This window comes from Morganella morganii (assembly GCF_041099235.1).
Lineage (GTDB): Bacteria > Pseudomonadota > Gammaproteobacteria > Enterobacterales > Enterobacteriaceae > Morganella > Morganella morganii_E.
This window is the reverse complement of the sequence record NZ_JBFZSO010000004.1, coordinates 172,213-229,883: the sequence shown is the minus strand read 5'-3', so window position 1 is coordinate 229,883 and position 57,671 is coordinate 172,213. Positions and strand designations below refer to the sequence as shown.

52 protein-coding genes and 1 other annotated feature (2 of these 53 only partly in view) are annotated in these 57,671 nt (G+C 52.8%); of the genes, 18 read left to right on the top strand and 34 right to left on the bottom strand.

Annotated features, from left to right (window positions below):
* Positions 1-749: the 5' portion of a rhomboid family intramembrane serine protease gene (locus AB7038_RS09465; protein WP_369453198.1), read on the bottom strand. 130 nt of this gene lie to the left of the window's left edge; only the first 749 of its 879 coding nucleotides appear in the window; it begins with the start codon at positions 747-749; the stop codon falls past the left edge of the window.
* 116 nt (positions 750-865) lie between these two features.
* On the bottom strand, positions 866-2,278 hold the full coding sequence (gndA, locus tag AB7038_RS09460) for an NADP-dependent phosphogluconate dehydrogenase (RefSeq protein WP_024474093.1): 1,413 nt from the start codon (positions 2,276-2,278) through the stop codon (positions 866-868).
* Positions 2,279-2,515: 237 nt separating this feature from the next.
* Between gndA and AB7038_RS09455 the strand changes: the two genes are divergently transcribed.
* Complete coding sequence (locus tag AB7038_RS09455) at positions 2,516-4,087, top strand: TerC family protein (RefSeq protein WP_369453197.1); 1,572 nt, start codon at positions 2,516-2,518, stop codon at positions 4,085-4,087.
* A gap of 54 nt (positions 4,088-4,141) precedes the next feature.
* Here the strand turns inward: AB7038_RS09455 and AB7038_RS09450 are convergent, their stop codons facing one another.
* Positions 4,142-4,573 (bottom strand): hypothetical protein, encoded by a 432-nt coding sequence (locus AB7038_RS09450; protein ID WP_369453196.1) that lies wholly within the window; start codon positions 4,571-4,573, stop codon positions 4,142-4,144.
* 251 nt (positions 4,574-4,824) lie between these two features.
* On the opposite strand from AB7038_RS09450, the gene AB7038_RS09445 reads away from it, so the two are divergent.
* Positions 4,825-6,462: a Na+/H+ antiporter gene (locus AB7038_RS09445; protein ID WP_369453195.1), complete on the top strand. Its 1,638-nt coding sequence runs from the start codon at positions 4,825-4,827 to the stop codon at positions 6,460-6,462.
* Between the two features lie 52 nt (positions 6,463-6,514).
* Here the strand turns inward: AB7038_RS09445 and AB7038_RS09440 are convergent, their stop codons facing one another.
* From AB7038_RS09440 to hisL, 11 genes are all read right to left on the bottom strand, one after another.
* On the bottom strand, positions 6,515-7,183 hold the full coding sequence (locus AB7038_RS09440) for a hypothetical protein (RefSeq protein WP_369453194.1): 669 nt from the start codon (positions 7,181-7,183) through the stop codon (positions 6,515-6,517).
* A 21-nt stretch (positions 7,184-7,204) separates the two neighbouring features.
* Positions 7,205-7,693 (bottom strand): YbaK/prolyl-tRNA synthetase associated domain-containing protein, encoded by a 489-nt coding sequence (locus AB7038_RS09435; protein WP_369453193.1) that lies wholly within the window; start codon positions 7,691-7,693, stop codon positions 7,205-7,207.
* A gap of 100 nt (positions 7,694-7,793) precedes the next feature.
* Positions 7,794-8,405: a bifunctional phosphoribosyl-AMP cyclohydrolase/phosphoribosyl-ATP diphosphatase HisIE gene (gene hisIE, locus AB7038_RS09430; protein ID WP_279798111.1), complete on the bottom strand. Its 612-nt coding sequence runs from the start codon at positions 8,403-8,405 to the stop codon at positions 7,794-7,796.
* Positions 8,406-8,411: 6 nt separating this feature from the next.
* Complete coding sequence (gene hisF / locus AB7038_RS09425; protein WP_369453192.1) at positions 8,412-9,191, bottom strand: imidazole glycerol phosphate synthase subunit HisF; 780 nt, start codon at positions 9,189-9,191, stop codon at positions 8,412-8,414.
* The gene (gene hisA, locus AB7038_RS09420; RefSeq protein ID WP_369453191.1) at positions 9,173-9,910 is read right to left on the bottom strand and encodes a 1-(5-phosphoribosyl)-5-[(5-phosphoribosylamino)methylideneamino]imidazole-4-carboxamide isomerase; all 738 of its coding nucleotides are present in this window, start codon (positions 9,908-9,910) and stop codon (positions 9,173-9,175) included. The genes hisF and hisA overlap by 19 nt, the downstream gene beginning before the upstream one ends.
* Positions 9,907-10,503 carry an imidazole glycerol phosphate synthase subunit HisH gene (gene hisH / locus AB7038_RS09415; protein ID WP_368888735.1) on the bottom strand — a complete coding sequence of 199 codons (597 nt, stop codon included), beginning with the start codon at positions 10,501-10,503 and terminating at the stop codon, positions 9,907-9,909. Before hisH ends, hisA begins: the two co-directional genes overlap by 4 nt.
* Positions 10,503-11,570, bottom strand: a complete 1,068-nt coding sequence (hisB, locus tag AB7038_RS09410; protein ID WP_201893343.1) for a bifunctional histidinol-phosphatase/imidazoleglycerol-phosphate dehydratase HisB — start codon at positions 11,568-11,570, stop codon at positions 10,503-10,505. Before hisB ends, hisH begins: the two co-directional genes overlap by 1 nt.
* Positions 11,571-11,589: 19 nt before the next feature.
* Positions 11,590-12,666 carry a histidinol-phosphate transaminase gene (hisC, locus tag AB7038_RS09405; RefSeq protein WP_369453190.1) on the bottom strand — a complete coding sequence of 359 codons (1,077 nt, stop codon included), beginning with the start codon at positions 12,664-12,666 and terminating at the stop codon, positions 11,590-11,592.
* The gene (hisD, locus tag AB7038_RS09400) at positions 12,663-13,976 is read right to left on the bottom strand and encodes a histidinol dehydrogenase (RefSeq protein ID WP_369453231.1); all 1,314 of its coding nucleotides are present in this window, start codon (positions 13,974-13,976) and stop codon (positions 12,663-12,665) included. Before hisD ends, hisC begins: the two co-directional genes overlap by 4 nt.
* Before the next feature lie 14 nt (positions 13,977-13,990).
* Complete coding sequence (gene hisG / locus AB7038_RS09395) at positions 13,991-14,890, bottom strand: ATP phosphoribosyltransferase (RefSeq protein WP_046893805.1); 900 nt, start codon at positions 14,888-14,890, stop codon at positions 13,991-13,993.
* Positions 14,891-14,924: 34 nt separating this feature from the next.
* Positions 14,925-15,049 (bottom strand) — a sequence feature (His leader region).
* Positions 15,025-15,072 (bottom strand): his operon leader peptide, encoded by a 48-nt coding sequence (hisL, locus tag AB7038_RS09390; protein WP_101495319.1) that lies wholly within the window; start codon positions 15,070-15,072, stop codon positions 15,025-15,027. (Overlaps the previous feature by 25 nt.)
* Before the next feature lie 198 nt (positions 15,073-15,270).
* Between hisL and AB7038_RS09385 the strand changes: the two genes are divergently transcribed.
* Positions 15,271-16,098, top strand: coding sequence for an SDR family oxidoreductase (locus tag AB7038_RS09385; RefSeq protein WP_368888733.1), 828 nt, complete (start codon positions 15,271-15,273; stop codon positions 16,096-16,098).
* 3 nt (positions 16,099-16,101) lie between these two features.
* Here the strand turns inward: AB7038_RS09385 and AB7038_RS09380 are convergent, their stop codons facing one another.
* Positions 16,102-16,722, bottom strand: coding sequence for a glutathione S-transferase family protein (locus tag AB7038_RS09380; protein ID WP_368888732.1), 621 nt, complete (start codon positions 16,720-16,722; stop codon positions 16,102-16,104).
* Between the two features lie 214 nt (positions 16,723-16,936).
* Between AB7038_RS09380 and AB7038_RS09375 the strand changes: the two genes are divergently transcribed.
* Both AB7038_RS09375 and AB7038_RS09370 read left to right on the top strand, forming a co-directional pair.
* Positions 16,937-18,139 carry a serine hydrolase gene (locus AB7038_RS09375; protein WP_004235775.1) on the top strand — a complete coding sequence of 401 codons (1,203 nt, stop codon included), beginning with the start codon at positions 16,937-16,939 and terminating at the stop codon, positions 18,137-18,139.
* A 169-nt stretch (positions 18,140-18,308) separates the two neighbouring features.
* Entirely contained in the window at positions 18,309-18,830 is a 522-nt protein-coding gene (locus AB7038_RS09370; RefSeq protein WP_004235777.1) for a LemA family protein, read from the top strand.
* Positions 18,831-18,885: 55 nt separating this feature from the next.
* Here AB7038_RS09370 and AB7038_RS09365 read toward each other — a convergent pair whose 3' ends face one another.
* The 5 genes from AB7038_RS09365 to AB7038_RS09345 all read right to left on the bottom strand — a co-directional run bounded on the left by AB7038_RS09365 (position 18,886) and on the right by AB7038_RS09345 (position 26,079).
* Positions 18,886-20,253, bottom strand: coding sequence for an L-serine ammonia-lyase (locus AB7038_RS09365; RefSeq protein WP_369453189.1), 1,368 nt, complete (start codon positions 20,251-20,253; stop codon positions 18,886-18,888).
* 129 nt (positions 20,254-20,382) lie between these two features.
* Positions 20,383-21,702, bottom strand: a complete 1,320-nt coding sequence (locus tag AB7038_RS09360; RefSeq protein ID WP_368888731.1) for an HAAAP family serine/threonine permease — start codon at positions 21,700-21,702, stop codon at positions 20,383-20,385.
* A gap of 949 nt (positions 21,703-22,651) precedes the next feature.
* Positions 22,652-23,971, bottom strand: coding sequence for an HAAAP family serine/threonine permease (locus AB7038_RS09355; protein ID WP_108655047.1), 1,320 nt, complete (start codon positions 23,969-23,971; stop codon positions 22,652-22,654).
* An 844-nt stretch (positions 23,972-24,815) separates the two neighbouring features.
* Positions 24,816-25,424, bottom strand: a complete 609-nt coding sequence (gene ybjG / locus AB7038_RS09350; protein ID WP_368888730.1) for an undecaprenyl-diphosphate phosphatase — start codon at positions 25,422-25,424, stop codon at positions 24,816-24,818.
* 391 nt (positions 25,425-25,815) lie between these two features.
* Positions 25,816-26,079: a GrxA family glutaredoxin gene (locus AB7038_RS09345; protein WP_004235784.1), complete on the bottom strand. Its 264-nt coding sequence runs from the start codon at positions 26,077-26,079 to the stop codon at positions 25,816-25,818.
* Between the two features lie 173 nt (positions 26,080-26,252).
* Between AB7038_RS09345 and AB7038_RS09340 the strand changes: the two genes are divergently transcribed.
* The 3 genes from AB7038_RS09340 (at position 26,253) to rlmC (ending at position 28,318) form a co-directional block, all read left to right on the top strand.
* The gene (locus tag AB7038_RS09340; RefSeq protein WP_036407623.1) at positions 26,253-26,564 is read left to right on the top strand and encodes a YbjC family protein; all 312 of its coding nucleotides are present in this window, start codon (positions 26,253-26,255) and stop codon (positions 26,562-26,564) included.
* A gap of 105 nt (positions 26,565-26,669) precedes the next feature.
* Positions 26,670-27,158, top strand: a complete 489-nt coding sequence (locus tag AB7038_RS09335; protein ID WP_072870993.1) for a YbjN domain-containing protein — start codon at positions 26,670-26,672, stop codon at positions 27,156-27,158.
* Between the two features lie 35 nt (positions 27,159-27,193).
* Positions 27,194-28,318, top strand: coding sequence for a 23S rRNA (uracil(747)-C(5))-methyltransferase RlmC (gene rlmC / locus AB7038_RS09330; RefSeq protein ID WP_369453188.1), 1,125 nt, complete (start codon positions 27,194-27,196; stop codon positions 28,316-28,318).
* Positions 28,319-28,381: 63 nt separating this feature from the next.
* Here the strand turns inward: rlmC and artM are convergent, their stop codons facing one another.
* From artM to AB7038_RS09300, 6 genes are all read right to left on the bottom strand, one after another.
* Entirely contained in the window at positions 28,382-29,050 is a 669-nt protein-coding gene (artM, locus tag AB7038_RS09325; protein WP_032098908.1) for an arginine ABC transporter permease ArtM, read from the bottom strand.
* A gap of 2 nt (positions 29,051-29,052) precedes the next feature.
* Positions 29,053-29,757 (bottom strand): arginine ABC transporter permease ArtQ, encoded by a 705-nt coding sequence (artQ, locus tag AB7038_RS09320; RefSeq protein ID WP_072870989.1) that lies wholly within the window; start codon positions 29,755-29,757, stop codon positions 29,053-29,055.
* A 15-nt stretch (positions 29,758-29,772) separates the two neighbouring features.
* Positions 29,773-30,507, bottom strand: coding sequence for an arginine ABC transporter substrate-binding protein (gene artJ / locus AB7038_RS09315; protein WP_004241743.1), 735 nt, complete (start codon positions 30,505-30,507; stop codon positions 29,773-29,775).
* A gap of 39 nt (positions 30,508-30,546) precedes the next feature.
* Complete coding sequence (artP, locus tag AB7038_RS09310; protein WP_024474069.1) at positions 30,547-31,275, bottom strand: arginine ABC transporter ATP-binding protein ArtP; 729 nt, start codon at positions 31,273-31,275, stop codon at positions 30,547-30,549.
* A gap of 118 nt (positions 31,276-31,393) precedes the next feature.
* Positions 31,394-32,842: a DUF2867 domain-containing protein gene (locus AB7038_RS09305; RefSeq protein ID WP_369453187.1), complete on the bottom strand. Its 1,449-nt coding sequence runs from the start codon at positions 32,840-32,842 to the stop codon at positions 31,394-31,396.
* A 13-nt stretch (positions 32,843-32,855) separates the two neighbouring features.
* Positions 32,856-33,755, bottom strand: coding sequence for a lysine exporter LysO family protein (locus AB7038_RS09300; RefSeq protein WP_049246907.1), 900 nt, complete (start codon positions 33,753-33,755; stop codon positions 32,856-32,858).
* A 236-nt stretch (positions 33,756-33,991) separates the two neighbouring features.
* Here AB7038_RS09300 and AB7038_RS09295 point away from each other — a divergent pair, with 236 nt between their 5' ends.
* The 3 genes from AB7038_RS09295 to macB are packed head-to-tail and all read left to right on the top strand — an operon-like array spanning position 33,992 to position 38,748.
* Positions 33,992-35,674 carry a DUF2813 domain-containing protein gene (locus AB7038_RS09295; RefSeq protein WP_369453186.1) on the top strand — a complete coding sequence of 561 codons (1,683 nt, stop codon included), beginning with the start codon at positions 33,992-33,994 and terminating at the stop codon, positions 35,672-35,674.
* A 14-nt stretch (positions 35,675-35,688) separates the two neighbouring features.
* Positions 35,689-36,798, top strand: a complete 1,110-nt coding sequence (macA, locus tag AB7038_RS09290; RefSeq protein ID WP_369453185.1) for a macrolide transporter subunit MacA — start codon at positions 35,689-35,691, stop codon at positions 36,796-36,798.
* 3 nt (positions 36,799-36,801) lie between these two features.
* Positions 36,802-38,748, top strand: coding sequence for a macrolide ABC transporter ATP-binding protein/permease MacB (gene macB, locus AB7038_RS09285; protein WP_369453184.1), 1,947 nt, complete (start codon positions 36,802-36,804; stop codon positions 38,746-38,748).
* An 86-nt stretch (positions 38,749-38,834) separates the two neighbouring features.
* Here macB and cspD read toward each other — a convergent pair whose 3' ends face one another.
* Positions 38,835-39,065 carry a cold shock domain-containing protein CspD gene (gene cspD / locus AB7038_RS09280; RefSeq protein WP_004235798.1) on the bottom strand — a complete coding sequence of 77 codons (231 nt, stop codon included), beginning with the start codon at positions 39,063-39,065 and terminating at the stop codon, positions 38,835-38,837.
* A gap of 258 nt (positions 39,066-39,323) precedes the next feature.
* Between cspD and clpS the strand changes: the two genes are divergently transcribed.
* Both clpS and clpA read left to right on the top strand, forming a co-directional pair.
* On the top strand, positions 39,324-39,644 hold the full coding sequence (gene clpS / locus AB7038_RS09275; protein WP_015422570.1) for an ATP-dependent Clp protease adapter ClpS: 321 nt from the start codon (positions 39,324-39,326) through the stop codon (positions 39,642-39,644).
* Positions 39,645-39,677: 33 nt separating this feature from the next.
* Positions 39,678-41,963, top strand: a complete 2,286-nt coding sequence (gene clpA, locus AB7038_RS09270) for an ATP-dependent Clp protease ATP-binding subunit ClpA (RefSeq protein WP_369453183.1) — start codon at positions 39,678-39,680, stop codon at positions 41,961-41,963.
* Positions 41,964-42,039: 76 nt separating this feature from the next.
* Here clpA and infA read toward each other — a convergent pair whose 3' ends face one another.
* The 5 genes from infA to trxB form a co-directional block, all read right to left on the bottom strand.
* Entirely contained in the window at positions 42,040-42,258 is a 219-nt protein-coding gene (gene infA, locus AB7038_RS09265) for a translation initiation factor IF-1 (protein ID WP_002211347.1), read from the bottom strand.
* Positions 42,259-42,408: 150 nt separating this feature from the next.
* Positions 42,409-43,128 carry a leucyl/phenylalanyl-tRNA--protein transferase gene (gene aat / locus AB7038_RS09260; protein WP_072870975.1) on the bottom strand — a complete coding sequence of 240 codons (720 nt, stop codon included), beginning with the start codon at positions 43,126-43,128 and terminating at the stop codon, positions 42,409-42,411.
* Positions 43,106-44,872 (bottom strand): heme ABC transporter ATP-binding protein/permease CydC, encoded by a 1,767-nt coding sequence (gene cydC / locus AB7038_RS09255; RefSeq protein WP_369453182.1) that lies wholly within the window; start codon positions 44,870-44,872, stop codon positions 43,106-43,108. Before cydC ends, aat begins: the two co-directional genes overlap by 23 nt.
* Positions 44,873-44,874: 2 nt before the next feature.
* Positions 44,875-46,644, bottom strand: a complete 1,770-nt coding sequence (cydD, locus tag AB7038_RS09250; protein ID WP_369453181.1) for a heme ABC transporter permease/ATP-binding protein CydD — start codon at positions 46,642-46,644, stop codon at positions 44,875-44,877.
* A gap of 104 nt (positions 46,645-46,748) precedes the next feature.
* Positions 46,749-47,708, bottom strand: coding sequence for a thioredoxin-disulfide reductase (gene trxB, locus AB7038_RS09245; RefSeq protein ID WP_214178628.1), 960 nt, complete (start codon positions 47,706-47,708; stop codon positions 46,749-46,751).
* Positions 47,709-48,268: 560 nt separating this feature from the next.
* Between trxB and lrp the strand changes: the two genes are divergently transcribed.
* From lrp to serS, 5 genes are all read left to right on the top strand, one after another.
* A complete protein-coding gene (lrp, locus tag AB7038_RS09240) occupies positions 48,269-48,763 on the top strand; it encodes a leucine-responsive transcriptional regulator Lrp (RefSeq protein ID WP_004235807.1) in 495 nt (164 codons plus the stop codon).
* A 138-nt stretch (positions 48,764-48,901) separates the two neighbouring features.
* Positions 48,902-52,459 (top strand): DNA translocase FtsK 4TM domain-containing protein, encoded by a 3,558-nt coding sequence (locus AB7038_RS09235; protein ID WP_369453180.1) that lies wholly within the window; start codon positions 48,902-48,904, stop codon positions 52,457-52,459.
* A 62-nt stretch (positions 52,460-52,521) separates the two neighbouring features.
* Positions 52,522-53,133 (top strand): outer membrane lipoprotein chaperone LolA, encoded by a 612-nt coding sequence (gene lolA / locus AB7038_RS09230; protein ID WP_015422573.1) that lies wholly within the window; start codon positions 52,522-52,524, stop codon positions 53,131-53,133.
* Between the two features lie 7 nt (positions 53,134-53,140).
* Positions 53,141-54,484 carry a replication-associated recombination protein A gene (locus tag AB7038_RS09225; RefSeq protein ID WP_046893831.1) on the top strand — a complete coding sequence of 448 codons (1,344 nt, stop codon included), beginning with the start codon at positions 53,141-53,143 and terminating at the stop codon, positions 54,482-54,484.
* A 216-nt stretch (positions 54,485-54,700) separates the two neighbouring features.
* Entirely contained in the window at positions 54,701-55,993 is a 1,293-nt protein-coding gene (gene serS, locus AB7038_RS09220; RefSeq protein ID WP_046893832.1) for a serine--tRNA ligase, read from the top strand.
* Between the two features lie 76 nt (positions 55,994-56,069).
* On the opposite strand, the gene AB7038_RS09215 is transcribed toward serS, so the two are convergent.
* Positions 56,070-57,236: a CyaA/EF/ExoY family adenylyl cyclase toxin gene (locus AB7038_RS09215; RefSeq protein WP_369453179.1), complete on the bottom strand. Its 1,167-nt coding sequence runs from the start codon at positions 57,234-57,236 to the stop codon at positions 56,070-56,072.
* A 136-nt stretch (positions 57,237-57,372) separates the two neighbouring features.
* Positions 57,373-57,671, bottom strand: partial view of a fimbrial protein gene (locus AB7038_RS09210; RefSeq protein WP_369453178.1) — the 3' portion only. 241 nt of this gene lie beyond the right edge of the window; only the last 299 of its 540 coding nucleotides appear in the window; its start codon lies off the right edge, out of view; its stop codon occupies positions 57,373-57,375.

Sequence of the window (57,671 nt, the reverse complement as noted above, 5' to 3'; positions counted from 1 at the left end):
CCGGTTGCGGCGGCGGAAATCAGCCATGAACGGCGATCCATTTTGCGGTTACGGACACCGGAAACAGCGGAATAGAGCCATCCCAGAACGGCACCGCAAATCAGCCCGCTGAAATGAGCCACATTATCCGTCACCGGCTCTTCATCATCCGGCACTGCACTGAGTACCGACAGTACGATCAGGACTATCATGGTGATCAGCAGATTTTTATAACGCAGACTGTCTGCCACAGACACGGACGGATCTTTCCGGGCCCGGATAAGATATATCACGGTGGCACCGGCAAGCCCCATAATGGCGCCGGATGCTCCGACACCGACAATAACAGGAATGCCGGACAGCGGAGACATATCATTCTGAGCGGACTGACAGAGCGCGCTGGTAAAGGACGCAGCGATACCGGTGAACAGATAGATAAACAGCATTCTCATCTTACCGGTCAGTGCTTCACAGTTAATGCCGAACACCAGGAGGGCAATGACATTGATGCCCAGATGCAGCGGATCGGAATGAAGCAGAGTGCTGGTTGCATAGCGCCACCAGTCACCGGTCAGTGAGAACTGATACACACTGCCGCCTGCCAGCAGCATATTGTAGACCGGGTCTGCCAGCGGGGAGGCATAATTCACCTGCCAGATATAAACGCCGGTATTGAGCAGGGCGAGGAAAAAGGTGAGCAGCGTGGCTGAGAGCCGGTATTCCGGCCGTGAGGGCAGAACCACATCACCCCAGGGATTTATGTTATTCATTATTATTTTGCGGATAATTTGATTTGATTAAGTCTATTTGAGCGTCAGGCGGGCTGTAAACAGGAAAAAGCCGGGATAATTATCCCGGCTCTGACTGGTGCGGATAGCGGCAGGAATTAATTATTTTCCAGCCATTCGGTGTGGAACACCCCGTCTTTATCAGTACGTTTATAAGTATGTGCACCGAAATAGTCACGCTGTGCCTGGATCAGGTTCGCCGGCAGTACCGCGCTGCGGTAGCTGTCATAATAAGCGATAGCGGCAGAGAAGGTCGGTGTCGGGATACCGTGCTGAACACCGTAGCAGACCACATCACGCAGCGCCTGCTGATACTCATCGGCAATCTGTGTGAAGTAAGGGGCCAGCAGCAGGTTAGCCAGTGCCGGGTTTTCCGCATATGCGTCAGTGATTTTCTGCAGGAACTGGGCGCGAATGATGCAACCGGCGCGGAAGATTTTCGCGATTTCGCCGTAGTTCAGATCCCAGTTATACTCATCAGAGGCAACGCGCAGCTGTGAGAAGCCCTGTGCATAAGAGACAATTTTACCCAGATACAGGGCGCGGCGGACTTTCTCGATAAATTCCGCTTTATCGCCGCTGAATGCAGCCGCTTTCGGCCCTTTCAGTACTTTGGAAGCCGCAACGCGCTGATCTTTCAGGAACGAGATATAACGGGCAAATACGGATTCGGTGATCAGTGTCAGCGGTACGCCGAGGTCGAGGGCGCTCTGGCTGGTCCATTTACCGGTACCTTTGTTGGCGGCTTCATCAAGGATCACATCCACCAGATAGTTGCCGTCTTCATCTTTCTTACGGAAGATATCTTTTGTGATGTCAATCAGGTAGCTGCTCAGTTCGCCGTTGTTCCACTCGCTGAAGACTGAAGCCAGTTCATCATTGCTGATGCCGAGGGCATTTTTCATCACGGAGTACGCTTCCGCAATCAGCTGCATATCACCGTATTCGATACCGTTGTGAACCATTTTGACATAATGACCGGCACCGTCAGCACCGATGTAGGTCACACACGGCTCGCCTTCGGCCTGTGCTGCGATCTGTTTCAGGATCGGGGCAACCAGTTCGTAAGCTTCTTTTTGTCCGCCCGGCATAATGGACGGTCCTTTCAGTGCGCCTTCCTCACCACCGGAAACGCCGGTGCCGATAAAGTTAAAGCCCTGTGCGGACAGCTCTTTGTTACGGCGGATGGTGTCCTGAAAGAAGGTGTTGCCGCCGTCGATCAGAATGTCGCCTTTATCGAGATGCGGGGTGAGGGATGCGATGGTTTTATCGGTGGCTTCACCGGCTTTGACCATCAGCAGGATACGGCGGGGTTTTTCCAGGGAGTCAACAAACTCTTCAATGCTGTAGCTCGGAACCAGTTTTTTCCCCGGGTTTTCAGCAATCACTTCATCGGTTTTATCTGAAGAGCGGTTAAAAACAGAAACAGAATAACCGCGGCTTTCGATATTCAGTGCGAGGTTACGGCCCATAACGGCCATACCGACAACACCAATTTGTTGTTTGGACATGAAGACTCCTTCAGGAATTGACCCGTGACTAACGACGATTTCGTTAGCTGACTGTTAATTTCGTCACAGTTTAACGCATGTAAAGGCTGCGTGGTAGCGATTGATGCAAACGGTATCGTCATAGCGCACAACAGGAACAGCGGCAAAGTGCGGAATTTTTTATTGCTATTTGGCCGCACAATCCGCATTATTCCGGATGCAGCATAAGCTGTGTAAATAAAAGGTAAAACTAGCCGTATGGAATGGATCGCTGATCCGTCGATTTGGGCCGGCCTGGCCACATTAATCGTACTCGAAATTGTTCTTGGTATTGATAACCTTGTTTTCATTGCCATTCTTGCCGATAAACTTCCTCCTGCACTGCGTGACAAAGCCCGTATAACCGGTCTGCTGTGTGCGCTGGTCATGCGTATTATTCTGTTGTTCAGCCTCTCCTGGCTTATCACGCTGACTAAACCGATGTTTACGATGTTCGGCCATCCGTTCAGTGCGCGTGACTTAATTATGCTGATCGGGGGTCTGTTCCTGCTGTTCAAAGCCACGATGGAGCTCAACGAACGGCTGGAAGGCGGTGAGCATCACGACGGGCAGCAGCGGAAAACCTCAAAATTCTGGGCGGTGGTGGCACAGATTATTGTGCTGGACGCCGTCTTCTCGCTGGACTCCGTGATCACGGCTGTCGGGATGGTGGATCATATCGGTGTGATGGTCACCGCAGTGATTATCGCGATGCTGCTGATGATCTGGGGCAGCCGTCCGCTGACCCGCTTTGTCAATGAGCACCCGACCATTGTTATCCTGTGTCTCAGCTTCCTGCTGATGATCGGTTTCAGTCTGGTGGCGGAAGGGTTCGGTTATCACATTCCGAAAGGTTACCTCTACGCGGCGATCGGTTTCTCCATCATGATTGAGATGCTCAATCAGGTGGCGATGTTTAACCGCCGTAAGTTTCTGCGCGGCCGGAACTCTCTGCGTCAGCGTACCGCCGAAGCAGTATTGCGTATTCTGAGCGGCAAGCATGAATCCTCAGAGCTGGATAACCGCACGGCGGATCTGATTTCGGATAATCAGGAAATCTTTGACCCGGAAGAGCGGCAGATGATTGTCCGTGTACTGGGGCTGTCACAGCGTAACGTCAACAGCATTATGACCTCGCGTCATGATGTGGAGATGCTGCGGATTGATGCGACCAGTGATGAAATCGCGGCGCTGCTGATTAAAAATCCGCACACCCGCGTGGTGATCAAAGGCTCGGCGGATGATGATGAACTGCTGGGCGTGGTGCATGTGATCGACCTGCTGCATCAGCGTTTACAGCAGGATACGCTGGATCTGCATGCGCTGATCAAACAGCCGCTGGTCTTCCCTGAACAGCTGTCATTACTGAAAGCGCTGGAGCAGTTCCGTCAGGCGCAGACTCACTTTGCCTTTGTGGCCGATGAATTCGGGTACGTTGAAGGTGTGGTGACACTGACAGATGTGATGGAAACCATTGCCGGTAATCTGCCGGTCAGCGGTGTTGAGAATGATGCCCGTCATGACATTCAGTTCACGGATGATAACAGCTGGATCACCAACGGCTTTATGCCGCTGGAGGATTTAATCAACTATATTCCGCTGACACTCGATGAAAAACGTGAGTATGAAACGGTGGCCGGTCTGCTGATGGAGCATTTGCAGCGACTGCCTAAAGTCGGTGAGCAGATTAACATTGACGGCTGCCTGTTTGAGCCTCTGGAAATTCAGAATCACCGGATTAACCGTGTGAAAATCACACTGCCGGAGAATCCGGAAGACAGTGACGATTAACTGTTAAATAATAACGCCGCCGGAAACGGCGGCGTTACCATCATATCGTGCAGGTTATTCAACCGGGGCACATTCAAAATCACTGAAGATTTTCTGGCTGTTTTTGGCGCGGGGTTTAAACTTCCCGGCCGGTTTGTTATTCACATACACTTCAAATTCAGATGCCCGGGTAATGGCTGAGGTGAAACTAACCCAGGCATCAGCACCACTGCGGGTCGTGGTGTTTTCAGGAATATAATAGGCTTCATCATCAATCAGGAAAGAGATGTCACCGTCAAGGCTCTGGTCATTACTGTAAACAGACACGCTGTTGTCGTAGCCTTCCCCCGCACCTTCGTTACAGGCGATAATGACGGCATTGCCGGCTCCGTTACTGATACTGTATTCAGTAAATCCCTGAGCAGCCCCCATTGACCAGGTATCAGGAACAGCATAGGCAGAGGCAGAGCAGACTGCAATCATACCGGCCAGTAGTATTTTTTTCATTTAAGATATCCGTTATGGTTAAAGATGATGATTAATATCGGCAGCTTGTTCATATTTCCGGAGCAGTATTAATGATCTGCTGTCTCCCCGCTTTTCTGATCCTTGCGGCTGACAGCGGGATATTCAGATTTTGATACACAATAATTTTACAAATACTGATTTATCTGCTTTATTTTTACCTTTAATTATATACCCTGCAAATCCTGAATTATGGTTATGTATCAGATTTCTGTAAGGATAAAAAACCACCTATGTCTGTTGTGACACTGATCCTTGTTTTTCTGCTGGCCGTGATTGCCAGTGTGTTTATCTCCCGTCTGCTGGGGGACAAAATTCCGCTGCCTTTTATTCAGATTGCTATTGGAGCAGGATTATCCGTTTTTGGTTTTGATGTGGCATTTGAGCCGCACCTGTTCCTGTTCCTTTTTATCCCGCCGCTGCTGTTTCTGGATGGCTGGCGTATTCCGAAAGAAGCGTTGTTCAGTGATATCAAACCGATTTTCTCGCTGGCCATCGGCCTGGTGTTTTTCACCGTCGTCGGTATGGGATTGTTTATCCACTGGCTGATCCCGGCGGTTTCCCTGGCGGTTGCTTTTGCATTAGCGGCGATCCTGTCACCGACTGACCCGGTGTCTGTGGCGGCAATGACCGTCAATGCACCGCTGCCGTCCCGTATGGCCCATATTCTGGAAGGAGAATCGCTCTTTAATGATGCCAGCGGCCTGGTGTGCTTCAGTTTTGCGGTAGGTGCGGCACTGACCGGAACATTCTCTCTGCCGTCGGCTGCCGGGAAGTTTATGGTGGTGGCGCTGGGCGGAATTATGGTCGGTTTACTGATTGCCATGTTTATCGGGAAAGTGAACCAGTTCCTGGTGCAGCGTACCGGGGAAGACCCGGCGATTCAGATTATGATCAGCCTGCTGATCCCGTTTGTCTCTTATCTGGCGGCAGAGCACCTGGGGGTGTCCGGGATCCTGGCCGCAGTGGCGGCCGGTATCGCCATGCACTATGAGCGCATTGTCGGCCGTATGCAGTCTGCCACCCGCATGCAGAGCAAGGCGGTCTGGGACACCGTGCAGGTCGCGCTGAACGGGATGATCTTTATTCTGCTGGGCGAGCAGTTACCGGGAATGTGGCGCTCGGTGCCGCAGGTGGCGGCAGATGCCGGTGCGTCCGCACCGTGGGTGCTGCTGCTCTATGTGGTGATTATTACCTTTGGTCTGGCGGTACTGCGTTTTGCCTGGGTATGGATTGCCATGACACTGACGGTTTTCCGCCAGCGCCGCAAAGGTAAACAGTCCGATATGCCGCATCTGCGTCTGATGGCGATTATGGCGACGGCCGGTGTGCGCGGGGCCATTACCCTCGCCGGTATTCTGACCCTGCCGCTGCTGATGAATGACGGTTCACCGTTCCCGCACCGTGATCTGGCCATTTTCCTTGCGATGGGGGTTATTCTGTTCTCACTGGTGATTGCCGCCGTTGCATTGCCGGTGCTGACGAAAGGACTGACAACCGACTTACCGCATGATAATGAAGAGCTGAATGCCCGTTTCACCCTGAATGAAGCCGCAATGAACAATCTGCGGGTGCAGATGGCAGAGCCGCTGGAAGACATCGTCGAAATGACGCTGCGTACAGAAGTGGGGACACACTTACTGGAGATCTACGGTCGCCATCTTGACAGTAACAGTGATGACCAGACCGCCGGGTTTGACTGGCAGAATGTGATCCGCATGGAGCGGCGGATGTCTCTGACCGCGCTTCAGGCGGAGCGGGATGCCCTCAAACAGCTGCGTAAGAGTAAAAATATTAATGAGCACACTTACACGTTGCTGGTGCAGGAGCTGGATCTGAAAGAAGAAGCGCTGAAACTGGCGCTGCGCTGACAGTAACAAAGCAAAAATCAAAAGACCCGCACTGTACAGTGCGGGTCTTTTTTTACATCACAACACTGCTGCGGGTGTGTGTCTGTAAAACCCGCGAGGCGGTTTGGGTCATGGTGTCATTGATTTCATCGAGCCAGTGATGAACCTGCTCAGCGGATAACTGCAGTGACGGGCAATCCCGGTCCTTCTGGTTGTTCTCTTCCAGCAGCAGCACCAGTTCGGTATCCAGCAGGGACTGGATCATATCAATCCACAGGCCGATTTGCTGATTCAGCGGTTTTCCGGCCGGAGAGGTGATGCAGTAGCGGTTGAGCCGTTCAGCAGCGGTATACTGAAAATCATCCCGCAGTGCCATCCGTTCTGCCAGCGTGGCGGTTTCAGGTGCGGGCAGCGGGGTACCGAGACAGGTAAACTCATAACTGTCTTCGCGGGTAAACAGACTGTCATTCAGCCGGATCTGCGTTTCCTCATAATGCATCAGGACTTCGCGCAGCAGGGCGCTGACCGCAAAAAAGTGGTCGGTTTTATGAAACTGGCTGCCGTTGAGATACGGTGCACTCAGTTGCTGCCGCAGGGATTGTTCATCTTCTTCCGGTGAGGAGACAAAACGCCTGCGGGATTTCTGTGTTTTGAACCAGCGGCGCCAGCGGTGGCGCGACAGATACAGCAGCAGGCTGAGTAACAGCAGATAATAAAGCGAGTCTAAAAGTTCGTCCTGCATAAGCGCCTTCCCAAGCAAAAATCAGAGTTCACGGCGGACAAACGATACTGTTTCAGGATCGGCAATCCGCTGATAGTCCTTTGTATTCAGAATAATGGAGCACTCCAGGCTGCCGGCATTAAAAGCCAGCTCACTGAAACGTTCAAATAACATCGGATCGGCAACGAGACGGAGATCAGTGTGAAAGCTGAACGGCGGGATAGCACCGAACACACACTGTGTCAGTTCAGCTGTCTCTGCCGGACTGGCGAGTGAGGCGCGGGTGCCGCCGGTTTTTTTTGCCAGCGCCTGTAAATCTGCCTGCTGATCAGAAGGCAGAATCGCAAGGACATACTGACGGACACCGTTTCCCTTGATATGACAAACCAGTGCTTTGGCACCCTGACCGTGGTGTGTGCCGCGCACTCTGGCGACCTCTTCTGTCTTCCCCGCGCTGGCGTGATGTACCACGCGGTAGCGGGCATTATGTTCATCCAGCCGGGCGGTCAGTTTCTCAAATATCGGGTTCATTTCACTCACAGTCTCTGCATTTGTTGCCAATATCCTGCCTATTATAGAAGGTTACGGCAACAAAAACAGCGGACAAAAAAGGATTTCCCCCGCTTTCGGATTAACGGTGACGGGAGCGAAGTTTTTCAATAACAGCGGCCAGATCCAGATCTGCATCCTGGAGCAGTACCAGCAGATGATAGAGCAGATCCGCAGATTCCGAGGTCAGCTCCGCTTTATCGCGGACAGTCGCTGCCAGTGCGGTTTCCACCCCTTCTTCGCCTACTTTCTGCGCGATACGTTTGGTCCCGGCGGCATAAAGTTGTGCCGTGTAAGAGCTGTCCGGATCTGCGGTTTTGCGGGATTTGATCACGGACTCCAGTTCATACAGGAAACCCTGTGCAGTTTGCGCGGGAGCAAAACAGCTGTTGGTTCCCTGATGACAGGTCGGACCGATTGGGGTGACCAGCGCCAGCAGCGTGTCGTTGTCGCAATCTTTAAACAGGTCTTCCAGGTTAAGGAAATGCCCGGAGGATTCCCCTTTGGTCCACAGCCGCTGTTTGGTGCGGGAATAAAACGTCACGCGTTTTTCGCTGATCGTTTTGTCCAGTGCGTCGCGGTTCATGTAGCCCAGCATCAGCACATCACCGGAGACAGCGTGCTGAACAATAACCGGCAGCAGGCCGCCGGTTTTCTGCCAGTCCAGTTGTGCGATTTCCTGTTCCGTGAGCATAGTGTATTACTCCTGTATTCTGACAACGATCCCGTCGCGGGCAAGTCCGCGTTTCAGTTCGCCGATATTAATAATCTGTTTGTGGAAGACGGAAGCGGCAAGCGCACCATCCACACCGGCCTGTAAAAAGGCATCACGGAAGTGATCCGGATGACCGGCACCGCCTGAGGCAATCAGCGGCACCTGACATACGGCACGGACTTTTTTCAGTTGCTCCAGGTCATAACCGTTACGCACGCCATCCTGGTTCATCATATTGAGGACGATTTCCCCGGCTCCGCGCTGCTGTACTTCCTGCACCCAGTCGAGGGTGTTACGGGAGGTGGCAATGGTACGTTTTTCATCACCGGTAAATTGATAGACCTGATAGTTTCCGCTTTCCGCATCGTGCCAGGTATCGATCCCGATGACAATGCACTGCACGCCGAAGCGGTCAGCCAGCCGGGTGATAAGGGTCGGGTCACTCAGCGCCGGGGAGTTTACGGAGATTTTATCCGCCCCGAAACTGAGGATCGCGGCAGCGTCTTCGGTACTGCGGATACCGCCTGCCACGCAGAACGGAATATCAATCACCTCCGCCACTTTGGCGACCCAGCTTTTATCCACCACCCGGCCGTCAGAGGACGCGGTGATATCATAAAATACCAGTTCATCTGCACCTTCCTCTGCATAACGGCGGGCGAGGGGAACAATATCACCGATAATTTCGTGATTACGGAACTGAACCCCTTTGACCACTTGTCCGTCACGGACGTCCAGGCAGGGAATTATGCGTTTTGCCAGCATGCGATAGCCTCCGGTAATGTCATTTTGCCGTCGAGCAGCGCCCGGCCGACGATCACGCCCGCCACGCCGGTGGCCGGCAGCGGGGCAATATCACCCAGCCCGCCGATACCGCCGGATGCCTGAAAGGCAATCTCAGGGAACGCAGTACAGATTTCCTGATAGAGCGCCACATTGGAGCCTGCCAGGGTGCCGTCTTTCGAGATATCGGTACATAACACATGGCGCAGCCCGGCAGAGGCGAAATCGCGGATCACGTCTTCGATAGTCTGCTCTGACTCTTCCTGCCAGCCACTGACCGCAACCCGTTTTTTACCGTCAGCGCCGATGCGCACATCCAGCGCCAGCACGATGCGTTCTGCTCCCCAACGGGCAAACCAGCGTTTTACTTCTTCAGGGGATGTGATCGCCGTGGAGCCGACCACTACACGGGCGGCACCGGCATCCAGCAGGGCGGCAACATCCTCTTCTGTGCGGATACCGCCGCCGATCTGTACCGGCACACTCACACCTGCCAGTAGTGTTTTCAGCAACGGGATCTGGCGTTTCGCCGGGTCTTTGGCACCGGTTAAATCCACGAGGTGCAGCAGTTGCGCCCCTTCGCGCTCATAAGCCTGTAAACGGCTGAGCGGATCCGCGCCGTAATCGCGCTGTTTTGCATAATCGCCCTGGTGAAGGCGCACTACCTGTCCGTCAATTAAATCCAGTGCGGGAATGATCATGACGATTTCATCTCCAGAAAATTTTTAATCAGTGTGATACCGGTTTTGCCTGAACGCTCCGGGTGGAACTGAACGCCGTAAAAATTATCGCGGCAGAGAACACTGCTGAAAGCCTCACCGTACGTGGTGGTGGCCGCTGTGGCTTTACTGACGGGGCAGGCATAACTGTGAACAAAGTAAAAATAGCTCTGCGGCGCGATATCACGGAACAGCGGCAGATCGGCAGTGAATTCAACAGTATTCCAGCCCATATGTGGTACCGGCAGGCCGTCCGGTGTCATTTTCTGTACCGGGGTATCGATCAGGCCGAGCAGATCAATATTTCCCTCTTCGCTGGTGGTGCCCAGTAACTGCATACCGAGACAAATCCCCAGCACCGGTTGTGTCAGGGAACGGATGGTGCTCACCAGCCCGCGCGCTGTCAGATTTTCCATTGCCGCACCCGCCGTCCCGACGCCCGGCAGAAAGACTTTATCTGCCTGACGGATAAGGTCAGGGGCGGCGGTGACCAGCGGCTGATAACCCAGACGCTCCACCGCGTAGCGGACGGAGGCGATATTGGCACAGCCGGTATCAGTGATTACGATGCGCATCACAGCACCCCTTTTGAACTCGGCAGAACATTACCTTCCACGCGGATGGCCTGGCGCAGTGTCCGTCCGAACACTTTAAACAGGCTTTCGGCTCTGTGGTGATCGTTCTTCCCTTTGGTTTTCAGGTGTAACGTGCAGCCCATGGTATAGGAGAGTGAGCGGAAGAAGTGCTCAATCATCTCGGTGCTCAGGTCGCCGACACGCTGATATTTGAAATCGGCTTTGTATTCCAGGTGCGGACGGCCGGAGATATCCAGGGCGCAGCGGGCAAGACACTCATCCATCGGCAGGGTAAAACCGAAGCGGGTGATGCCGCGTTTGTCACCGAGTGCCAGTTTCAGGGCTTCGCCCAGCGCCAGACCGGTATCTTCCACCGTGTGGTGATCATCTATCACCAGGTCACCGCTGACCTGAATATTGAGGCGGAAACCGCCGTGAGTGGCAATCTGATCCAGCATGTGGTCGAAAAAGCCGACACCGGTACGGATGGTGCTGCCGCCTTCGCGGTCGAGCCACACTTCGGTGAGAATATCGGTTTCTTTGGTTTTACGTTCCACACGGCTGTAACGGTCACGACGGGTCAGTTGTTCCGCGATGCTGTTCCAGTCAGTGCCCGGCTGTCCGTAACGCAGGCCGGTAATGCCCATGTTTTGTGCGAGCTGAATATCGGTTTCGCGATCGCCGATCACATAGCTGTTTTGCGCGTCGATCACGCCCGGCAGCAAGTATTTTTCCACCAGGGTGATTTTCGGTTTGCGGCAGTTGCAGTTATCCGCCGGTTTGTGCGGACAAATCAGCACCTCGTCAAAGGTAATGCCCTGAGAGGTGAAAATCTGCATCATCAGCTGGTGCGGCGCTTCGAAATCCGCCTGCGGGAAGCTGTCAGTGCCCAGTCCGTCCTGGTTGGTGACCATTACAAAGCGGTATCCGGCCTCTTTCAGCTTCAGCAGCGCGGGGATCACATCCGGCTCAAAGGCCAGTTTGTCTAATCTGTCCACCTGAAAATCCACCGGTGGTTCGGTGATCAGAGTGCCGTCGCGGTCAATAAATAAAACGTTCTGTGTCATGGTATCCGTTGTCCTCAGATTATGGCATTTCAAGCGCGGCGATAGCGGCGATCACCCGCAGGCATTCCGCCCGGGTGCCGACAGTAATGCGCAGACAGTTTTCCAGCCCGCGTTGTTTGCGCTGGTCACGCAAAATAATTCCCTCATCCCACAGACTGCGGAAAACCCGTTCCGCATCACGGAAACGTACCAGAATGTAGTTGGTTTTGCTCGGAAAAACCGTTTCCGTCAGCGGCAGTTCTTTCAGCTCATCACACAGCATCTGCCGGTTGCGGCAGATTTCGGTGACGCGCTCCTGCATTACGGCAATGCCTTCCGGCAGCAGGGCTTCGGCAGCAATGGCTGCTACCGGGGATGACAGCGGATACGGCGCGATCACTTTCATCAGCACGTTAATAATATCCGCAGAGGCCAGTGTGAAGCCGCAGCGCAGTCCGGCGAGCGCAAAGGCTTTGGAGAGCGTGCGCAGGATCACCAGGTTCGGGTATTCTTTCAGCCACGATGACACGCTGAATTCCGGGCAGAACTCGATATAGGCCTCATCGACCACAATCAGCGCCCGGTTATCCACGATATCAAACAGATAACGAAGATCCTGTTCGCGGATCGGGTTACCGGTCGGGTTGTTCGGGTGGCAGACATAAATCACTTTCACGCCGCTGAGACTGGCGGCAATACTGTCGAGATCCAACTGCCAGCCATCCAGTGACGGAACCACTTTCTGTGCGACACCAAAGGTTTCCGCACTGACACTGTACATGCCGTAGGTCGGCGGGCAGAACAGCACCGCATCTTTCCCCGGCTCGCAGAAAGCGCGGATCAGTAATTCAATGCTTTCATCCGCGCCGCGCCCCGCGATAACCTGCTCCGGACTGACACCGGCGTAAGCTGCATAGCGGTTGATCACATTCGCAGGCTGGCACTCCGGATAGCGGTTCAGATTGCGATCCGTAAAGGTAAAATCCGGTGCCTGCGGATATTCGTTGGCGTTCAGCCAGACATCCCCGTTACCGCCAAGGCGGCGTGCCGACTGATACGGCGTCAGTAACTGCACATTTTCGCGGGCCAGTGCCATCGCGCTGAATGGTTTGTTCATCCGTTGTTCTCCTCCGCTTTCAGGGCATTCATCCGCAGTGTCACGGCATTTTTGTGCGCGGTAAGCAGTTCCGCCGCCGCCAGGGTTTCAATCGCGTCTGCCAGACCGGATAATCCGGCCGGGGTCAGTTTCTGTACGGTCATCCGTTTCATAAAATCCGCCAGTCCGAGGCTGGAGTATGTTGAGGTGTAGCCGTAAGTCGGCAGGACGTGGTTAGTCCCTGAAGCATAATCTCCGGCGGATTCCGGCGACCAGTCACCGAGGAACACGGAACCGGCGCTGTTGATGGCGGGCAGCAGGGCATCCGGGTCGCGGGTCTGGATAATTAAGTGCTCCGGGCCGTACTGGTTGCTGATCGCCACACAGGTGTCCAGATCGCGGGCAATAATAATGCGGCTGGCGGACAGGGCCTGACGGGCAATCTCTTTGCGTGATAATAATTCAAGCTGTGAATTGGTTTCCGCCACCACGCGCTGCGCCATTGCCTCATCCGGAGTGACCAGCACCACCTGAGAATCCGGGCCGTGTTCGGCCTGGGAGAGCAGGTCGGCAGCAACAAAGGCCGGGTTGGCACCACTGTCAGCGATCACCAGCACTTCGGAAGGTCCGGCAGGCATGTCGATTGCCGCACCGCCGATAGTCTGGCTGACCTGACGTTTTGCTTCGGTCACATAGGCGTTGCCCGGCCCGAAAATTTTGTCGGTGGCGGGAATGGTTTCTGTACCGAATGCCATCGCGGCAATTGCCTGGGCACCACCGACCTGATAAATGGTTTCCACACCGCAAAGTTGTGCGGCATATAAAATTTCATCTGCCACCGGCGGCGGTGAGCAGAGGATGATCCGGCGGCAACCGGCGATTTTTGCCGGAACAGCCAGCATCAGGACAGTGGAAATCAGCGGTGCGCTGCCGCCCGGGATATACAGCCCGACACTGTCCACCGGACGGGTGACCAGCTGGCAGCTGACGCCGGGCTGGGTTTCCACATCAATCACATCCGGGATCTGCGCCTCGTGAAAGCGGGTGATATTGGCTTTTGCGGTTGCCATGGCGGATTTCAGCGAATCCGGCAGACGGTCAGCGGCAGCGGCAATTTCCGCAGCACTGATTTGCAGTTCTGTCACCTGTGTTTTGTCAAAGCGGGCACTCAGCGCGCGCAGGGCATCATCGCCGTTTTCCCGCACATCGCGGATGATGTCACTGACCACGCGGCTGATATCACCGGATGCTGCCATCGCCGGGCGCATCAGGGAATCCGCCTGCTGTTGTGTATCAAGATTTTCCCAGCGGATTAAAGTATTAAAAGTCATTGCGGTCATTGTCATCACTCCATCATTTTTTCAATCGGCAGAACCAGAATGGAGCTGCAACCCAGGGCTTTCAGTTTTTCCATGGTTTCCCAGAACAGGGTTTCGCTGCTGACCATGTGCATTGCCACCAAATCCGGCTCACCGGCCAGCGGCAGCAGGGTCGGACGCTCTGCGCCCGGCAGCAGGGCGATCACTTCGTCCAGACGTTCTGACGGTGCGTGCATCATGATGTATTTGGATTCACGCGCCTGGATCACGCCCTGGATACGGGTCATCATTCTGTCGATAAGCTGCTGTTTGGCCGGCGGCATTTCACCATCGCGCTGAATAAGGCAGGCTTTGGAGCGGTAAATCACTTCCACTTCGCGCAAACCGTTGGCTTCCAGTGTGGCACCGGTGGAGACCAGGTCACAGATGGCGTCAGCCAGCCCGGCGCGCGGTGCCACTTCCACCGAACCGTTGAGCAGACAGGATTTAAAGCGGATACCTTTCTGATCCAGATAACGTTTGAGCAGGAACGGGTAAGAGGTTGCGATACGGCTGTCCTGAAGACACTCCGCGCCGTTGTAGCTGAAATCCACCGGGGCGGCCAGTGAAAGGCGGCAGGAGCCGAAATCCAGGCGGCGCAGCGTGAAGTAACGCGGGTTTTGTCCCTGTGCCTGACGGCTTAATAACTCTTCTTCCAGCACGTTTTCGCCGATGATACCGAGGTCAACCACGCCATCCATCACCAGGCCGGGAATATCGTCATCACGGACCCGCAGAATATCAATCGGCATGTTTTCTGCGTAGGCAATCAGGCGCTGCTGTTGTAAGTTGATTTTTATGCCGCAGCGCGCGAGCAACTCGCGGGAATCTTCACTTAAACGACCTGACTTCTGAATGGCTATCCGTAAGCGCGTTTTATCTAACATTTTGATTATCCTTTAATTTTATAATTATTTAGGTATAAAAAAACCCCCGGAAAAAAGATTCTTCCGGGGGTTCTCTTTTAGCACGCATGCCACCGGAAGCTCTGAACGTCTTCCGGCACCAATCGCCTGAAAGACTAGTCAGGGTGATGGTGGTGGTGATGGCTGAACTGGATGCGTGTCATGATAATCTCTCGTCGTTTATCTGCTTGTTGCTATCACGGATAATGTTGTCATTATGGTGATAACGATGTTTATAAATTGCTTGTCTTTCAACCTATAGAACTCACCCGGACTTTGCAACCCCTTTTTTGCAAAGAAAACAGAAATTAAGATAATTTACTGAAATTAAAGAGAAATAAGCCACAGAGAGGTCATGCACGATGAAAACAGTTTCCATCGCGGGGCTGGGCTGGCTGGGAATGCCGCTGGCACTGCATCTTGCGGATATCGGTATCCGTGTCAAAGGCACCAAAACCACGCCGGACGGCACAGAGGCGGCGAGGATGTGCGGTATCGAGTGTTATATGCTGAATCTGACACCAGAACCGGAATGTAACGCTGATGATCTGGATGCTTTTTTGCAGACAGATATTCTGGTGATCACCCTGCCGGCATCAAGAACGGCGGGCGGCGGTTATCTGTATGTGAAGGCGGTGCAGAACCTGGTGGATCTGGCGGCGGCGCGCGGTGTGTCGCGGGTGATTTTTACCGGTTCAACAGCCGTTTACGGTAATCAGGCCGGTAAGCTGACAGAAAACTCGCCGGTCGATCCGGTGACTGAATCGGCCAAAGCGATTGTTGAGATTGAGCACTGGCTGAATGAGCTGCCGGGTGTGTCTGCGGATATTCTGCGTCTGGCCGGACTGGTGGGGGAATCCCGTCATGCAGGGCGCTTCCTGGCGGGTAAAACAGCGGTTAAAGGCGCGAATCAGCCGGTCAATCTGGTGCATCAGGATGATGTGATTGCAGCGATCCGCCTGCTGATCCAGCGTCCGCACGGTGGCCACCTGTACAACCTGTGTGCACCGCAGCATCCGTCACGGGCTGAATTTTATCCGGATATGTCCCGTCAGATTAATTTGCTGCCGCCGGTATTCAGAGAAGAAGATATCACTGAAGGGAAAGAGATTGACGGCAGCCGCATCTGCCGGGAACTGGGCTTTGAGTATCAGTACCCTGATCCCGGCCGGATGCCGATGACGGAGTAAGTATTAACTGACCGGCAGTGCCACGATATCGCTGTACGCCGGGCGGGTTTCAATCCGTGCAAACCAGCGCTCGATATGCGGGAAGTCCGGTCGGTCGTGACACACTTCCCGCCACGGATAGAGCAGCGGCGCCAGTGCCATATCTGCGATACTGAATGTATCACCGGCGATATAATCACGCTGTGCAAGGTCGTCGTTGAGCATGGCAATCAGCCGGTTCAGCGCCTGTTTCAGCTCTTCCACCCGCGCCGGATCGCGCTGCTCTGCCGGGGTTCTGACCAGCAGTCCCATCATCGCTTTGATATACGGGAACAGACTGCCGTCTGACCAGTACATCCATTGTGCCGCCCGGGCGCGGAATTCCGCGTTGTGCGGCAGCAGTGTGCCGTCATCATATTTATCCGCCAGATAGCTGAGAATGGCATTGGATTCCCAGAGAATAAATTCACCGTCCTGATAGGTCGGGATGGTTTTATTCGGGTTCATGGTGAGGTATTCGGGGGTATCGAGGCCGCCGAACGGCCCGCCCGCATCTTTCTGCTGATAAGTCAGCCCCAGCTCAGTCAGACACCATAAGACTTTCTTGACGTTAGACGAGTTTTTTCTGCCCCAGACGGTTATCATAGTGACTCCTGTTGATAGACATGCGATGACGTGTGCGTATTGTCGGTTTTTTTATGTCATGAAGTGTAAATTTTGACACGAAATTCCCGTAACAGGAAGAATCGCGTTAAAGTGTCATTGGCTTACCATTTATGAAATGAATATAGTATTCATTATCACAGAGTTATCACTCTTATTTTTGTCACGATGTACCGGGTTTAAAGAGGGAAGAGTAATGCAGACAGTAATCAGTTCACGGGTAACCGGTTTAATCGGCGGGCTTGCTTTCGGATTTTTAAGCATCGGCCACGCGTTTGCGGAGGAAACACCGGTTGCACCGCAGGTGGATGCAAAAGCGTATGTACTGATGGACTACAACAGCGGGAAAATACTGGCCTCTGCGAATGCAGATGAGCGTCTTGACCCGGCATCACTGACAAAAATCATGAGCAGTTATGTGGTCGGCCAGGCGATTAAAGCCGGGAAAGTGACACCGGACGATATCGTGACTGTCGGCATCAATGCCTGGGCAACCGGCAATCCGGTGCTGAAAGGCTCCTCCCTGATGTTCCTCAAACCCGATGACCGCGTAAAATTAATCGATCTGAACAAAGGAATGGTCATTCAGTCCGGTAATGATGCCAGTATTGCGCTGGCGGAATATGTGGCGGGCAGCCAGGAAACCTTTGTTTCCCAGATGAACAGTTACGCCAAACAGATTGGCCTGACAAATACCCATTTTAAAACCGTTCACGGACTGGATTCCGAAGGGCAGTACAGTACCGCCAAAGACATGGCACTGCTGACCCAGGCGCTGATCACCGATGTGCCGGATGAATATGTTATCCATAAAGAGAAAGAATTTACCTTCAATAAAATCCGTCAGCCGAACCGCAACCGCCTGCTGTGGAGTACTAATCTCAATGTGGACGGTGTGAAAACCGGTCACACCAGCGGCGCGGGGCATAACCTGGTGGCTTCCGCGACAGACGGCCCGATGCGTCTGATTTCTGTGGTGCTGGGTGCACCGAGTGATCGCGTCCGTTTTGCGGAAAGCGAAAAAATCCTCTCCTGGGGCTTCCGTTTCTTTGAAACTGTGGCACCGGTGAAAGCGGATACGCCGCTGACCACCGAGCGCGTCTGGTTCGGGGATATTTCAGAAGTGCCGCTGGGCGCGGAAAAAGACATTTATGTCACTATCCCGAAAGGCAAACTTAAAGATCTGAAAGCCACTTTTGAGCTGGACAGCACCACGCTGGAAGCGCCGCTGGCGAAAAACCAGGTGGTCGGGAAAATCAACTTTATCCTTGATGATAAAGTCGTTGAACAGCGTCCGCTGGTGGTTCAGCAGCAGGTTGAGGAAGCCGGTTTCTTCGGTCGTATCTGGGATTATATTGTCCGCTTCTTTGCCGGACTGTGGCATTCTGTCTTCGGCTAAGCGGGCTGTATTTATAAGGTTATTCCCCCTTCAGGCGGCAATTTATCATGCTGTCTGCTGAATTACCCTGTTGAAATCCGTATAAGATCCGATATTACATCCTGATATCGGATTTTTTTATAAAAAAGGACCGGTATTTTTACACACCGGTCAATAAAGGATTAAAGATATGGGGACAATTGTGTTTATCGCGCTGGTCATTGCCGTGGCCGGAATTGTGTGGATCCGGCGGGTATATCTCCGGATAAACCGCCTTCAGGCTCCGATCACTGAAGCTTATGCGGCGATTGACGGCATGCTGCATCAGAGGGCGGAGAGGATCGGTCAGCTGGTGGATATGACGGAAAAAGCCGGGATCCGGGATGCAACGTTGTTTTATTCCTGGCAGGATGCGTATCCGCGCTATACAGAGGCGGCGACACTGGATGAGAGTGTCAGTGCCGCAAATGATATCAGCAGTGCTTTTTATCATATTATGACGCTGACAGAGACATTCCCGGTGCTGATTGCGGATCCGCAGTTTGTCCGTATTCAGCTGGGGATCTGTGATGTTGAGGATGCACTGAATCCGGGCATCCGCGCCTTTAATGAGGCGGTACTTCAGTACAATATTGCGGTTCAGCATTATCCGGACACTCTGGTGGCCGGGCTGTTCGGGTTCGGACCCAAAACACTGCTGCTGATGTCCTGATACAAAAAACCCCGCAATATGCGGGGTTTTTTGACTTTCCGGGGACCGGGGTTAATCAGTCACACGGGATCACTTTGATTGCCAGGCCGCCCTGTGAGGTTTCGCGGTATTTGGCATTCATATCTTTACCGGTTTCATACATGGTTTCGATAACTTTATCGAGACAAACGCGCGGCTCGCTGACGCGGCGCAGCGCCATACGGGCGGCGTTGACAGACTGAACAGCGGCAATGGCATTACGCTCGATACACGGTACCTGTACCTGTCCGGCGACCGGGTCACAGGTCAGGCCGAGGTTGTGTTCCATTGCGATTTCGGCTGCGATAAAGACCTGCATCGGGCTGCCGCCCAGCAGTTCGGTCAGACCGGCTGCCGCCATGGAACAGGCAACACCGACTTCACCCTGGCAACCCACTTCCGCACCGGAAATAGAAGCGTTCATTTTGTACAGTGAACCAATCACGCTGGACACCAGGAAATAGCGGGTATAGGCGTTTTCATTCACCGGACGGATGAATTTATCGTAATACGACAGCACTGCCGGGATGATCCCGCAGGCACCGTTGGTTGGTGCGGTAACGACACGGCCGCCGGCAGCGTTTTCTTCGTTAACGGCGAGGGCAAACATGTTGATCCAGTCAACAACCTGCATCGGGTCTGTGGAGGTGTTATCACTGGTAACCAACTGACGGCGCAGTGCAGCGGCACGGCGTGGTACACGCAGCGGCCCCGGCAGCAGACCTTCAGTATTCACACCACGCTCGATACCGGCTTTCATCACGTCCCAGACTGCCGCCAGGTGAGCAGAAAGCTCTTCTTTATTGCGCAGTGCCAGTTCGTTCTGCATCACCAGCGCTGACAGGGACAGGCCGGTTTCGTTGCAGTGTTTCTGCAGATCAGCAGCATACTGGTACGGATAAGGCACTTTGGTTTCGCTGTCCGCAGCCTGGCCAAAATGCTCTTCATCGACGATAAAGCCGCCGCCGATGGAGTAATAGGTTTTCTTGTACAGTAATTCATCACCGGCGAATGCGCTGATGGACATGCCGTTTTCATGCAGCGGCAGGTTTTCTTTATGGAAGTTCATCCCGTTATCGCGCGGGAAATCCACTTCATGGCGTTGGTTTGCCAGCAAAAGGCGTTCACGTTCTTCAACATCCCTGATAAAGCCCGGTATCGCGTCAATATCAACAGAATCAGGCAGGTTACCCGCAAGACCCATAATGATTGCGATATCTGTCGCGTGACCTTTCCCTGTCAGAGACAGAGAGCCGTACACATCAACCTGAATGCGGGTGGTTTTTTCCAGCAGTCCGGCCGCGATAAGATCATCAGCGAACTGTTTACCTGCTTTCATCGGACCGACCGTGTGAGAACTCGACGGACCAATACCAATTTTGAAGATGTCAAATACACTGACCATATTGCTCGCCCCCTATGTTAAGGCGTGGATTAATAGTGTCGTGAAAATTCACGAAGCCGTTACTTTTCAGTTCCGGCTGATTATTGTTGTTGCTGTTGCCCGCCGGAGAGGGCAACAGTCATTTATTTTTTAACCAAAAAACAGCTGATACAGATTGTAAAACACCGCTGAAATTGCAATGAGACCCATCACAACCACAAACAGATTACTCAGGTGACCGGCATATTTACGCATCGCAGGGACTTTGCGGATGGCATACATCGGCATGATAAACAGCAGCATAGCGATGATCGGGCCGCCCAGGGTTTCAATCATACCCAGAATGCTAGGGTCTAATGTGGCAACAATCCAGGTGGTTACCAGCATAAACAGTGCAGTCAGTTTATTCAGTTTAGACGGTGCAATGCTTTTGCCCTTGGCGCGTAATGCTTTGTTAACCAGACCGTTAAAGCCTTCACGGGCACCCAGGTAGTGACCCAGGAATGATTTGGTGATAGCAATAAACGCGATGAATGGTGCGATATAGGCAATCATCGGGTTCTGGAAGTGGTTAGCCAGGTAAGACAGAATAGAGATGTTCTGATCTTTCGCTTCCTGCAGGTTCTGCGGGGAGAGGCTCAGCACACAGCTGAACACAAAGAACATCACGGTCAGTACCATCATAATGTGAGCGTATGCCAGAATGCGGGAGCATTTTTTCTCCGCATTTTCGCCGTACTCTTCACGCTTGGCGACAGCAAAGGCAGAGATAATCGGGGAATGGTTAAAGGAGAACACCATTACCGGAATCGCCAGCCACAGCGTTACCAGCAGACCATGACCGGTGACACTGGCCGTATTGCTGTCGAAAGTGAGGGTTTTGAATACATCAGTGCTCCAGTGCGGGATAAGATACAGTGCCAGCACCATCAGAACCGCCACAAACGGGAATACCAGCACACTCATTGCCTTGACAATCGCGGCTTCACCGAAGCGGATAATACACATAATCCCGATAATCAGTACCAGTGACAGAATAATGCGCGGCGGAGCCGTCATATGCATCTGGTTAACGATAAAGCTTTCCACGGTGTTGGTGATAGCCACACTGTAGACCAGCAGGATCGGATAGATAGCGAAGAAATAGAGCAGGGTGATCAGACCGCCGGCTTTGGAACCGAAATGCTCTTCCACCACTTCAGTAATATCTTCGCCCGGATTTTTACCGGACAGCACGAAGCGGCACATGCCGCGGTGTGCGAAAAAGGTCATCGGGAAGGCCAGCACAGCCATGATGATAAGCGGGATCAGCCCGCCGATACCGGCGTTAATCGGCAGAAACAGTACGCCTGCGCCGATAGCGGTACCGTACAGTCCGAGCATCCAGACGGTATCGGACTTACGCCATTTGCGATAATCATTGCTGGTGTCAGTCTTGCTGACCACAACCTGCGGTTGTGTTGTATCCATAGAAGTCTCCAAAATGTACAACAATAACAACAATTAAAATTTTGCACGCTGACCTGTGCATTTATTCGTCTCTGAAATAGGGTCTATGTACGTAACCAGATAAAAAATAAGTAAAGCTAAAAAGTCACCGGCAATTGCTTACCGGTAAAAATAATAAACAGCAGCGACCTGATATCTGTAATGGATAAATAAAGGTCTCTGCATTAATTCATATTCAAAAGTACCTGAAATTGATAACTCTCTTTCTGATGGTGAAAATATACTGTTTTTCAGTGGAAAACACCGTGATCACAGTCTCAAATGCTATAAATCACAGTAAAACAGGCTCTGTTGCAAGATTTGATAAAATTGTTAATCCGGGTTTGCGGAATGGAGTATGCCGAAACGGCATAGAGGGATTGCGGGTTCTGTAATAACGAGGTTTTTGTCTGTATTCTATTTAATTAAATTAATTTATTCATATGTTAATAAATATATCATCCGCACAAATTGCACTATTTAAAAATAGTGGCAGGCCTGATTTTCACAGGGTTAAAAACCCTTTTTAAATTGTGGATTATTTATATTACTCATTGTTTTTAATGTGAAAAATATTTTTTCACCAGGCGTGTGGTCGTAGCGGATACGTGCTGAGAGACAGGCAGTATAAAATATGGCTTTATATAATGATCACATCGTATATCCAGGATGATTAAAATAATTATTTTAATCACGAATTAAGTCACCTGAGTGATACTGGTGACATATAAAACAGAAATGTTAAATAAATACCAGAATAATATTCTGCGAACAAAAATAATACTGCCGGCAGTGAAAAATATGGTTAAAAAAAGATCGCCGGCGGCAATTAAACAGCGGTAAAAAAATACCGGCGTGCGGGCCGGTATCGCGCCGGTATCAGCAGAACCCGGCAGGTTGCCCGCCGGAGAGGGCAACAGTCATGTATTTATCAGCCAAAAAACAGCTGATACAGATTGTAAAACACAGCTGAGATGGCAATGAGACCAATCACAACCACAAACAGGTTACTCAGGTGACCGGCATATTTGCGCATCGCAGGGACTTTGCGGATAGCGTACATCGGCATGATAAACAGCAGCATAGCGATGATCGGGCCGCCCAGGGTTTCAATCATCCCCAGAATGCTCGGGTCCAGTGTGGCAACAATCCAGGAGGTGACCAGCATAAACAGTGCAGTCAGTTTATTCAGCTTAGACGGTGCAATGCTTTTACCTCTGGCGCGCAGTGCTTTGTTAACCAGACCGTTAAAGCCTTCACGGGCACCCATGTAGTGACCCAGGAATGCGTTGGTGATAGCAATAAACGCGACTAACGGCGCGATATAGGCAATCATCGGATTATGGAAGTAGTTCGCCAGGTAAGACAGAATAGAGATGTTCTGATCTTTTGCTTCCTGCAGATTCTGCGGGGAGAGGCTCAGCACACAGCTGAACACAAAGAACATCACAGTCAGCACCATCATAATGTGGGCGCATGCCAGAATGCGTGAGCATTTTTTCTCTGCGTTATCACCATATTCCTGACGTTTTGCGACACTGAATGCGGAAATAATCGGCGAATGGTTGAACGAGAACACCATCACCGGAATCGCCAGCCACAGCGTCACCATCAGACCGCGTCCGGTATCACCGGCAGAGTGACTGCTGAAAGAGAGCGTATCAAATATCGCGGTATTCCAGTGCGGGATCAGATACAGCGCCAGTACCATCAGAACCGCCACAAACGGGAATACCAGCACACTCATTGCCTTGACAATTGCGGCTTCACCGAAGCGGATAATACACATAATCCCGACAATCAGTACCAGGGACAGAATAATGCGCGGCGGAGCCGTCATATGCATCTGGTTAACGATAAAGCTTTCCACGGTGTTGGTGATAGCCACACTGTAGACCAGCAGGATCGGGTAAATCGCAAAGAAATAGAGCAGGGTGATAAGGTTCCCTGCTTTGGCACCGAAATGCTCTTCCACCACTTCGGTAATATCTTCACCCGGATTTTTACCGGATAAGATAAAGCGGCACATACCGCGGTGCGCGAAAAAGGTCATCGGGAAGGCCAGAAGGGCCATAATAATCAGCGGGAGCAGCCCGCCGATACCGGCATTAATCGGCAGAAACAGGATACCGGCACCAATAGCTGTACCGTACAGTCCGAGCATCCAGACGGTATCGGATTTACGCCATTTGCGGTAATCATTACTGGTATCAGTCTGACTGACCACGACCTGTGGTTGTGTTGTTTCCATAGATGTCTCCAAAATTTGCAACAATAACAACGAAAAAATGCACGGTGAGCTGTGCACAAAATGTGTCTCTGAAGCAGGGTCTATGTACGCAACCGGATAAAAATAAGTAAAACGGGAAAATTACCTGTAATTGCTTACCGGTAAAAATAATAAACAGCAGCGGCCTGATATCTGCAATGGATAAATAAAAGCCTCTGCATTAATTCATATTCAAAAGAATCTGAGATTGGTGACTGTATTTTTGTGGTGAAAATATACTGGTTTTTAGTGAAAAACACTGTGATCTTCATCTCATTTGCTATAAATAACATTAAAACCGGTCATGTTGCAACATTTAATAATGTTGTTAATCCGCTTTTGCGGAATGAGGTATGCCGAAACGGCATAGGAGGTCAGATATTCTGCAATAATGTCATTTTTGCCTGTTTTTTATTTAAACAAATTTATTTGTTCAGATGTGAATTAGTATATGCGCTGCACAATATTGCATTATGACAAAACAAATTATCACTATAAATAGAACCATTTTATGAGTGTGAAACTTCATGTTATTTATTGTTTTTTAACGTAAAGTAATTTGTTCGTTGAGTTTTTGACGATTAGGAGGGATGCCGGAAATCCGGCAGTATGAAACAAGGATTTTTATAATAGACGTACTGTGTATCCGGCATGATTAAAATAATTTTTTTAATCACGAATTAAGTGGTCTGAGTGATATTGATGAAGAATAAAACAGAAATGTTAAATAAATACCAAAATAATATTCTGTGAACCAAAATAATGCTGTCAGCAATCCCAAATACCGGCACAGCGGCCGGTATTTCAGGATTTATTTTTGTACAGGTTATCCCTGCACCCAGCCTTTGCGGATAGGCATGGCAAAACAGTGCCGGTAGAGCGCCTGCAACCGGTTTTGCAGTGCCGGACCGAACAGGCTCCAGAGCAGCTCTGTCAGTGCACAGGCAATCAGCACAGTGATAAAGGCACCCAGCATATCCACCGGCCAGTGAACGCCGAGGAAAACCCGCGACCAGGCGACAATCAGTGCCGGGATCATCAGCAGCAAGCCTGCACGGACATTGCACCAGAACAGGCAGCCCAGCGCGAAGGTAAACACGATAATGCCGTGATTGCTCGGGAATGAGGCCGTCGGTGCGTGATCAAGGAAGCTGTGGCCGAACGGTTCGGCAAACGGACGGGCATGCGGCCAGAGTGTGCCGATAATCCAGGAGGCAGCGAAACCAATCAGCAGCGCAATGGCACTTTTGCAGACAGCGCTGCGCTGGCGGGCCATATTCTCAGGCGCTCCCCGCAGCCAGAACCCTGCGGCAACAACCGGAAACAGCAGAACCAGATATTTAGCCGCGAAAGTGGCTGCAGTAATCATGGCATGAGACGTTTCCGGCGTGGCATTAATCAGGAGAAAAAGTGAATGATTCAGATTTTCCAGCACAGCAGACTCCTTAAAAAACACACCCGTATATACCCGGTAATAAAATGACGGGTCAGGGTAGCCGTGTTGCGCATCAAGGTAAAGTAAAAATGTCTTGGTTAATCGTGCTATTACGTAACATTGCAGAAAACTGACAAAATCTGAAATAACACCAGGCGGGATAAACAGCAGGCAATAAAAAACCCGATAGTTAAAACCAAATTGGTGACTATCGGGCTTCCTCAATCTTGGGGATATTCAAAGAAAAGCAGTGGCACTTATTCAGACTGCGCCCCGGTAAGAAAGTTCGAAAAAAGATTCAAAAAAATGAAAATAATTTTTTGGTGTTGAAAATCAGAGGGATAGGGAGGAACAAATAAGCCGTTTCCCGGGCGGGAAACGGCCGGATAGCTTAGCTGAACAGGCCGAGATTGGCTTTTGCGTAAGCTTCGAAATCAGTGCAGCCGCCGATGTGCTTCTCATCGATAAAAATCTGAGGAACCGTTTCAACCGGTTTACCGACTGTGACAGATAAATCTTCTTTGCTGATGCCTTCAGCGTGAATATCAATATAGCGATAGTCGAAGTCATCACGTTCATTTTTCAGTTTTTCTGCGAGTTCTTTCGCACGAACGCAATAAGGACAACCCGGACGGCCAAAAATAACGGTATACATGAAAAGCTCCTTCATTCATCAGTAACACCGGAAGTGGTGCTTTAATGGGATAAATTATGCCTGTATCATAACGGATAGAAAAGAATGTTGTGACGATTTGTGCGGTAGTCCGCACCAATGGTTCAGTGACTATCCGCAGTGCGGACATAAAAAACAGAATCACAGAGGATAATATGACCAGAAAGCAGCCGCGACAAATGCGTTCATTAGGGGATATGCCGCGCCCGGTAATTATCTGTGAGGTCATCGGTGTGATATTACTGGTGCTGGTCTATCTGGCGGTGAATGATTTTATTTCGCTGCCGGGCTTTATGAGCAGCAAAAATGCCCTGATGGTGATGGCGTTTGCCGGCCTGGGATGTCTGGTACCGGCGGCAATCAATATTGTCTGGCGGGCCATCAGCGCCATGCCGTCCGTGGGTATCGACAGCAAAAGCGGGGCGGACAAAAAGACCCGGCAGAATAAAAATGAAAAAAAGCAATAAAACGTTATTCCCCTTCACGTTTTTCAGCTAAGATCCGTTATTGGTCTGCGGGTGACGGTTTTCCCCGCTGTACTTTTGTTTTTCCGGTTAAAAGGCTTCAGGTTCATGATCATTCCCGATCTCACGATATTACGCACATGGCTGGATCAGCTGAAACTCTCCTGTTTTGAGTGTGATTCCTGCCAGGCACTGCATCTGCCGCATATGCAAAATGTGGACGGTGTGTTTGATGCCAAAATTGATATCCTTGACGATATGCTGGTGTTCTCGGCGCTGGCGGAAGTCCGCCCGACCGCGATTGTCCCGCTGATTGCCAACCTGAGCCAGATCAACGCCAGTTCGCTGCTGGTCAAAACTTTTATGGATATTCAGGATTCCGCCATGCCGAAGCTGGTGGTCTGTTACTCCCTGCCGCTCAGTGCCGGGCTGACATTTGAGCAGTTCTCTCTCTCCCTGCAACTGATGGAAGAGCAGGTCGGTGCAGTGATTTTTGAGTTGTTCAGTAACAATATGCTGTTTGACCCGAATGATGCGGAACCGGAAGATGAAGAAAGCTTCCGCGCTGATTCCGTTCCTTCTCCGGTGATCCACTGATTATCCGCACCACTTTCGATATCCGGGACACCATCATGCATTGCCCTCAGTATTCCGCCGGCCGCTGCCGTTCCTGTCAGTGGCTTGAAAAACCCTATATTCAGCAGATTGATGATAAAGAGCAGGATCTCCGCGCGCTGCTCTCGCCGTTTGCTGTACAAAACTGGCTGCCGCCGGTCCGCAGCGCGGAAACCGCGTTCAGAAATAAAGCCAAGATGGTGGTCAGCGGCAGTGTGGAGCGCCCGGTGTTCGGGATCGTGACAGATAACGAGCCGGTCGATTTATCGGACTGTCTGCTCTATCCGCCACATTTTGCGGCAGTATTTGCTGCGCTGAAGCCCTTTATCGCCCGTGCCGGACTCACGCCGTACAATGTGGAACGCCGCCGGGGCGAGCTGAAATTCCTGCTGCTGACCGAAAGCCGCGCCAGCGGTAAAATGATGCTGCGCTTTGTGCTGCGATCAGAGAAAAAAGTGGCGCAGTTACAGGCCGCGCTGCCGTTTTTGCAGGCACAACTGCCGCAGTTATCGGTGATTTCCGCCAATATCCAGCCGGTCGCGATGGCAATTCTGGAAGGGGAGCAGGAGATTATCTTCACGCCGGATGAGGTACTGGAAGAGACCTTTAACGGTATTCCGCTCTATATCCGTCCGCACAGCTTTTTCCAGACCAATCCGGCTGTTGCCGCGCAGTTGTATCATACTGCCGGACGGTGGGTGCGTGAATTGGGCATCACCCGCTTATGGGATCTGTTTTGCGGCGCGGGCGGATTCGGCCTCCACTGTGCAGATAAATCCACACAACTGACCGGGATTGAAATCAGCCCGGAGGCGATTGCCTGTGCCACCCGTTCAGCGGAAAAAATGGGGCTGGAGAATGTTACGTTTCAGGCGCTGGATTCCGCGCAGTTTGCCCTTGCTAAATCCGCCGTACCGGAACTGGTGCTGGTGAACCCGCCGCGCCGGGGGATCGGGAAAGCGCTGTGTGATTATCTCAATACCATGGCTCCGGAGACGATTATCTATTCCAGCTGCAATGCACAGAGCCTGGCACAGGATCTGGGGCATCTCACTCAGTATCAGCCGCAGCGCGTGCAGCTGTTTGATATGTTCCCGCATACCGCACATTATGAAGTGCTGGTGCTGCTGACCAGAAAATAATAATCAGAGAATAAAAAAACGGGGCTGCAATGTGAATTGCAGCCCCGTTTTCGTATGAGCGGATCAGTTACGGTGTTCGAATGCCAGCGCGCGGCGTTCAATCAGACGCATTGCGAGCGTCAGCAGGCTGTTGACTGCCAGATAAATAATCCCCGCAGCAATAAAGACGTTCAGATCGTAATCCTGACCAAACAGGCGGCGGCTGTAACCCATCACTTCAAGCAATGAGATTGTCGTGGCCAGCGAGGTACTTTTGAAGATCAGCACCACTTCGTTGGAATAGGACGACAATGCACGTTTAAAGGCATAGGGCAGGATAATCCGCATGGTCTGCTTCTGTGACATCCCCAGCGCCTGGCAGGATTGCCACTGACCCTTCGGAATCGCTTTCACCGCGCCGTAGAACAGCAGTGTCGAATAGGCTGCACTGTTGAGAGCCAGTGTCACCATGGCACAGAGCCACGGGGAGGACATCAGTTCCCACAGCAGCGGATAGTTTTTCAGTCCTTCAAACTGCGCGGGCCCGAAATAAATCAGGAAAAACTGGACCAGCAGCGGCGTCCCGGTAAACAGGGTGATATACCCTTTGACCAGCGGTGTCAGAACCCGGGGTTTGAGAGAGAGTACCAGTGTAAACAGCACTGACAGCAGAAACGCCGTGATCAGTGCGGTAAAAGTCAGTGACAGACTGACCGGCAGGCCCGGTAATACGGCAAGAATATAATCAAATATGCTCATTGGCCGCTCCGTTCAAAACGTGTGGTACGCAATTCAATACGTTTGAGGATGTACTGACTGACCAGCGTGATGGCGAGATAGATAAGCGCCACGATGCTGTACCAGGTGAAAGGTTCTTCAGTACGGCGGGCAATGCTTTGTGTCTGCAGCATCAGCTCGTTAATACCAATCAGGTACACCAGCGCGGTATCTTTCAGCAGAACCAGCCACTGGTTACCCAGTCCCGGCAGGGCATGCCGCCACATCTGCGGCATGACAAAGCGGAGGAAAATGGTGGTACGGCTCAGACCGAGTGCCTGACCGGCCTCCCGCTGTCCGTCCGGCACCGCTTTCAGGGCACCGCGCAGGGTTTGTGACGCATAGGCCGCGTAGAGCAGAGACAGGGCTGTGATGCCGCTGAAGATCGGCACATACGGGCCGTTGTCGATCTCAAGCGTCAGGGTGAAGAAGCCCAGATTGATACCGTCGCTCAGCTGAATAATCACTTCCTGCGTGCCGTAATAGACAAACAGGACCACCAGCAGCTCAGGTAAACCACGGATAAGCGTAACAAGACAGGTTCCGGCAAAAGCGACAGGTTTCCAGCGCACGGTTTCCCAGAGGGTAAACAGCATCGCGAGCACCAGACCAATCAGGAGTGCAGAAACAGCAAGGCCGACGGTTACCCCGGCGGCGCTTGCTAAAGAGAGAAAATCGTTCATTAATTTTTTATGTTATTACTCAAACCATTTCTTATAGAGGGTATCGTAAGTACCGTCCGCTTTGACCTCACCAAGCGCCTTGTTGAGTTTGTCTTTCAGCTCGCTGTTGCCCTTGCGGACTGCAATAGCCAGGCCGGTGCCGAAATATTCCGGATCGGTGACGCGCTCACCCACGGTTTTCAGATTGTCGTTGCTCTTCAGCCATTCATTGATAACAGCTGTGTCACCGAATACGGCGTCAATACGTCCGCCTTTCAGATCCAGTACCGCGTTCTGGTAGCTTTCATAAGGCACAATTTTCATGTCCTTAAACTGCTCCATCAGGTATTTCTGATGCGTGGTGCCGTTCTGGATACCAATCTGCTTCCCTTTGAGGCTGTCAATGCTATCAAATTTGCCCGCAACTGCAACGAAAACAGCAGAGTTATCATAATAGGTATTGGTGAAATCAACCTGCTTCTGACGCTCAGGTGTCACGTCAATTCCGGCCATCAGCGCGTCAAAACGCTTGTATTTCAGGCTTGGGATCAGGCTGTCAAACGCCTGGTTGGTAAAGGTACATTCCGCATCGATTTTGGCACACATCGCCTGAGCCAGATCCACATCAAAACCGACGATTTCATTTTTCTCATTCACGGTTTCAAACGGGGCATAACTCGCTTCTGTCGCGAAACGGATTTTTTCTTTTTCTGCCGCCGCTGCGGAGAAAGCAAACGCGCCGATTAATGCGGCAATAACCAGTTTTTTCATAGCAACATCCTATTTTTAATGTTCAGTGGCAGAAAATAATCAGTGTGACAGATAACCGGCAAATGCCTCTGTCTGCGGCGTGATAAAGCATTGTGCGCCGCCCTGTTCCACGATGCGGCCGTTTTCCATATACACCACTTTGCTGGCGGTTTTACGGGCGATATCCACTTCGTGAGTCACAATCACCTGGGTAATCCCGGTCTGTGACAGCTCTTTAATAATATCGACGACCTGAGAGGTAATCTCCGGATCCAGTGCCGCTGTCGGTTCATCGAATAACAGCACCTGCGGTTCCATCATCAGGGCGCGGGCTATCGCCACACGCTGCTGCTGGCCACCGGACAAATGCAGCGGGAACCGGTTTGCAAAATCAGTCAGACGCAGACGTGTCAGCAGCTTTTCCGCTTTTGCCTGAGCGGCTTCTCTGGTCAGACCCAGTACCCGGATCGGTGCTTCTGTCAGGTTATCCATGACGGTCAGATGCGGCCACAGGTTATACTGCTGGAACACCATGCCGACGTTCTGACGCAGGGAACGGATCTCTTTGGCAGACGGCGTGGTGGTAAAATCAAAATGGTGATCCGCAATGGTCAGTTCACCGGAACGCGGCATTTCAAGCAGGTTCAGTGCCCGCAGCAGGGAACTCTTACCGGCACCGCTCGGCCCGAGCAGTACCATGGTTTCGCCTGCACCACATTCCAGGTTGATATCAAACAGCGCCTGATGCTGTCCGTAAAAGCAATTGATGTTTTTTAATTGAATACTCATGCTGTAATTCTGCATACTCAGTGACGTTGAGTGAATATTAACGCCATAAGAATAAATATGCAATTATTTCTGCATAAAAAACTACTAAAAAAGCAAACTAATCACTTTTACTGAGTGATTATGTCTTCTCAGATGCCGGGAGGACGTATGCTGCCGCCCGTTTGACGATGGTTTTCGCCATTCCTTTAAAGATGAATAAATGAGCAGGCATCATGGCGAACCAGTAGAGCAGCCCGCTGAATCCGGCGGGATGCCACCAGGCGCGGACATCCAGCGTCCGCTGGTGGCCGTGGTCGCGGATGGTAAAGGCCAGCCGTCCCAGTCCGGGGGCTTTCATACCGAACAGCAGGGAGAGTTGCTGCCGGGGTTTTACGGTGATCACTTTCCAGCCGTCGATTTTATCCCCGGGTTCAAGGGTATCGCGATCCGGGCGGCCGTAAGTGATTTTATTACCGCACAGGTCATCCAGACGGGCGCGGACTGACCACAGAATATTGGCGTAAAAATAGCCGTCTTTGCCGCCAATCTGCTGCACAACATGCCACAGGGCATCGGCGGAGGCGGAAGTATTCAGGGTAAAACCGGCCTGTTTGGGATAGAAACCAAAGCCCGGCCGCCAGCGGGCGCGGACTTCCGGGTCATAGCCCCAGTCTTCATTATCCACGGCATCCGCTTCATCTTTAAGGGTCTTGCGCACGGCATCATCAAAACTGAGCAGTGTCTGCGGGATCAGCGCCTGAAGCGGTTTTCCGTCGCCGGGCAGATCGTATTTCAGACCCATAATCAGTTCTTTGGCGATCCCTTCCGGCACCGTGGTGATCAGCCGCAGAAAGTGAACTGAAATCAGCCGCAGCGGGATCGGCAGCGGGATCATCAGCCGTTTTTTGCCGCTGATGGCAATAAAATGGCGGAACATCTCCAGATAGCTGAGGTAATCCGGCCCTGTGGCATCAAAGCGCCGGTTGCCGTCAGCAGGATGAGAAAGCAGGCCGGTCAGATAATTCAGCAGGTTTTCCAGCGCCACCGGCGAGGATTTTGAGCGTGCCCAGCGAGGCGGGGTCAGGATCGGCAGGTTGTACACCATGTCGCGCATGATCTCAAACGCCGCTGAGCCGGGGCCGACAATAATGGCAGCGCGGATCTCGGTGACCGGTACGCGGCTGTCCGCGAGGATTTCGCCGGTCAGTCTGCGGGCGGCGAGGTGCGGGGAATCGCTGTCTTTGTGCTGCATGGCGCTCAGGTAAATCACTTCCCGCACCGCAGATTTATTCAGCATCTCCTGCACGTTTTCCGCCGCCAGGCGTTCCCGTGCCAGTAAGTCCGCCTCATCCGTCATACTGTGGACGAGGTAATACACCACATCAATATCCTGAAACAGGGTTTCCAGGGTGGATTTATCATACAGATCCGCATAGCAGCAGCGGGTGTTTTCCCAGCCCTGTGCCTGCATCCACTCCACCCGGCGGGCGGCGGCAGTAACCTGATGACCGGCGGCAATCAGCTGCGGGATAAGATTCTGTCCGACATAACCGCTGGCACCCAGCACTAAAATCCGTTGTTGTGGCATACGTTTTCACTCTTCAGGTAAACAGGGCTATCAGCACCGGGGCAAACAGACTGAGGACAAAGCCGTGCACAATCGCGGCCGGGACAATCGATACACCGCCGCTGCGCTGCAATACCGGCAGGGTAAAGTCCATCGTGGTGGCACCGCCGAGGCCGAGTGCTGCGGCGCGGTGGCGGTTGATCAGCAGCGGGATCAGCATAATCGCGGCAATTTCCCGCGCCAAATCGTTAAAGAAGCCGACACTGCCGAGTACCGGGCCGAAAGCATCTGTCAGCAGAATACCGGACAGCGAATACCAGCCGAAGCCGGAGGAGAGCGCCATCCCGGTTTTGACCGGCAGCCCCGCGATCAGTGCCGCGAGTGCGCCGCCGAGCAGCGAGGTAATCACCACAATCAGCGAAACCAGCATACCACGGCGGTTAATCAGGATCTGACGCAGCGTCATGCCGCTGTTACGCAGCTGGATCCCGACGAGAAACAGCAGGAAGATCAGCGCGTATTCACTGGCAGCACCGGCAAAGGCGAGAAACGACCAGCCGAATAACCCGGTGGCAAAGCCAACCAGCAGCACACCACACAGTTGCAGGGATTCCAGCACCATATGCAGGCGGGAAGGTGGTTTTTGCTGTTTGTGAGCCGGAACCTGCCACGGGTATTTTTTGCCGTATAAAAACAGACCGGCGAGGTTACAGCCCAGCACCACCACGGAAAAGGTCAGGGTGTACTGCACAATCACCAGCAGATTTGCCCCGAGGTTTTCCACCAGCGCCAGGCTTATCCCCATCAGAAACAGGATCACATACACCATCGCGCTCAGGCCGCGACCGATGATTTTTTTCAGTGCCGTGCTGCTGACCGGGATGAGATAACCCGCAATAAGCGGGGCGAGAATAATTAATAACCCTGAATACATGTGTGTTGTTTCCGTAAAATAATGCCGTCTTTACTTATGTTTGTGTCACTATCTGATTAAAAAGCAGACGATTACAGCGGCATCCTCACCATAATTGCTACGTATCCCTCTGTTTTCGTGTTTAGTATAAGTCAAAACCGTTTTTATTTATTACATTGTGATAATACTTTATTGTGATCATTATTGTGACAGTATTGTCATAAAACAGGCGGTATCCGGCAAACAGTGAGGGAACTATGATTCTGGAAAGAGTGGAAATTCTGGGTTTTCGCGGTATTAACCGCCTGTCATTACCACTGACCGGCAATACGGTACTGATCGGTGAGAACGCCTGGGGGAAATCCAGCCTGCTGGATGCCCTGACGCTGACGCTGTCACCGCAGGCGCTGAATGCGAAATTTGTCCTGAGTGATTTTTATCACGCTGCCGACAGCGAAACCGGGCCTGTGCGCCATCTGCAGATTGTCCTGACATTCCGTGAAAACCGGCCCGGACGCTCCCGCTCCCGCCGTTTTCGTGAGCTGGCGCCGCTGTGGCGTACCAACGGGGATGAGTATCTGCGGATCAACTACCGTGTCAGTGCGGATCTGGCGGATGACAACACGATTACCAGTCAGCGCACCTTTCTGGATGAGGCCGGTGAGCCGCTGCTGCCGGCGGAAACCGATAAGTTTATCAGTGAGATTATCCGCCTCTATCCGGTACTGCGTCTGCGCGATGCCCGCTTTATGCGCGGCCTGAGAAAAAATGTGCCCGATTGTGAGGAAGAGGAATATGATCTCCGCACACAAACGGAGACGTTCAATAACCGGATGGCGGATCTGACCCGTGCCCTGGTGAGCAACCCGCAGACACTCTCCAATGATGATTTACAGGATGGCCTTGAGGCCATGAAACAGCTGCTCAGCCACTACTTTGCCGAGCAGGGGGAGTATCTGCTCGATCGCCGCAAAGCCAAACGGCTGAATATCGAACCGCGCCAGCGGGCGTGGCAGGCGCTGGAAGGGATTAACCGTGTCGTGGCAGGTCCTAATCAGCGCAATGTGCGGCTGATTATCCTCGGCATGTTTGCCGCGCTGCTCCAGTCCAACAGTGGTCTGAAGCTCGACCCCTATGCCCGTCCGATCATTATCGTTGAAGACCCGGAAACCCGCCTGCATCCGATCATGTTGTCGGTGGCGTGGGGTCTGCTCAATCTGTTTTCCTTACAGCGCATTACCACCACCAACTCCGGTGAACTGCTCTCGCTGGTACCGATTCATGATATCTGCCGCCTGGTGCGGGAATCCACCCGCGTTGCCGCTTACCGGCTGGGGGAAAACCATCTGTCACCGGAAGAGCTGCGGCGTATCTCATTCCATATCCGCTTTAACCGCCCGTCGGCACTGTTTGCCCGTTGCTGGCTGCTGGTGGAGGGAGAGACGGAAATCTGGCTGATGAATGACCTGGCAAAACAGTGTAATTATTACTTTGAGACTGAAGGGATCAAGGTGATTGAGTTTGCCCAGTGCGGTCTTAAACCTTTGTTAAAGTTTGCCAACAAAATGGGTATAGAATGGCATACGCTGGTTGACGGCGATGAAGCCGGTAAGAAATATGCAGCTACTGCCGCACACTTCTCATCGGGGCTCAATGATGTCGAGCAGGACAGACTGACCCGTCTGCCGGCGCCGGATATGGAGCACTTTTTATATCGCGAGGGGTTCAGCCGCCTGTATCACCAGGTCGCGGATATTCCGGAAAATATAAAAATGCCGGCCCGCCGGGTCATAACCAAAGCGATTCACCGCACCTCAAAACCGGATCTGGCGATTGCGATTGCCAACAATGCGGCGAACCGGGGTGTGGATTCTATCCCGCTGTTGCTGCGCCGGATGTTCTCCCGCGTGGCATGGCTCGCCAGAGGGCGCGCTAACTGAGGAACAAGGTGTTAATGAAAGCAGTTTCAAAGAAAAAAATCCTGACCGCCGGCATTCTGATTATTCTGATCGCCGGCGGTTTCTGGTTCTTCACCCGCGAAGATGCGCCGGTCAGCTATATGACAGCGAATGTGCAGCGCGGCACACTCGAAAAGAAAGTGATGGCCACCGGCAAGCTGGATGCACTGCAGAAAGTGGATGTCGGTGCGCAGGTCAACGGGCAGTTGCAGACCCTGAATGTCAAAGAGGGTGATTTTGTTAAGAAGGGCGATCTGCTGGCGGTTATCGATCCGGTCAAAGCACAGAACGTGGTGATTGAGGCTGAGCAGACGGTCAGTGAAATCAAAGCGCGGCTGAAGCAGGCAGAGGCGGAGTATGCCTTTGCACAGGCGACCTATCAGCGGCGGCTGGCACTGGCAAAAACTCAGGTTATCTCAAAGCAGGATGTGGATGAGGCGCGGCGCAATATGGATGTGCAGCGCGCGGCGATTGACACCTACAAAGCCCAGGTGGCACGTAATCAGGCCACACTCGATACCGCCCGCAATGATTTGCAGTACACCAATATCCGCGCGCCGATGGACGGCGTGGTGACAGAGCTGAAAACCCTGCAGGGCCAGACAGTGATTGCCATGCAGCAGGCGCCGACTATCCTCTCCCTGGCGGACCTCGATACCATGCTGGTCAATGCGGAAGTCTCTGAGGCGGATGTGGTGTATCTGAAACCCGGCCAGAAAGCGACGTTCAGTGTGCTGGGCGCGCCGGACAAATCCTTCAGCGGCGTGATCACCGATATTCTGCCGAAACCGCAGAAAATCAATGACGCTATTTTCTATTATGCCCGTTTTGAAGTGCCGAACCCGCAGCATGTACTGAAACTGGACATGACTGCTCAGGTCACAATCGCGCTGGAAAACCGCGACAACGTGCTGAAAATCCCGCTGGCGGCACTCGGTAAAGAGATCTCCCCGACCGAATACGAAGTGCAGGTGCTGGTGAATGGTCAGCCGGAAACCCGCCGGGTGACACTCGGCACCCGTAATGATGTGGAAGCCGAGGTGGTTAAAGGTCTGGCGGAGCATGAGAAAGTGGTGACTGGTATTGATGACGGCACAGCAGGATAATTCATGAGCGCATTATTAGAACTGCGGAATATTTACCGCCGTTATCCTTCAGGGGACAGCAATGTCACGGTGCTGGATAATGTCTCGCTGACTATCAGTGCCGGTGAAATGGTGGCGATTATCGGCCAGTCCGGCTCCGGTAAATCCACGCTGATGAATATCCTCGGCTGCCTGGATACGCCGAGTGACGGGCACTATTTTGTTGCCGGGAAAAATACAGCGGAGTTGAGCGGTGATGAACTGGCGGCGCTGCGCCGCGAACATTTCGGCTTTATTTTCCAGCGTTACCATCTGTTATCCCACCTCAGTGCGGAACAGAATGTGGAAATGCCGGCTATCTATGCCGGGCTGAGCGCCCGTGAGCGCCGTGAGCGGGCCGCAGCACTGTTGCTGCGTCTGGGGCTGGGGGAGCGGCTGATTTACCGGCCCGGACAGCTCTCCGGCGGACAGCAGCAGCGTGTCAGTATCGCCCGCGCCCTGATGAACGGCGGGGAAGTGATCCTCGCGGATGAACCGACCGGTGCACTCGACAGTCAGTCGGGTAAAGAAGTGATGGCTATTCTGCGCCAGCTCTGTGATGCAGGGCATACAGTGATTATCGTTACCCATGATCCGTCCATTGCCGCACAGGCCGCGCGGATCATTGAAATCAAAGACGGACATATCCTCAGCGACAGCGGATCAGTCATTAATCCGCAGGCGAAAGCCCCGGCCGCGAAACCGCCGCTGAAAAGCAGCGCGTTCAGCCGTTTCCTCGGCCGCTTTAACGAAGCGCTGCTGATGGCGTGGCGCGCCATGGTGGTCAACAAGATGCGGACACTGCTCACCATGCTGGGTATTATCATCGGGATTGCCTCTGTGGTGACCATACTGGTGATCGGGGATGCCGCCAAAGCGCTGGTGTTGTCGGATATCAAATCCATCGGCACCAACACCATTTTTGTCTATCCCGGCAAAGACTTTGGCAGTGACCCGGGACAGGATCAGCAATCCCTGAAACCCGGCGATGTGGATGTGATCCGTCAGCAGTCGTATGTCTATGCGGCGTCAGCGGAAATTGAGAACGGCGCGCGTCTGCGCAGAGGCAATCTCGACTCCGCAGCCCGTGTCACCGGAATCGGACCGGACTTTTTCACCGTGTATGACATGCGTTTCGGTGAAGGGCGCGCATTCTCCCCTGAGATGTACGAGCGCCGATCTCAGGTTGTTATCATCGATATGAATACCAAGCGTAAACTCTTTCCGCATCAGAATAATGTGGTCGGGGAAATGCTGCTGGTGGGCAACATGCCTGCAACGGTGGTCGGTGTGATTGCGGATCGCAAGTCTATGTTCGGTAACTCGAAAACCTTACAGGTCTGGATGCCGTACACCACCCTGACCGGCCGTCTGATGAAGCGTAATTACCTGGATATGGTCTCTGTGCGTATCCGCGATGGTTACAACACCAAAAATGCGGAAGAGCAGCTGGTGCGGCTGATGACGCTGCGTCACGGCAAAAAAGATACCTTTACCTATAACCTCGACAGTATTGTGAAAACCGTGGATAAAACCACGACCACCATGCAGCTCTTCCTGACCCTGGTGGCGGTAATTTCGCTGGTGGTGGGCGGCATCGGGGTGATGAACATCATGCTGGTCAGTGTGACGGAACGCACCCGCGAAATCGGCATCCGCATGGCGGTCGGTGCACGGGCGGGGGATGTGATGCAGCAGTTTCTGATTGAGGCGGTGCTGGTGTGTCTGATGGGCGGGGCTATCGGCCTCGGGCTTTCATACTCCATTGCCTTTGCTGCCAAAATGGCGCTGCCGGACTGGGAGTTTGTCTTCCGCCCTGCGGCGATTGTCAGCGCGGTGCTCTGTTCGACCGCGATCGGGATCATCTTCGGCTTTCTGCCGGCCAGAAATGCGGCTAAACTTGATCCTATTGATGCACTGGCGCGGGAGTAACCGCGCACAGTCTGAAAATACGAATGCGTCGCGGAATGACGATTGACATTACCGCGACGATCCGCATAATTTTGTTAAATACCGTGTTACGGCGCTGTGGTGTCGTCATCTTCAGTAACCGGAATAATCACACTGACGTGATGCCCTTTTGGTCCCTGAATGGTGTCATAATTCACTTTCTGACCCGCCTTCAGCGTGCGGTAGCCGTCCATCTGAATCGTCGAATAGTGTACAAAAATATCGTCACCACCATCCGACGGGCAGATAAACCCGAAACCCTTGGCGTTGTTGAACCACTTAACAGTACCTGTTTCCATACTGTTACAACCCTCATCTGTCAAACGATTGAAAAATGCTGCACAATGCACCATATGATCCATAATACTCAGTAATGAAGTATCAGATGTACGCGGATATACTGGTTGCTTTGTACATTATTTATACTCTATTGAATTAGAGGGTAACGTCAAGCCTTTGTTTACAGCAACACTGTATTGGCCTGTAAAGTTTGATACAGATAACGCTAAGTATTGATACGCCTGATGTGGCGTACGTTTTCTATAACCGGAATAGCAATGAGTCACTATCAATCTGAATCACAAACGGATGTCACGCTCAGGGAAAAAGCGCTGCAGAAGATACAACCACCGTCTATGTATAAGGTGGTTTTAAACAACGACGACTATACCCCTATGGACTTTGTGGTTGAAGTTTTACAAAAGTTCTTTTCTTATAATGTTGATCGTGCGACGCAGATTATGCTCGACATCCATTATCAGGGAAAAGGGATCTGCGGGGTATTTACCGCTGAAATCGCTGAAATGAAAACAACACTGGTCAATACGTACGCGAAAGACAACGATCATCCGTTGCTGTGTACACTCGAGAAGGTATAAGAATACACTTTGTTTCTCTGAATGGAGGTGCCTATGCTCAATCAAGAATTAGAGCTCAGTCTGAATATCGCCTTTGCCAAAGCAAGGGACAACCGGCATGAATTTATGACCGTAGAGCACCTGCTGCTGGCGTTATTAGGTAACAAATCAGCCCGTGAGGCGCTTGAAGCCTGCCGCGTTAACCTGGCCATCCTGCGCCAGGAACTTGAGCATTTTATTGAACAAACCACACCGCTGCTGCCGGAAGGGGATGATCGCGAAACCCAGCCGACACTGAGTTTCCAGCGCGTGTTGCAGCGCGCCGTTTTCCATGTCCAGTCATCGGGCCGTAATGAAGTCAACGGCGCGAATGTGCTGGTGGCTATTTTCAGTGAGCAGGAGTCCCAGGGGGCTTATCTGCTGCGCAAGCATGATGTCAGCCGTCTGGATATTGTGAATTTCATCTCTCACGGCACCACCAAAGGTGAAGATGAAAATGACAGCGGTCCGTCCTTTGATGAGCCGTCACAGTCTGCCGCCGAAGAGAGTACCGGCGGCGAGGACAGTCTGGATAACTTCACCACCAATCTTAATGACCTGGCCCGTAAAGGCCAGATTGACCCGCTGATCGGCCGTCAGGCGGAACTGGAGCGCACCATTCAGGTGTTGTGCCGCCGCCGTAAGAATAACCCGCTGTTTGTCGGGGAATCCGGGGTCGGTAAAACCGCGATTGCGGAAGGGCTCGCCTGGCGTATCGAGCAGGATGATGTACCGGAAGTGATCAAAGGCTATACCATTTTTTCTCTGGATATCGGTTCACTGCTGGCAGGCACCAAATACCGCGGTGATTTCGAGAAGCGCTTTAAGGCGCTGCTGAAAGTGCTGGAGAAAAACGAAAAAAGCATTCTGTTTATTGATGAGATCCACACCATTATTGGTGCCGGTGCGGCATCCGGTGGTCAGGTGGATGCGGCAAACCTGATTAAACCGTTATTATCCAACGGGAAAATCCGTGTAATTGGTTCCACAACCTATCAGGAATTCAGCAATATCTTTGACAAAGATAAAGCGCTGACCCGCCGTTTCCAGAAAATTGATATTAATGAACCGACTGCCGATGAAACCGTGCGCATCATTAACGGCCTGAAAGCCAAATATGAGGCACACCATGATGTGCGTTATACCGCGAAAGCCATTCAGGCTGCCGTGGCTCTGTCGGTGAAATACATCACTGACCGCCATCTGCCGGATAAAGCGATTGATGTTATCGATGAAGCCGGGGCGAGAACCCGTCTGATGCCGCTGAGCCGCCGTAAGAAAACCATTGGCGTCGGCGAAATTGAGGCGATTGTGGCGCGGATCGCGCGTATCCCGGAAAAAACCGTTTCGAGCAGTGATAAAGATCTGCTGCGTAACCTCGACAGCCGCCTGAAAATGCTGGTCTTCGGCCAGGATCCGGCGATTGATGCCCTGACGGAATCCATCAAAATGAGCCGTGCGGGTCTGGGGAACGAGCAGAAACCGATTGGCGCCTTCCTGCTGGCAGGGCCGACCGGGGTCGGAAAAACCGAAGTCACAGTGCAGCTGTCCAAAGCAATGGGTATCAAGCTGCTGCGCTTTGATATGTCCGAGTATATGGAGCGTCACACCGTCAGTCGTCTGATTGGTGCGCCTCCGGGCTATGTCGGGTTTGATCAGGGCGGATTGCTGACGGATGCGGTTATCAAACACCCGCATGCGGTGGTACTGCTGGATGAAATCGAAAAAGCGCATCCGGATGTCTTTAACCTGTTATTACAGGTGATGGATAACGGGACACTGACCGATAACAACGGGCGCAAAGCGGATTTCCGCAATGTGATCCTGGTGATGACCACCAACGCCGGTGTGCGTGAAACCCAGCGTAAATCCATCGGGTTTACCGAGCAGGACAACAGCACTGACGCGATGGCGGAAATCAAACGGGTATTCACACCGGAGTTCCGTAACCGTCTGGACGGCATTGTCTGGTTTAATGCGCTGTCACAGCCGATTATCGCCCAGGTGGTCGACAAGTTTATTGTTGAACTCCAGGCGCAGCTGGATGCGAAAGGTGTTTCCATTGAAGTGTCTGCCCGTGCCCGTACATGGCTGGCAGAAAAAGGGTATGACCCGGCAATGGGCGCACGTCCGATGGCCCGTGTGATTCAGGATAAACTGAAAAAACCGCTGGCGAACGAATTACTGTTCGGTGAGCTGGTGAACGGCGGTTCGGTGATTATCGATCTTGATAAGAAGAAAGATGAACTGACTTACCGTTTCAGTGCCCTGAAAGAGAAGTCCGGCGATCCGGTAGCCTGACAGAAACGATCACCACAGGACGCGCACTTCGGTGCGTTGCCTGTGGTGTCTTTTTATGAGGCGTGGCCTGCAGGGATCAGCGGCTACGGAAGACGATACGGCCTTTGCTCAGGTCATATGGGGTCAGTTCTACTGTAACCTTGTCGCCTGTCAGGATGCGGATATAGTTTTTACGCATTTTACCGGAGATATGTGCAGTCACAACGTGTCCGTTTTCCAGTTCCACACGGAACATCGTGTTCGGCAGTGTATCTAACACAGTGCCTTGCATTTCAATATTGTCTTCTTTGGCCATCTAATCCTCTAATGTTAATAACCAGTATTTTCAAACCGCAAGATAATGCCGAAAAACCGGGATTATGTAAAGGAATGATATTTTTTAAGCACCGCGTCTGAAACATAAAACGGGCTGAAACATACCATTTCCTGTTGGTTTACAGCGATTTTATAAAAAAGGCGGCAGTTGTGACGGCACCGGACGTGCTAATGTCTGCGGCTGCCAGCATGACTGCGGTAAATGATTATCACGCAGCTGATAAAGCTGACGGATAAACGCCTGTCGCGGGATCTCCCGCGCACCGAATGATTCGGTGTAATGATTCAGTATCTGACAATCAAACATCCTGCCGCCGTGGCCGGTAAAATGGGCAAAAAAGGTCATAAAAGCGATTTTTGACCCGTTACTGACACGACTGAACATTGACTCCCCGCAGAACAGTGACCCCGTGTTAAGGCCATACAGCCCGCCAACCAGCGCGTCATCATCCCACACTTCGACGGAATGAGCACGTCCTGCCTGATGCAGCCGGATATAGGCGGCGACAATATCGTCTCCTATCCAGGTGCCCTCATCCCGCTCTGTACAGGCCCTGATGACCTGTTCAAAGGCATGATTGAGTGTCACCCGGTACGGGTGTTTTTTCAGAATCTTGTGCAGCGAACGGCTGACATGCAGTTCCGCCGGATACAATACCGCACGCGGATCCGGCGACCACCACAGAATGGGTTCGCCGGGGGAATACCACGGGAAAATCCCTTCCCGGTAGGCAAGCAGCAACCGGGCAGGGGAGAGATCCCCGCCGGTGGCCAGCAGCCCGTCCGGGTCGGTCAGCGCGTGTTCAACAGGCGGAAAGAGAAGTTCCTCATCCAGCTGATAAAACGGCATCGGATCCCCCGGTCATTACCGGAATACGGTTCACAAACTGATAATAACGGCCTCTGCGCGCCAGCAGCGCGTCGTGAGAGCCTTGTTCGGCTATCTGCCCGCCATCTATCACGCACAGCGTGTCCATGTGTTCCAGGCCCTGTAAACGGTGGGTGATAATCAGCATGGTCCGGTCACGGCCGATATGCCGCAGCAGGGCGAGAATATGCTGCTCGGTATCTGCATCCAGTCCTTCTGTCGGTTCGTCGAGCAGCAGGAACGGCGCATTATGCAGCAGGGCGCGGGCGATGCCGAGACGGCGCTGTTCACCGCCGGAGAGCAGACGGCCGCCTTCGCCGATCCAGGCATTCAGCCCCTGGTCGTTATCCAGCAGATTTTCCAGCCCGACCTGTACCAGCACGGCATTCAGCTGCGCATCGGTTGCTTCGTTATTCCCGATCTGCAGATTACCGCGCAGTGTGTTATTGAACACATGAATACGTTGCGGAACCACTGCCATCAGTGACCGGAGGGTGTTTTCATCATAAGCGGCAATCGGCTGGTCATTCAGGCGGATTTCACCTTCACTGACATCCCATGCCCGGGTCAGCAGCTGCAATAAGGTGGATTTCCCGCAGCCGGTTTTTCCCAGCAGGGCGAGGTGCTCACCGGCACGCAGTGTCAGGGAGATATCTTTCAGCACCGGCAGCGGTTGTCCCGGATAGGTAAACCCGACACCGCTGAGGCTGACACTGACCTGTGCGGATGCCGCCGGACCACTGGCCGGGAAAGTCACTTCCGGTTTGGTGTCCACTATCTGCGATACACGCTCTGCGGAGGTCATCACCTGGCCGAGATGCTGGAAAGCCACCGCGACCGGGCCTAACGCTTCAAATGCTGCCAGGGCGCAGAACACAAACAGGGCTATAATGGCGCCGCTTTCGCGGTATGGCCAGCTGACGCCGGAGGCCATCCACAGCATCAGCGCAACGGCAAACCCGGTCGCCAGAATAATAATCGCCTGGGAAAGCCCGGTCAGACCGGCCTGGCGCTGTTGCTGTACCAGCCAGCGTTGTTCGGTCTCTGCCAGTTGCTCGCGGAAACGGGACTGCGCACCGAAAATAGTCAGTTCTGCCTGTCCCTGTAATGCGCTGGTCAGCAGGGTACGATACTGTGCCCTGAGTGTGGTCAGCTGCACGCCGATGGGCTTACCGGTGTAATAAAACACCACCGGCAGGGCAAACAGCAGGAAGGTCATAAACCCGCCCAGCGCATACGCAAGTGTCAGATCCAGAAAACCGAGCCCGAATGTCAGCACCGCAATCACCACCAGCGCGGCAACGATCGGCGAAATCACCCGCAGATAGAGGTGATCCAGTGTTTCCACATCCCCGACCAGCCGGTTGAGCAGTTCTCCCTGGCGGAAACGGGCGATACCGCCCGGTGTCAGCGGCAGGATTTTCTCAAAGGCAAATACCCGCAGATGTTTCAGCACGCGGAAGGTCGCACTGTGGCTGACCAGCCGCTCTGCATAGCGTCCGGCGGTGCGGGAGATAGCGGCACCCCGCACCCCGGCGGCAGGCAGCATATAGTTAAAAAAGGCAATTCCCGGCACACCGGCAATGGCAGTACCGGCGAGGAACCAGCCGGACAGCGTCAGCAGGCCGATACTGGCGAGCAGGGTGGCAATCGCCAGCAGGATCCCGAGCGTCAGTAAAAACCAGTGGCGGCGGTAGAGGGCTAAAAACGGCAGTAAAACACGCATGATTACAGATCCCCCGTCCGGTGTGACAACAGCTGTGCAAAGGCACCCTGCTGCCGCTGCAGAGCAGGATAGCTGCCCTGTTCAATAATCAGACCTTTATCCATCACCCAGACTTCATCGTAGTCACGGGTTTCTTCCAGCAGATGCGTCACCAGCAGGGTAGTCTGCTGACGGGCGGCATCATTGAGGGCATGCATCACACGCTCCTCACTGTGGGCATCCAGGCTGGCGGACGGCTCATCCAGCAGCAGCAGATGGCACGGATTAAGCAGGGCGCGCGCCACAGCAATCCGCTGTGCCTGGCCGACAGAGAGCCGCGCGGCATTATCCCCGACCACGGTATTGACCCCGTCAGGCAGCGAATCAATAAAGTCGGTCACATAGGCTTTTTCCATCACCGCCGTGATTTTCTCAGAAGAGGCATCCGGGCGGCTCAGGCGGATATTGTCCAGAATGGTCTGTTCCGGCAGATGCGGGTTTTGGCCCACCCAGCTCAGCTGTGCCCGCCAGCTTTCCGGGCTGATATCGCGCAGCTCCTGCTGATTGATCCGGATACTGCCTTCATAGGGCAGAAAACCCAGCAGCAGATTGAGCAGCGAACTTTTCCCGGCACCGCTCTGGCCGACAAGCGCGATACGCTGCCCGGCATTCAGGGTGAAATTCAGCGGCCCGGCCAGTTTTTCCCCTGACGGGGCAAAAATCACCAGGTCGGTTGCGGTGACAGCAATCTGTTCTGCTGGTGCCAGCGGTTCTGTGCCCGGTAATTCATCATCATTGTTTTCGGCGGATAACAGGGTAAACAGCGATTCCGCCGCGCCCACCGCCTGTGCTTTGGCGTGGTAATAAGTCCCGAGGTCACGCAGCGGCTGGAAAAACTCCGGCGCGAGGATCAGAGCAATAAATCCGGCAAACAGCGTGACACCCATGCCGTAACTGCCGAAATTCAGTTCACCGAGATAGGAAAAACCAAAATAAACCGCGACGACGGCAATCGAGATCGCCGCGAAAAACTCCAGCACGGCGGAGGAGAGAAACGCCATACGCAGCACTTCCATGGTGCGCGAGCGGAAATCTTCGGTGGCGTCATCAATCTGTTGCACTTCCTCACGACCACGGTGGAAGAAACGGATGGTTTCCAGCCCGCGCAGGCGGTCAAGGAAATCGCCGCTCAGGCGGCTCAGGGCCAGGAAGTTACGGCGGTTGGCATCAGCGGCACCCAGACCCACCAGTGCCATAAAAACGGGGATCAGCGGCGCTGTCACCAGCAGAATCAGGGCTGCCGCCCAGTTGATCGGGAACAGCGTGATCAGAATCATCAGCGGAATGGTGGCGGACAGGGTCATCTGCGGCAGATAGCGGGAATAGTAATCCTGCATATCATCAATCTGCTCGAGAATAATCGTCGCCCAGCTTCCCGCCGGTTTGCCTTTTACCCGTACCGGCCCGAGCTGTTCCAGTTTATCCAGTACTGTCCGGCGGATATCACGTCTCACCACCTGTCCGCAGATAAACCCGACCCGTTCGCGGATCGCGGCAACAGCGGCGCGGGCAATAAACAGTATGACCAGTACAGTGAACGGAGTGAGGAGCTGTTCGCGGGGCACGTGCTCCATAATGAGGGACTGAAGGAGGACAGCGAGGCACCAGGCCTGGCCGATAATCAGTAAACCGCTGAGTACGCCCAGCAACATCGATAGACGTAACCATCGCCGGGCCGGTGCCGCCTGAAGTTTTAACCAGCGGACGAGTTCTGACTGTCTTGATTTATCCATTTTTTCTGTATGCAGGTGATAAGTAAAAATACGGCTGAAATCAGCAGGATAATGTCATGGTACACGAAAAGGCGCTACAGATATAGCGCCCTGAAAATGCAGGATTATTTGTTATCTGCGAGGCTGTCGAGATAGCGCTCGGCATCCAGTGCGGCCATGCACCCGGTTCCCGCAGAGGTGATCGCCTGACGGTAGATATGATCCATCACATCCCCGGCGGCAAACACCCCCGGAACGGATGTCTGTGTTGCATTACCGTGCGTGCCGGACTGAACACGGATATAGCCGTTTTCCAGATCCAGATGTCCCTCAAAAATACCGGTATTCGGGCTGTGGCCGATGGCGATAAAGCAGCCCATCACCGGCAGCTCTTCGGTAGCGTCACTTTTGGTGTCACGCAGACGGACAGCGGTCACACCCATCTGGTCGCCGAGTACTTCATCCAGTGTGCGGTCAGTGTGCAGAACGATATTGCCGTTCTGAACCTTATCCATCAGACGGTTGATGAGGATTTTCTCAGCGCGGAAGCTGTCACGGCGGTGGATCAGATGCACTTCTGATGCAATATTGGAGAGATACAGTGCTTCTTCCACAGCGGTGTTACCGCCGCCGACCACTGCAACTTTCTGGTTACGGTAGAAAAAGCCGTCACAGGTGGCGCAGGCAGACACACCACGGCCTTTGAAAGCCTCTTCCGACGGCAGGCCGATATAACGGGCAGATGCGCCGGTGGCGATAATCAGCGCGTCACAGGTATAGGTATTTTCCCCGGTCAGGGTAAACGGGCGTTTGCTGAAATCCACTTCAGTGATGTAGTCATTGATGATTTCAGTCTCAAATTTTTCGGCGTGTGCCTGCATACGCTCCATCAGGCCCGGCCCGGTCAGACCTTCCGGGTCACCCGGCCAGTTTTCCACTTCGGTGGTGGTGGTTAACTGACCACCGACTTCCACCCCGGTAATCAGCACCGGATTTAAATTCGCCCGTGCCGCATAAACCGCAGCGGTATATCCGGCAGGGCCGGAACCCAGAATAATTAATTTACTGTGTCGGGTTGCGTTCATGAACACCTCATTAACAGAATGGCAAAAAAGCGTGTACAGGATTGTAGGAGAAACCAAGGGGTAAAAAAAGGAATAAAAACGGCAGAGCACAAAATTGAAATCGGCCGGAAATGAGTAGATTTTCAGGCGATTGTACGAGAAAGTGATTATTCAGAAGATTCCTAAGTTGTTTGAATATCACACCAAAAGCACGCAATATTTGTCAGCGAAACGTTTTTCTGTCATTTTCTTCAACAGGTTGTTCTGATTTTTGTTCATTTGCTTTGACAATCGGCTGCGCATTTGCGAAAACATCAGTGTAAGAGATTTTTATCCGTCGGGTTAATACATCCTGTTACACCGGTGATGTGTTTGTCCTGATGACGAAGCATGGTAATTTCAGCTTACGACTATAGCGATAATAATCTGAATGTTCCGGTAAACTGGCGCCGGTTGCGTATTCTAATAATCAGAAATGCAAAGAATTGGCCTGAAAACATGTTTTCCGATGCTGATTTTGTTCCGTCAGGTAAGGGAAGTGTTATGGGTGTAGGAAAATAGTAAATAAGAGAGATAACGAGATGATTGATAACAAAAAGCGTCCGGGTAAAGATCTTGACAGAATCGACAGGAATATTCTTAACGAATTGCAGAAAGATGGCCGTATCTCTAACGTCGAACTCTCCAAACGTGTGGGTCTGTCTCCGACTCCGTGTCTGGAACGTGTGCGCCGTTTAGAGCGTCAGGGCTTTATCACCGGGTATACCGCGCTGCTGAATCCGCACTATCTGGATGCCTCCCTGCTGGTATTCGTGGAAATCACCCTTAACCGCGGGGCACCGGATGTGTTTGAACAGTTCAACACCGCCGTGCAGAAGCTGGAAGAGATTCAGGAATGTCACCTGGTTTCCGGTGATTTTGACTACCTGTTGAAAACTCGTGTGCCGGACATGTCGGCTTACCGCAAACTGCTGGGTGAAACTCTTCTGCGTCTGCCGGGCGTGAACGACACCCGTACTTACGTGGTGATGGAAGAGGTCAAACAAAGTAACCGTCTGGTCATTAAGACCCGTTAATTTGTTTCCTGCGTCATGTGCAAAACGGGATAAATCAGGTACACTCCTGTTTATGCATACAGTTTCAACGCTGAGCTTCCCTCAGCGTTGTTCCGTTTTACTGACAGGAAAAAACCGGACGTTGCGTCAGGAAATGACATGAGCCAGGAATATACAGAAGACAAACACATCAAATTCAGAAAAATCAGCAGCGGCCGCCGGTTGCTGGAAGCCGTCCTTATTGTGATCGGGTTGTGCGCCGTCTTTCTGCTGATTGCTCTCTTATCGTTTAATCCGTCAGACCCGAGCTGGTCCCAGACCACTTGGCATGAGCCGGTGAAGAATCTGGCCGGCAGTATCGGGGCCTGGTTTGCGGATATTCTCTTTTCCGCCTTTGGCATACTGGCTTACACCGTCCCCCCGCTGATGATTCTGGGGTGCTGGTCGGCCTTCCGCAGTAATGAAAATAAAGATTACGTGGACTTTTTCTCACTCTCGATGCGTATCATCGGGGGGCTGACACTTATCCTTTCATCCTGTGCCCTGGCATCCCTGAATGTGGATGATATGCAGAACTTCGCGGCAGGCGGGGTGATCGGCAGTTTATTCAGCTCAGCACTGATGCCGTGGTTTAATGCCCTCGGCGCGACACTCGCGCTGCTTAGTCTGTGGGCTATCGGCCTGATGCTGCTGACCGGCTGGTCGTGGATCACCATCGCCGAAAAAACCGGTGCAGCGGTCCTTTCGCCGATTACCTTCATCACCAATCACTCCCGTGACCGTTATGACGATCAGTATTACGACGATCGTGAATATGACGACGATGAGGAATACTACGATGATGAGGAAACGGATGAGCAGGCAGAGCACAGCAGCATACCGCAGACAGCAGCAACTGCGGCAGCTCTGACCGCCGCTGCGCCTGACAGTGAGGCACAGAGTCAGACCGTACAGTACCGTGAATACGATGATGCGGACGATGTGCTGTTTTCCGCACCGAATGCGGCGGAACTGGCCCATCAGGCACATTATGAGGATTTGGCGGATAACAGTGACCCGCTGCTGATCCCGGTACAGAATCTCTCAGCCGGTCCGGAAACCGCTGCTGAACCTGTGGTGCCTGTGGTACATGCACAGGAACACACCGCACCGGCTGCGGATGAACCTGAACACTACCGTTTTGATGTTCCGGATGCTTACCGGACAACCGTTGACCTGAATGCCCCGATCAATGTGCCGGATATTCAGCCGGAACCGGAGCCTGAACCGGCAGCACCGCAATGGGAAAACCCGTTTGCTGGCAGTGGCCGTACAGAACCGGTCTTTACGTTCGATTTGCCTGATGTGCCGGATACCGGTGATAACGGCAGCGCACATCTGAGTTCTGCGGCAGCAGCAACCGCAGCGGCAGCTTTTGGTGCGGTACAGGTCAAACAGGGTCTCGGCCCTGAACTGCCGCGTCCGAATCCGGTACGCCTCCCGACACGGCGCGAGCTTTACGGCATCCGTATTCCGTCTCAGCGTGACGGGGAACTTGAGCGTCTGCGCCGTGAGCAGGATGAGTTTGCACAACTGCATCAGCCGGAACATCAGGATGCACAGACTGAGCCGGATGAAGACGATGTATTACAGGCGCGTCTGCGTGATGAATTTATTACGCAGCAGCGTAACCGTTACGGTGATGATGAGACGGATATGCCTCCGGCAGCAGACCCGGTACAGGCAGTAACTGAACCGGAAATCACCTCCGGTACCTCCTCAGCCTTTATCCCGGCGGCATCTGCCTATCAGGCACCGGTCAGTCATCACTCCTTTGCGTCTGCACCGCCGGTGGCGGATGTTCACCCGGCGGCAGAAGAAGACGATGAAGATGAGCAGGAAGCTCAGCGTCTTCAGGCACAGTTTATGCAGATGCAGCAACAGCGCTACAACGGGCAGGCTGACGCAATTTTATCTGATCTGGCTGAACTGAAAGCCTTCTCTCCGGTGGAGGATCTGGTCGATCCGGAACCGGCAGAGCCGCTGTTTATCCCGACACCGGTCGCTGCCCCTGCGGCAGAACCGGCACCGGTTTATTCCGCGCCGCAGACTCCTGCTCAGAGCTTTGAACCCGTTGCCGCGCCACAGCAGAATGCAGCACCGGTAACTTCACAGGAAGCACAGTTACAAAAACAGATGGAAGAGAGCCTGTTCCATCCGTTCCTGGTCCGTAATGACCAGCCGCTGCCGAAATCGACCACGCCGATGCCGTCTCTGGATCTGCTGGCCTCACCGCCGGGTACCATTGAGCCGGTGGATGAGTTCGCCATGGAACAGACAGCCCGTCTGATTGAGGCTCGCCTGAATGACTTCCGCATCAAAGCCCGTGTGGTCGGTTATGAGCCGGGGCCGGTGATCACCCGCTTTGAGCTGGATCTGGCACCCGGTGTGAAAGCCTCGCGTATTTCCAACCTGTCCCGCGACCTGGCGCGTTCACTTTCCACGGTTGCCGTGCGTGTGGTGGAAGTTATCCCGGGCAAGCCGTATGTGGGGCTGGAACTGCCGAACGAAAAACGTCAGACCGTCTATCTGCGCGAAGTGCTGGACTGCGATGAATTCCGCGATACACCATCACCGCTCTCTGTGGTGCTGGGGAAAGATATCTCCGGTCAGCCGGTGGTGGCGGATCTGGGTAAAATGCCGCACCTGCTGGTGGCCGGTACGACGGGCTCCGGTAAATCAGTCGGCGTAAACGCCATGATTATCAGCATCCTGTATAAAGCGAAACCGGAAGATGTCCGCTTTATCATGATCGACCCGAAAATGCTGGAACTCTCGGTTTATGAAGGTATTCCGCACCTGCTGACCCAGGTGGTGACTGACATGAAAGATGCCGCCAATGCCCTTGGCTGGTGTGTGGCAGAAATGGAACGGCGCTATAAACTGATGTCCGCACTCGGGGTGCGTAATCTCGCGGGCTATAACGAAAAAATCCTGATGGCGGAATCCATGGGACGGCCGATCCCGGATCCGTTCTGGAAACCGACCGACAGCATGGAAATGACGCATCCGGTTCTGAAAAAAGAGCCGTATATCGTGGTCATGGTAGATGAATTTGCTGACCTGATGATGACCGCCGGTAAAAAAGTGGAAGAACACATCGCCCGTCTGGCACAGAAAGCCCGTGCAGCGGGGATCCACCTTGTGCTGGCGACACAGCGTCCGTCAGTGGATGTTATCACCGGTCTGATTAAAGCCAACATCCCGACCCGTATTGCCTTTACCGTATCCAGTAAGATTGACTCACGAACCATCCTCGACCAGGGCGGCGCGGAATCTCTGCTGGGTAACGGGGACATGCTCTATCTGCCGCAGGGTGCCAATGCGCCGCTGCGTGTTCACGGCGCGTTTGTCCGCGACCAGGAAGTACATGATGTGGTAAATGACTGGAAAGCCCGTGGTCGTCCGGAATATATCGATAACATCACCCGTGGTGGTGAGGACGGCGAAGGCGGCAGTTCTGTCAGCGGGGAAGATCTGGATCCGCTGTTCGATCAGGCGGTACAATTCGTCACAGAAAAACAGCGGGTCTCCATTTCCGGTGTTCAGCGTCAGTTCCGCATCGGTTATAACCGGGCGGCGCGGATCGTGGAAGAAATGGAAGAACAGGGCATTGTCAGTGAACCGGGCCATAACGGTAACCGCGAAGTACTGGCACCGTCCTCAAATAACTTTTAATGACGCCGCTGCCTGCAAAGGCGGCGTCTGATTTATCCGAACGCATCATCAGGAATGCATACATGAAAAAGGTGTTTATCACAGCCTGCCTGCTGGCAGGTGTCGCAGTCAGTGCAGCACACGCAGATACCCGCAGCGATCTTCAGTCACGTCTGGGAAAAGTGAACAGTTTCCATGCGAATTTCGCACAGACCGTCACTGACGCAGACGGCGCACTGGTTCAGGAAGGAACAGGGGATTTATGGGTGAAACGCCCGAACCTGTTCAACTGGCAGATGAGCGCGCCGGATGAAAGTGTGCTGGTCTCTGACGGCAAAACACTGTGGTTCTATAACCCGTTTGTTGAACAGGTCACCGCCACCTGGCTGAAAGATGCCACGCAAAATACCCCGTTTATGCTGATCACGCGTAACGACCCTGCAGACTGGCAGCAGTACATGGTGAGTCAGCGCGGCGACAGCTTTGAGCTGAAACCGAAAACCAGCGACGGCAATCTGAAATTATTTACTATCACTGTAACTCCGGACGGTATTATTCAGCAGTTTGCCGCTGTTGAGCAGGATGGCCAGAAAAGCAGCTATCAGCTCAAAGGGCAGCAGAGTACTGATGTGAATATGAGCAAATTCACCTTTACACCGCCGAAGGGGGTTACGCTGGACGATCAGCGTCAATGAGGCGTCAGTGACTAACTTTTCTCTCGATTTTTCGCAAAACGATTACCAGCCTCTGGCCGCCAGAATGCGGCCGGGGACACTGGAACAGTACATCGGACAGACTCACCTGCTGGCAGAGGGCAAACCGCTGCCGCGGGCTATCCGCGCCGGACAGCTTCACTCCATGATCCTGTGGGGGCCGCCGGGCACCGGGAAAACCACCCTGGCGGAAGTGATCGGCCACTATGCGGATGCCGATATCGAACGCCTGTCTGCGGTGACCTCCGGGGTAAAAGAGATCCGCGAAGCTATCGAGCGGGCGCGTCAGAACCGCAATCTGGGGCGCCGCACCATTCTGTTTGTGGATGAGGTGCACCGCTTCAATAAAAGCCAGCAGGACGCCTTTCTGCCGCATATTGAGGACGGAACCGTCACCTTTATCGGAGCCACCACCGAAAACCCGTCATTTGAACTCAACTCCGCACTGTTATCCCGCGCCCGTGTTTATCTGCTCAAATCCCTGTCACCGGACGATATCGAAGCGGTCCTTATTCAGGCGCTGAATGATACTGAGCGCGGCCTGGGCGGACAAAATATCGTTCTGCCGGATGAAACCCGTAAACTGCTGGCCGAACTGGTCGCCGGTGATGCCCGCCGTTCGCTGAATGTGCTGGAAATGATGGCGGATATGGCTGAAACCGGGGCTGACGGCAAACGTGTTCTGACCACAGAACTGCTGAAGGAAGTCAGCGGGGAACGCAGCGCCCGCTTTGATAACAAAGGCGATCGTTACTACGACCTGATTTCCGCGCTGCACAAGTCAGTACGCGGCTCGGCACCGGATGCCGCACTCTACTGGTATGCCCGGATTATCACCGCAGGTGGTGATCCGCTCTATGTTGCGCGTCGTCTGCTGGCGATTGCATCGGAAGATGTCGGTAATGCCGATCCGCGTGCCATGCAGGTCGCGATTTCCGCCTGGGACTGCTTTACCCGTGTGGGCCCGGCGGAAGGTGAGCGGGCGATTGCCCAGGCGATTGTTTACCTCGCCTGTGCACCGAAGAGTAACGCCGTTTACACCGCTTTCAAAGCGGCGATGCGTGATGCAAAAGAAGGGCGGGATTACGATGTGCCGGAGCATCTGCGCAACGCGCCGACCAAACTGATGAAAGAAATGGGGCTCGGCAAAGAGTACCGGTACGCCCATGACGAAACGAATGCGTATGCCGCCGGGGAAGTCTATTTTCCGCCTGAAATGCGTGACACCCGCTACTATTTTCCGGCAAACCGGGGCATGGAAGGAAAAATCGGCGAGAAACTCGCCTGGCTTGCTGAGCAGGATCAAAATAGCCCGATAAAACGCTACCGTTAATGCCGCTGTTGCGGTAAGGTGTGAAATGTAAGAATAGGTAAATGGCTTAAAACACTCAGAATGTTCATCCTGCATACAGTGCGGGTTTCCGGGCGGATTAAGACGTTTCACAGTTGCGTTAATAACAGCCGCACTGCCGGAAAGCAGGAAAACACTTTTCGCCGGTTGCATCTCCGTTACTGACACTCACGTTATAACAACAAGCACAGGAATAGCATGCTCGATCCAAATTTACTGCGTAATGAGCTGGACGCGGTTGCCGAAAAACTGGCTCGCAGGGGTTTTACCCTGGATGTGGACACGCTGCGCACTCTCGAAGAGCGCCGCAAGGTTTTACAAGTTGAAACTGAAACTCTGCAGGCTGAACGCAACTCCCGATCGAAGTCCATTGGTGAAGCGAAAGCCCGCGGTGAAGACATTGAAGCAGTGCGCCGTGAAGTGAACCTGTTAGGGGATAAACTGGATGCTGCTAAATCTGCGCTGGATGAAGTGCAGGCTGAGTTACGCACCATTGCTCTGAATATTCCTAACCTCCCGGCAGACGAAGTGCCGTTTGGTAAAGATGACAGTGATAACCCTGAAGTCAGCCGCTGGGGCACACCTAAGCAGTATGATTTCGAAGTGCGCGATCACGTTTCACTGGGCGAAATGACTGACGGCCTGGATTTCCCTGCTGCCGTCAAACTGACCGGTGCGCGTTTCGTTGTGATGAAAGGCCAGATTGCCCGCCTGCATCGCGCTATCGCACAGTTCATGCTGGATCTGCACACAGAACAGCACGGCTATCAGGAAATCTATGTACCGTATCTGGTTAACCACGATACGCTGTACGGTACCGGTCAGTTACCGAAATTTGCCGGTGATCTTTTCCATACCAAACCACTGGAAGAAGAAGCGGAAACCAGCAGCTATGCGCTGATCCCGACAGCCGAAGTACCTGTCACTAACCTGGTCCGTGACGAAATTCTGGATGAAGCAGATCTGCCGCTGCGTATGACCGCTCATACACCGTGCTTCCGTTCCGAAGCGGGTTCGTATGGCCGTGATACCCGTGGTCTGATCCGTATGCACCAGTTTGACAAAGTTGAGCTGGTTCAGATTGTGCATCCGGAAAAATCCATGGAAGCGCTGGAAGAACTGACCGGACACGCTGAAAAAGTATTGCAGCTGCTGAACCTGCCATACCGTAAAGTGTTGCTGTGCACCGGCGATATGGGCTTCGGCTCCCGTAAAACCTATGACCTCGAAGTCTGGGTTCCGGCGCAGAACACCTACCGTGAAATCTCATCCTGCTCTAACTGCTGGGATTTCCAGGCGCGCCGTATGCAGGCACGTTTCCGTGGTAAAGATGATAAAAAACCACAGCTGGTTCATACCCTGAACGGCTCCGGTCTGGCTGTCGGCCGTACCCTGGTGGCTATCATGGAAAACTATCAGCAGGCTGATGGTCGTATCGAAATACCGGAAGTATTACGTCCGTATATGAGAGGTCTGACACATATCGGCTGATTGCCGTCTGTTGTGTCTCATCTGATAAAAATCCCGCCGGCGGAAGCCTGCGGGATTTTTTTATATCCGTAAATCATTACAGGGTATTAAACAGTTTTCTTGTGGCTTCAAAGCTTTCCCTGCGCAGTGATGGTATATCTTCACTCCACAACGGGTTATGAGGTACCATAAAACCATTACATTCCAGCGTATGAATCACCGTCCGTAAACCCTCAATATCTTCTGCCAGCAGCATTTGCGGTAACCCGCCCAGCGGCTCCGGGAGGAAAAAGGTGACAGGAAAGTTGGTATTCATATCGGTACCGGGATTAGTGACTTCTGTTGCATGGTGGACGACATCACAACCGTCATCAAGTCTGAGTGCGGCATTAATCTTCGGAATAAGTGCGATTATACGTGTAGTTTCATTACCGATATGAACATCTTCACGGCTGCGCAATTCCTGACGAATATCTTCTATTGTTGTACCATCTCTTAGTAAGTAAGGACGTTTTCCGATGTAAATCTCAGCATCAATATCCGGGTTATGCGGAATATCCTGACTGCCGAAATCTTCGGTGCGGGGCGCAACAATCATCAGGTCATAGTCGGCCGTCAGAGGTTTATTTAGCTGCGGGGAACAGAGAACCTGTAGCGGGGTATTATCTTTCTGCACATAAATGGCATAGGTATTATCTGAGGCCGGCCTGGCGGTGAACAGATGCGGGTGACCATGAGGCGACTTACCTTCGAGTGTGATAGATCCGTTTCTATCCGGCGGATGACGGGTCAGTAATCCCATATCAACCAGTTCGCTGATACGTGAACCGGTTATTTGCAGAATGTTTGCGGTGGCGTGGCCGTTCCGCAGGCATTCGGCAACTTTCTTGTTCATCAGTTCAGTTTTATGTTTCTCACCGCACAGCTTACTGTAAAACTGATCAAGCGGAATAAACCCGGCCATCGGCCCCCAGTTGGCGCTTTTCCCTTTGATATTAAAATTCTTTGTCGGGTAACCGGCACTGATCAGGCCGGTTGCGGCTGCCTCGACCGGGCGGAAACTGATCACCAGTTGCTGCTCTTCAGCTAGTGTCTGAAGCGGGGCCAGGTGCTCTGCAGCGATACCGGTTTGTGATATAACGGCCTGCCGCTCTGTTATCACGCCGGGGAATGCGGCTGTGATACCGGAAAAGGGCCGGGGGGAGGATATGTCCGGTGTACCGGCAGAAGCGGGTAAGTAAGGTGAGCCTGTGATTCTGAACATGTATTAATTATCCACTGTTATCAAAACGATAAGGATAAAAAACTGACAGGGAAAAAAGTGTCAGAAAACAACCGGAAACAGGGACAGAACGGTATATTATCCGTCTATATTTTCTGTATCCGGTATCACTCTGTGATTATTTATAGACAATATTCAGATCTAATGTCGCATTTGCTGCTCCGGGCGTAATTTCCGCAGCGGTCTGGCGGTAATACCCCCTGAAATTTAAGGTCAGAATACCGTCATTTTTTACTGTGCTGACAATCGTATTGGTTTTATTCAGCTCCAGGACTTTCCAGGTACCGTCAGCCGTTTTATATTCTGTTTCAATACCAACACCGGATGCAGAATCTGCAGCCGGAGCAATGGCCAGCAGATTGTTTTTTCCTGATACGGTGGTACCGGCCGGATTAATTATCACCGGAATATCCGCCG

Coding starts and splice junctions, on each gene's coding strand:
- cydD (WP_369453181.1), bottom strand. CDS start 46,644: ATGGATAAATCAAGACAGTCAGAACTCGTCCGCTGGTTAAAACTTCAG.
- macB (WP_369453184.1), top strand. CDS start 36,802: ATGAGCGCATTATTAGAACTGCGGAATATTTACCGCCGTTATCCTTCA.
- hisB (WP_201893343.1), bottom strand. CDS start 11,570: ATGACACAGAACGTTTTATTTATTGACCGCGACGGCACTCTGATCACC.
- AB7038_RS09340 (WP_036407623.1), top strand. CDS start 26,253: ATGACCAGAAAGCAGCCGCGACAAATGCGTTCATTAGGGGATATGCCG.
- AB7038_RS09375 (WP_004235775.1), top strand. CDS start 16,937: ATGCAGACAGTAATCAGTTCACGGGTAACCGGTTTAATCGGCGGGCTT.
- AB7038_RS09360 (WP_368888731.1), bottom strand. CDS start 21,702: ATGGATACAACACAACCGCAGGTTGTGGTCAGCAAGACTGACACCAGC.
- gndA (WP_024474093.1), bottom strand. CDS start 2,278: ATGTCCAAACAACAAATTGGTGTTGTCGGTATGGCCGTTATGGGCCGT.
- aat (WP_072870975.1), bottom strand. CDS start 43,128: ATGCCGTTTTATCAGCTGGATGAGGAACTTCTCTTTCCGCCTGTTGAA.
- AB7038_RS09455 (WP_369453197.1), top strand. CDS start 2,516: ATGGAATGGATCGCTGATCCGTCGATTTGGGCCGGCCTGGCCACATTA.
- macA (WP_369453185.1), top strand. CDS start 35,689: ATGAAAGCAGTTTCAAAGAAAAAAATCCTGACCGCCGGCATTCTGATT.
- clpS (WP_015422570.1), top strand. CDS start 39,324: ATGAGTCACTATCAATCTGAATCACAAACGGATGTCACGCTCAGGGAA.
- artQ (WP_072870989.1), bottom strand. CDS start 29,757: ATGAACGATTTTCTCTCTTTAGCAAGCGCCGCCGGGGTAACCGTCGGC.
- hisIE (WP_279798111.1), bottom strand. CDS start 8,405: ATGCTCACGGAACAGGAAATCGCACAACTGGACTGGCAGAAAACCGGC.
- AB7038_RS09335 (WP_072870993.1), top strand. CDS start 26,670: ATGATCATTCCCGATCTCACGATATTACGCACATGGCTGGATCAGCTG.
- hisH (WP_368888735.1), bottom strand. CDS start 10,503: ATGCGCATCGTAATCACTGATACCGGCTGTGCCAATATCGCCTCCGTC.
- cydC (WP_369453182.1), bottom strand. CDS start 44,872: ATGCGTGTTTTACTGCCGTTTTTAGCCCTCTACCGCCGCCACTGGTTT.
- AB7038_RS09300 (WP_049246907.1), bottom strand. CDS start 33,755: ATGTATTCAGGGTTATTAATTATTCTCGCCCCGCTTATTGCGGGTTAT.
- AB7038_RS09295 (WP_369453186.1), top strand. CDS start 33,992: ATGATTCTGGAAAGAGTGGAAATTCTGGGTTTTCGCGGTATTAACCGC.
- AB7038_RS09385 (WP_368888733.1), top strand. CDS start 15,271: ATGAAAACAGTTTCCATCGCGGGGCTGGGCTGGCTGGGAATGCCGCTG.
- AB7038_RS09380 (WP_368888732.1), bottom strand. CDS start 16,722: ATGATAACCGTCTGGGGCAGAAAAAACTCGTCTAACGTCAAGAAAGTC.
- artJ (WP_004241743.1), bottom strand. CDS start 30,507: ATGAAAAAACTGGTTATTGCCGCATTAATCGGCGCGTTTGCTTTCTCC.
- AB7038_RS09450 (WP_369453196.1), bottom strand. CDS start 4,573: ATGAAAAAAATACTACTGGCCGGTATGATTGCAGTCTGCTCTGCCTCT.
- AB7038_RS09440 (WP_369453194.1), bottom strand. CDS start 7,183: ATGCAGGACGAACTTTTAGACTCGCTTTATTATCTGCTGTTACTCAGC.
- serS (WP_046893832.1), top strand. CDS start 54,701: ATGCTCGATCCAAATTTACTGCGTAATGAGCTGGACGCGGTTGCCGAA.
- trxB (WP_214178628.1), bottom strand. CDS start 47,708: ATGAACGCAACCCGACACAGTAAATTAATTATTCTGGGTTCCGGCCCT.
- lolA (WP_015422573.1), top strand. CDS start 52,522: ATGAAAAAGGTGTTTATCACAGCCTGCCTGCTGGCAGGTGTCGCAGTC.
- AB7038_RS09365 (WP_369453189.1), bottom strand. CDS start 20,253: ATGGTCAGTGTATTTGACATCTTCAAAATTGGTATTGGTCCGTCGAGT.
- AB7038_RS09370 (WP_004235777.1), top strand. CDS start 18,309: ATGGGGACAATTGTGTTTATCGCGCTGGTCATTGCCGTGGCCGGAATT.
- infA (WP_002211347.1), bottom strand. CDS start 42,258: ATGGCCAAAGAAGACAATATTGAAATGCAAGGCACTGTGTTAGATACA.
- AB7038_RS09235 (WP_369453180.1), top strand. CDS start 48,902: ATGAGCCAGGAATATACAGAAGACAAACACATCAAATTCAGAAAAATC.
- AB7038_RS09215 (WP_369453179.1), bottom strand. CDS start 57,236: ATGTTCAGAATCACAGGCTCACCTTACTTACCCGCTTCTGCCGGTACA.
- cspD (WP_004235798.1), bottom strand. CDS start 39,065: ATGGAAACAGGTACTGTTAAGTGGTTCAACAACGCCAAGGGTTTCGGG.
- hisG (WP_046893805.1), bottom strand. CDS start 14,890: ATGTTAGATAAAACGCGCTTACGGATAGCCATTCAGAAGTCAGGTCGT.
- hisD (WP_369453231.1), bottom strand. CDS start 13,976: ATGACTTTTAATACTTTAATCCGCTGGGAAAATCTTGATACACAACAG.
- hisF (WP_369453192.1), bottom strand. CDS start 9,191: ATGCTGGCAAAACGCATAATTCCCTGCCTGGACGTCCGTGACGGACAA.
- AB7038_RS09305 (WP_369453187.1), bottom strand. CDS start 32,842: ATGCCACAACAACGGATTTTAGTGCTGGGTGCCAGCGGTTATGTCGGA.
- AB7038_RS09345 (WP_004235784.1), bottom strand. CDS start 26,079: ATGTATACCGTTATTTTTGGCCGTCCGGGTTGTCCTTATTGCGTTCGT.
- AB7038_RS09355 (WP_108655047.1), bottom strand. CDS start 23,971: ATGGAAACAACACAACCACAGGTCGTGGTCAGTCAGACTGATACCAGT.
- hisC (WP_369453190.1), bottom strand. CDS start 12,666: ATGAACAAACCATTCAGCGCGATGGCACTGGCCCGCGAAAATGTGCAG.
- clpA (WP_369453183.1), top strand. CDS start 39,678: ATGCTCAATCAAGAATTAGAGCTCAGTCTGAATATCGCCTTTGCCAAA.
- AB7038_RS09445 (WP_369453195.1), top strand. CDS start 4,825: ATGTCTGTTGTGACACTGATCCTTGTTTTTCTGCTGGCCGTGATTGCC.
- hisA (WP_369453191.1), bottom strand. CDS start 9,910: ATGATCATTCCCGCACTGGATTTAATTGACGGACAGGTAGTGCGCCTT.
- lrp (WP_004235807.1), top strand. CDS start 48,269: ATGATTGATAACAAAAAGCGTCCGGGTAAAGATCTTGACAGAATCGAC.
- artP (WP_024474069.1), bottom strand. CDS start 31,275: ATGAGTATTCAATTAAAAAACATCAATTGCTTTTACGGACAGCATCAG.
- rlmC (WP_369453188.1), top strand. CDS start 27,194: ATGCATTGCCCTCAGTATTCCGCCGGCCGCTGCCGTTCCTGTCAGTGG.
- AB7038_RS09435 (WP_369453193.1), bottom strand. CDS start 7,693: ATGAACCCGATATTTGAGAAACTGACCGCCCGGCTGGATGAACATAAT.